Raw genomic sequence first — 57671 nt, forward strand, 5'->3', positions numbered from 1 at the left:
CGTCGACGCCCTCCAGTGCGGCCTCGATCGTGCGCTTCATGCCGACCTCGTCGATGTAGCGCATGTCGTACACATCGACCCTGTGGTCCTTGATCAGCTTCTTCTCTTCCGGATCGACCGAACGGATGCCGATCTGCCGCACCATCGCGGGCGTGATCGCCGGGGAATCGCCGCCGAGCTTCGTCAGCGCATCGGGACCTATCCCGCACAGGCACGCCACCGGCATGCCATGGATGTTGCCCGACGGTGTGACCTCGCTGGTGTTGAAATCGGAATGCGCGTCCAGCCACAGCACGCGCAGCTTCTTGCCGGCCCGGCGGCAATGCTGCGCGACCGCGGTGATGGATCCCATCGCCAGGCAATGATCGCCGCCCAGCATCATCGGCAGGCGTCCACGGTCCAGTTCCGCCGCGGTGGCGTCCATCACGGCGCGGTTCCACGCCACCACCTCATCGAGGTGGCGATAGCCCGCGACGGGACCGGTCCACGGATTGGACGGTCCCTGCACATTGCCGGTATCGATCACGTCCACACCGCGCGCCGCCAGCGCTTCGCCCAGACCCGCGATGCGGAGCGCATCCGGCCCCATCCGTGCACCGCGATGTCCAGCGCCGATGTCGGTGGGCACGCCGATCAGGGAGACCGGGGGAAAGGCTCGACTCATGGGTACGTCCTGTGGAAAACAGGCGCACAGTCTAAGTGGTCGGCAATGACGGGGCTGTGGCATCGCAGCACGGTCGCGCCATCAGCCGCAGGAACATGGTGCCGCTTATCCGAATCGAACGGATGACCTACCGCTTACAAGGCGGTTGCTCTACCAGCTGAGCTAAAGCGGCGCGGGTCGCAATTCTAGCGCAGCGCGGTGCATTCGAGGGGCTGGGGGACACCGCTGGATGCGGTACGCGCCACTTCGGCCGCGTCCACACCGTCCGCCACACCCGCATCCAGCCACCACAGGCTGGGACCGGCGCGACCCACCGGCTGCAGTGCTGCCCCGAAACCCGCGGCCTGCAGTTGCGCAAGGCGACGGTCCGCGGCTTCACGGCTGCGATAGCGCCCCAGGGCAATCCCGTTCGCCTGATCGCCCTGGCGTACCACCAGGAAATCGTCGAAGCCCGCTGCACCGATGCGCGCCGCGATGGCCTGTGCATCTTCCAGCGTCGCGGACGGCGGGATCACCACCTGATAGCCACTGGCGCTCGTGCCAGGGATTTCACGAAGACGCGTGCGCAACAGTCGCCCCGCGGTCGCCGCCTGCGCTTGAGTGGCCGCCGCCTGGCTCGTGTAAGGCCCCAGGCTGAAACAGGCAGCCATGGAAGCTTCGGCGGCGGGCAAGGTCGCGGCCGATGCCGTCGGCGCACTCGCCGGCGACGCGGGCTCGTCCACCAATTGCAGGCGGGCCACGCCCGACGGCAGGGCGAGTGGCGGCGCAGGCGGCGCCACGGGGCGTGTCAGCCACCAGGCGGCGGCGCCCAGATTCAGGACAACCAGCAGGACGATCAGGGCGCGGATCAGCATGCCGTGATTCTAGCCGCGCTCACGCATCGCCATCGAGGCGCGCCCAGACAGCCAATCCCTCGAGCACGAGGGATGGCGCCAGCACTGCGCCCTGCAACCAGGGCATCAAGCCGGCGGCGCCACCGCCATGCAACAGCAACGCCGGCCGTTCGCCCAGCCTGTCCTCCGCCTGCAGCAGGCTGCGCTCGACGAGACCCAGCGCGGCGCCTTCGCAGCCGGACGCCAGCGCGTCGGGCGTGTCGGCAGCGAACTCGACGTAGTGGCCTCCCGTCACCGGCAGTTGCCCGGCCGCGGCGTGGAGAGCCTCGCGCATCAGGTGGGGCGAAGGCGCGATACGCCCACCCCGGTGAAGACCCTGCGCATCCAGCAGGTCGACGGTCAGTGCCGTGCCCACGCCCACCACCAGCCAGCTCCGGGCCGCGCGGCGACGCGCGGCCAGCAGCGCGAGGAATCGATCCACGCCCAGCCGCGCGGGCTCGTCGTACGCGATGCGCACGCCGGCCAGCACAGGCTGCGTGCGCGGAAGGGAAATGGTGCCGAATCGTAGGGTCAGCCAGTCGATGACGGCCGCCGTGCGTGCCGGCGACGCCACGCTGGCGACGACGGCCATCGAGGCTTCCCGCGCCATCGTCGGCGGCAGCATCGCGTCGAGCGATGCGACGAAGCCTTCGTCGTACGCGATGGCCTGCACATGGCCGAGCGTGCCATCGGCATGCAGCGCCGCGCACTTCACCCTCGAGTTCCCCAGGTCGAACACCCACTGCGTCATGTCGCCCTCACGCTGACCTCGCCTGCATGCACCAGCCGCATAGCCTGCCCCATGTTCACCCTCAGCGCGCCGTCATCGCCGATACCATCGGCCACGCCCTGCTCGTCGCCCTGAGGACCATGCACGGTGACGGCGCGCCCCGCCAGCACATCCAGTGCGGCGTAACGCGCGAGGAAGGGCGGAAGGCCGTCGTGATCGAACTGCTCCAGCGCCGGCAGCAGGGCATCCAGCAACTGCGCCGCCAGCGTGTTGCGCGACGGCGCACCATCGGCCAGCCGGGCGAGATCCGTCCACGCCTGATCAATGCTGGTGGCCATGGGTGCCGGCATGCGTACGTTCACGCCGATGCCGATCACCGCGCGTACCGGACCCCCGTGTTCGCCACCGCCTTCGACCAGGATGCCGCCAAGCTTGCGGCCGTGCGCGAGCAGGTCGTTCGGCCACTTCACGCCCACGGCATCGTAGCCGGCCTGTTTCAACGCCTCGGCGACCGCCACGCCGACCACCAGGCTGAGGCCGCCCAGGCGCGCGAGGCCACCGGAGAATTGCCGCGACAGCGACAGATAGAGATTCGATGCGATCGGCGACGCCCACTGTCGCCCGCGACGGCCGCGGCCGCCCGTCTGCTGCTCGGCGAGCAAGGCGTCGAGACCGCGCTCGGGTGCCTTGCGCCGGAGCAACTCGCTGTTGGTCGAGTCCAGCGACCACGCCACCTCGAGTGACGACAGGGCACCGACGGTCGCGGCCTGCAGTTGCGCACGGATGCGGTCGGCGTCCAGCAATTCGACCGGTTCGGCGAGCGCATAGCCACGCCCGGCCTGCGCATCGATGCGTACACCGCCTTCGCGCAGCGCCTCGATGCGCTTCCACATCGCGGCACGCGTCAGGCCGGCATCGCGCGCCAGTGCATCACCGGACACCGGGCCTTCGATCAGGCGCTGCAGCAGTTCGCGCTCGCCGGTCATGCGCGTCGTCGCCAGATGCGCGCACGCTCGAAGCGCGACTCGGTGCCTTCGCGCAGGCGGCGGACATTCACCCGATGGGTGAACAGCACCAGCAACGCCGCGGCCACCGCGAACACCTGGGCGGCACGATCGACCGGCATCCACCACGCCAGCGGCACCAGGCAGGCGGTGGCGATGATCGATGCCAGGCCGACGTAACCCGTCGTCACCAGCACGCCCAACCACGCCGCGAACAACGGCAGCAGCACCATCGGCCACAGCACCGCCATGCCACCCAGCAGCGTGCCGACGCCCTTGCCGCCGCGGAACCCATGCCAGACCGGCCAGACATGGCCCATCGCCGCGACGAACACCGCCAGGAATCCCAGTGCGCGCGGCGACAGTGGTCCTTCGCCCGGCGCGAACCGCAGTGCCAGCCACGCCGCCAGCGCGCCCTTGCCGATATCGATCAGCACCACGCCCTGTGCGAACTTCGCGCCCTGCGTGCGGAAGGCATTCGTGCCGCCGGCATTGCCGCTGCCCTGCGTGCGGATGTCCACGCCACGCAGGCGGCCGAGCATCAGGCTGCCCGACACAGAGCCGATCAGGTAGGCGAACAGCAACAGGCAGGCGGTCAGCATGACGCCATTATGGGCCACGCCCTCACCGGCTCAGGCATCGGGCGCCGGCTGCACCGCCACGATCAAGGCGCCCTGCCCGGCGTGCGCGCCGATGGCGGCCCCGGTTTCTACCAGTCGGTCCTCGCTGATCGACAACCGGGTGCGCAACGCCGCGAGCAGACGCTCGCCTTCGGCACGCGCATCGCAGTGCCCGACGATCAGGCGCCAGCGCTGCCCCGCATCCAACTGGCGCACGACCCGCTGCGCGAACGCCTCGGGCGCGCGCGCGCGCGTCAGCAGCAAGCCGGCGACGACCATGCGGCCATCGACGCTCATCTTCGCCATCGGCGTCAGCGCGCTGAGCCGGGCGATCGGCGCCGCCCATCGCGGGATGCGGCCACCGCGCACTGCATGGGAAATGTCCGGCGCGATGGCCCACATCCGCGTGAGCGGGCGCAGGCGCTCCAGTTCGTCGACCACCTCTGCCTCATCCTTCCCTTCGGCCGCCAGTTCGGCGGCACGCCATACCAGCAGGGCTTGCCCGCAAGCCGCGTTGATCGTGTCGAACACGCGCACCCGCCGACCCGGATCGCGCGCCGCCGCATGCTCGCCGGACTGCAACGTGCCCGACAGTGCGCGCGACAGACCCACATACAGCACGCGCGCATGGTGCGCGAGCGACAATTCGAACTGCCGGCGGAAATCGCCAGGCGGCGGCTGGCTGGTGCGCGGCAGCTGGCGCGACGACGCCATGCGCCGGTAGAACTCGGCGGTCGACAGCCCGATCTTGTCCAGATAATCGCGACCGTCCAGATCCACGCGCGCCGGCACCACCCCGATCGCATGGCGCTCGGCGATGTCATCCGGCAGATCGGCGGCGCTGTCGGTGACCACCACCAGCGGCTGCGGTGCGGCGGCGAACGCCTGCTGCCGGATCATGTCGTCGGCCTTCATGCCCTCCACGCGACCCTGCGTTGCACAGGCATCGAACAGCGCCTGCGGCGAGCCGGTGTGGGCGTGTACGCGCAGTCGGGACACACCGCCCGCGATGACGATGGAGTCGGCGCCAAGCGCTTCCAGGGCCGAGCGCAGGCGCTCGCGATCCAGCGCCTCGCCCAGCAGCAGGCATTCGGTGCACCAGCGGCGGCCGGGATCGATCTCGTGGTCGTGCGCCAAGGGCACGCCGGCATCGTTGGCCGCCACCGGCGCACCCGTGCGCATGCGGACCGCCCGCGGACCGCCTTCGACGAACTCGGCGATGCCTTCCAGCAGATCGACGAAGCCCTGCGCGCCCGCATCCACCACACCGGCCTTCTGCAGCAGCGCCATCTGCCGCGGGGTATCGGCCAGCGCGCGACGCGCCCGCACCAGTGCCCGGGTGAATCCGCTGCGCGTATCGGGCTGCGCACTGTCCGCCGCCGCATCCAGTTCGTCGGCGAATGCGGTGATAACGCTGAGGATGGTGCCCTCGACCGGCTGGGCCAGCGCCTGCCGCGCGCTCTGCGCTCCCTGGCGCACGGCGGCGGCAAGCGAGCGGACGTCCAGTTCGGGCAGGGGGCGGACGCGTTCGGCTACCCCGTGCAGGAACTGCGCCAGGATGGCGCCCGAATTGCCGCGCGCGCCGTCGATCGCGTCGTTGCCGACCCGGCTGAGCAGGTCGCCGGCATGCTGGCTGGGCTGGCTCAGCGCGCCGTGCAGCACGCTGCCGAGGGTGGAGGCGAGGTTGTTACCGGTATCGCCATCGGCCACCGGGAACACGTTGATCCGGTTCAACCCATCCCGGGCCGCGATGACCCGGCGGGCGCCGGCAATCAGCGCCAGGCGCAGGGCGGGGGCGGTCAGCGGGCGATCGGGAGGGCTCGGCATGGCGCGAGTCTGCCGGAAGCCGGGCCACCCGCCTGCTGCGACGCAGCAGCCCGTCGCCGGTTTTCCTCGATCCGTCGCCACGGACCGCCGTTTCGTCGCACGGAGGGGGCGGATCCGTGCCGGCCGCCGTCAATCCGGCTATAGTCGGCGGCGTCATCTGGCCGCTGTAACCGACCGACAGGAGTCCCTCCGATGCTTCGCGCCAGCCTTGCCCTGCTGCTTCTCGTTGCCTCGGCGGCGGTATTCGCCCAGAACGGTCGCGGCATCGCCAACGGCACCACCGGTACCTGCCAGGACGTCGCCGACCGTGCGGTCGCCGAACGTCCGGTCGATGCCGTGCCGACCGCATCGGACGCGCGCCGCGCGCGCGCCACCGCCGTGCGCAGCAAGTACGGTGCGCCGACCTCGCTGACGCCTGCCACCTCGCGTGGCGGTGGCGATGACGACGACACTCCACTGCCGCGTAGCCGCGGCTCGAAGTGGCACAGCTTCCTGCCGGGCATGTTCCGCTGACGCGGACGGCGGCACCCGGTGATCGGACTGTTGCGCCGCCTGCGGCGCCCTTCCCCGTCGATTGACGACACTCTCTGGCAACGCGTGCGCACCGCTACCCCATGGGTATCGGCGCTGGACGACGAGCGCTCGGAGCGCCTGCGGGCACTGACGGCGCGCTTCCTGCACCAGAAGACCATCACGCCGCTGGCCGGACTGATCCTCGACGAGGCGCATCGCGCGCAGCTGGCCGCGCTGTGCTGCCTGCCCCTGCTCGAGTACGGCGAGGCCGGCCTGCGCGGCTGGTCGCAACTGATCGTCTACCCGGACGCGTTCCGCGTGCAGCGCACGCACACCGACGCAGCCGGCGTGCTGCACGAGTGGGAAGACGATCTGGCCGGTGAAGCGTGGGACCAGGGGCCGCTGATCCTGTCCTGGGCCGACGTGCAGGCCGACATCGCCGAACCCGACGCCGGCTTCTGCGTGGCTGTCCACGAGATGGCGCACAAGTTGGACGTGCTGGATGGCGAGCTCGACGGCACGCCGCCGTTGCCGGACGCGTGGCACGGTCGCTGGGCGCGCGACTTCCAACGCGCTTACGACGACTTCTGCATGCAGGTCGACCTGGGCCATGACACCGCCATCGACCCGTACGCCGCGGAAGCGCCCGAAGAGTTCTTTGCGGTGACCACCGAGTACCACTTCTCGGCGCCCGACGTGCTGGCCGAGTCCATGCCGGACGTGGCGGCGCATCTGGCGCGTTTCTACGGCCCCTCGCCGATGGCCGGCGCGGCGGCCTGAATCACAGGCCCGGCGGCAACCTTACCTCGAAGCGCGCGCCACCCAGTTCCTCCGATCGCCGCACCTGCAACTCGCCGCGATAGTCGCGGATCAGGTCCTGCACGATCGACAGCCCGATGCCATGCCCCTGCACGCGCTCATCGCCGCGCACACCGCGTTGCAGGACCTTCGCCACATCCTCCTCGGCGATGCCCGGTCCGTCGTCGTCGACGGCCATGAACAGGCCGGCACGCCGCTGCGGCGCTGTCGCACCCACGGTCACCGTCAACAGGACACGGGAACGTGCCCACTTGAAGGCGTTCTCCAGCAGATTGCCCATCAGTTCCTGCAGGTCGCCGGTCTCGCCATGGAAACGCGCACGCGGATCGATTTCGAACTCGCAGATCACGCCCTTCGCGGCGTACACCTTCTCCAGCCCGCGCACGATTTCCTCGGCATGCGGCTCGATGGCCACGGCGGCGGAGAACAGCTTGTGGCCGCTTGAGGCCGCGCGCGCCAATTGGTAGGACACCAGGTTGTTCATCCGCTTGAGCTGCACGTCCAGTTCTTCGCGCAAGGCCTGCGGATCGCCCCCGCCGCTGTCCAGCTGCGTCCGCAGCACGGCGATCGGTGTCTTCAAGCTGTGCGCGAGATCGGCCAACGTGTTGCGCTGGCGCTCCAGGTTTTCGCGCTCGCTCTCGATGAAGGCGTTGATGCTGTCGGTGAGCGGCTCGAGTTCGCGCGGATGACTCTCGGTCATGCCGGACAGCTCGCCGCGCTGCACGCGGCTGAGCTCGAAGATCACCCGTCGCAGCGGACGCAGGCTCCAGCGCAGCACCAGCATCTGCAGCAGCAGCAGGATCACCCCGGCGCCGCCGAGGTAGACCCACAGCGATCCCCGGAATACGCGGATCTGCGCGCTGAGCGCCTGCGCATCCTCGAAGATGTAGATGCTGTAAGGAATCTCGGCATGCTGGTGCGTCGCCGGCCATGCATAACCCACACCGTACCGGTAGGCCTCGCTGTCGCTGCCGTCGGCGCGACGGATCGGCAAGGGACCTTCGAACGATTCTTCCAGCGCACCCAGCATCCGCGGCACCGGCAGCTCGGGACCCAGCGTGGAGTTGGACCCCCATGGCGGCACGCCCTGGAGCACCACCTGCGCGTACATCCCGCTGTCGGGCATGTCGAAGCGGGGATCTGGCGTGTTGTAGGGAGGGATCAGCGTGCCGTTGCGCCCAAACTCCACCTTGTCGGTGTAGTACAGCGCGTAGCTCTTCAACCGCTGGCGCAGGTTGTCCTCGGCCGTGTCGACGAACGCACGGTCCAACGCATACCCGGCCAGGGCGAGGAAGGCGAGCAGCGCAAGGCTGGCGGCGAGCAGCTGGCGGGCACGCAACGAACGCGGCCGCCACCCGTCGAACCGGTCACGGCCGACGGGCGCGGATGGCGCGGCGCCGGAGGGTGGCGCAGGCATCAAGCGCAGGCGATGCCGGCGCGGGGCATCAGCCTTCGCCGCTGCGCGGGATCGCGAAGCGGTAGCCGCGGCCGCGCACGGTCTCGATCGGCTTCAGCTCGCCGTCCGGGTCCAACTTCTTGCGCAGGCGGCCGATGAAGACTTCCAGCACGTTGGAGTCGCGGTCGAAGTCCTGCTGGTAGATGTGCTCGGTCAGGTCGGCCTTCGAGACCAGTTCGCCCGCGTGCATCATCAGGTACTCGAGCACCTTGTACTCGTAGCTGGTCAGGTCGACGTTGCTGCCGTTGACGCTGACGGTCTGCGCCGCCAGATCCAGCGCGACCGGACCGCATTCCAGCGTCGGCTTGCTCCAGCCCGCCGCGCGGCGCAGCAGCGCGTTGACGCGGGCCAGCAGTTCTTCCACATGGAAGGGCTTGACCAGATAGTCGTCGGCGCCCTGCTTCAGGCCTTCGACCTTGTCCTGCCAGCTGCTGCGCGCGGTCAGGATCAGCACGGGAAACTTCTTGCCCTCGTCGCGCAGCGCCTTGATCAGCTCCATGCCCGACATCTTCGGCAGGCCGAGATCGATGATGCCCACGTCGAACGGCACTTCGCGGCCCATGTAGAGACCTTCCTCGCCGTCCTGGGCGGCGTCGACCGCAAAGCCTTCGCGCTTCAGGCGCGCTGCCAGGGTTTCACGCAGGGGGGCTTCGTCTTCGACCAGCAGGATACGCATGGACTCTCCTTGGTATTGCGCGTGGCGCGGAACCGGCCACGGACGTGCTCATGATGAGCGTGGATTCTACGTAAGACTACGGGCGCGAGGGGTTATCGCCGCGTGCAGGCGGCGGAGCGATGTCGCGGCGCGGCCGGACCGGCGAATCGGCATCGCGGCGCGACGGCCCCACATCGTCCTGGGTCTGCGTGCGCACGCGGCCCCGGTCGTCGATGTACTTGACGCGCGTGACATCGCGGCCGTCGTACTGCATGCGTTCGACACTCAACACCTGGTTGCCCGAATCGCTGCGCACGCGGCGGACGGAATCCGACATGGAGTTGCGGTGACCACGGTCGTCGCTGCGCGGTGCGCCGCGCTCCCGCGACGGCGGCGCGTCCCCGCGACCACGGTCATCCTGTGCGTGCACCGCAGCAGTACCGGTGATGGCGGCGAGCACCGCCAAGGCAAGGGCGGCTAGGGTCGGGGTACGAAAACGCATAACGGAATCGTAACGGAACTGGGGTCGCGAAACTGAACGGAACCCGAAACCGCCTCTGGAGAATGGAAGTGAAGTCTTGGACCGCGGCAGTGAATCCGTTCTGAATTTATCCACAGGGTCTTGCCCCGCATTCAGCCAGCTGAACCGTCAGAAAACCTCGGCAACACAACACCTTAGCGACCCGCCGCCGGCTTCGATCGCTTCCAGTGCCACGTTGTGCACTGCGAAACCCACGGCCTCCAGGCCGGTCACTGTGGCGGGCCGCAGGGCCGCGTGGGCACGCCGGCTCATCCACACCCTTTCCGCCCCCAGCGCGATGGCATTGCCAGCGAACGCGGCCTGCTCCTCTCGGGACAGTTCGACCACGCCCCCGGGGTACAACGCCTCCAGGGCAGGCATCAGGCCCGGCGCGTCCAGGCCTCCCGGATAGACCAGAGCCGCCCGCCCGGCCAGCACCGCCAGCAGCACGTTGGTGTGGTATTCGCCAGCCGCCAGATCGAACATCAGCGTGGTGCGCAGGCCGAAGGCCTCATGCATCCGGGCCGCGCCAGCTTCGTCGCAGCGTTCCGACAGGCCGCAGAAGCCGATGCCACGCGCACGGTCGATGACCAGCGCACCGGTCAGTTCGCAGGGGTGTGGCTGGCGGGAAAGGTCGATCTCGGCGTAACCGAGGGTGTCGCGGAAGAACCCGCGGATGTCCGCCCTGCCCGCCTCGCGTTGCCGCACCTCGTGGCGCATGCGGCCGACGATCAACCTCGGTTCGCTATCGACGCGGGCAGTGGCGAACACGTTGTTCGGGAACACCGCATCCGGCGTCGCCTCGTCGCCAGGGAAGCAGACCACCGGCACGTCCTGCCCCAGCGCGCGTTGCAACGCATGGTGCTCGCGCAATGCGGCACCGGTATCGAACGCGCCGGCCTCGGCCATGTAGCGGTTGTCCTGCGCCGATTGTTCGGCCCGCATGAAGCCATCCGGCGACACCAGGAAGGCCGCGCGTGCGGTCGCCGGACCGAAGTCGGTCGCCAGCGAGCGCGCGAACGCGATGAAGGCGGCGACGTCGCGCGTGATCATGATCAGGCCGCCGGGCGCAGTTCGCGCGTGGTCGCGGCCAGCGCCTGCTCCACCAGCGACCAGTCCGCGCCGGGCTTGTGCGCGCCTTCGCTGAGGATCTGGCGAAACGCGCGTCCGCCGGGCTGGGCATGGAACAGGCCCAGCACGTGCCGGGTCAGGTGCTTCAACGCCACGCCTTTGGCCAACTGCGCCTCCACGTAGGGGCGCCAGGCGCGAAGCAGGTCCACGCGCGACTGCATCTCACCACCGAACAGCGCCACCTGCATTTCATGCAACGCATAAGGCTCGTGGTAGGCAGCGCGACCGATCATCACGCCGTCGCTGTGCTGCAAGTGTTCGTGCACCTGCGCGGTCGTGGTGATGCCGCCGTTGAGCGCGACGGTCAGCCCCGGGCGCTCGCGCTTCAGGCGATAGGCCCAGTCGTAGCGCAGCGGCGGGATCTCGCGGTTCTCCTTCGGCGACAGACCCTGCAGCCAGGCCTTGCGCGCATGCACGAAGAACGTGTTGCAGCCGGTGTCGGCCACCGTGTCGATGAAGGCGCGGAACAGGTCGTAGTCTTCCTGTTCGTCCACGCCCAGGCGGCATTTCACCGTAACGGGAATGCCCACCGCCTCGATCATCGCCGCGACGCACTCGGACACCAGCGCAGGCTCCTTCATCAGGCAGGCGCCGAAGCGTCCGGCCTGCACGCGGTCAGACGGGCAGCCGACGTTGAGGTTCACTTCGTCGTAGCCCCAGTCCTGCGCGATGCGCGCGGCCTGCGCCAGGTGTTCGGGCTCGCTGCCGCCGAGTTGCACGGCCACCGGATGCTCCACGGTGTCGAAACCCAGCAACCGGTCGCGGTCGCCATGGATCACCGCCTGCGCGTGCACCATCTCGGTGTACAGGCGCGCCTTGGGCGCCAGCAGCCGGTGGAACACGCGGCAATGCGTATCCGTCCAGTCCATCATCGGGGCGACCGAGAGGCGCAGGGTTTCGTGGGGAATGCGGGGGGACGTCATGGCGTCATTGTACCTTGGCCCCAGCACGGCCCAGCCCACAGGGCAAGGTCCGCCACCTCTGGGGAACTACCGAAGAATCTGTGCGGCCATCACTGCGCAGGCTGTTCCAACGGCCAACCACGCCAACAGGCCCAGCCAGGAGAGACGTCCTCTGTACACACCGAATACCAAGCGGACGAACACCGCCACAGAAAACAACGAAGCAGCGATGAGGACCGGCAATGCCAAGATTCCGAACACCATGGCCGGAATCGTCTGCCCGGACTCCACGAAGTAGAGAAAGAGCACGAAGTAGGCAAGGAATACGAAGGGAATGGGCCACCGCGGAAGGTGGGCCGAACGGCCTGCGTCAGAGTTGGTCGTTGTTCCGGAGTCCATTGCTGACTGTCAGCCCCCTACCACCCGAGTTAAAACGGATTCGCACACCCGCTTCACTACCCTCATCCCACCCCCACAAACCGCAACCCCACCCCCGGCTCCGTCGCGATGTACCGCGGCGCGGTCGCATCGTCGTGCAGTTTCTGCCGTAGCTTGCCCACCAGGATGCGCAGGTAGTGGGTGTCGTCCTGATGGTTGGGGCCCCACAGTTCGCGCAGCAGTTGCGGTTGCGTGACCACGCGGCCGGGGTGCTGCAGCAGCAACGCGAGCAGGGCGAATTCCTTGCGGCTCAGCGCGACGGCTTCACCGTCCAGCGTCACCTCGCGGCGGCCGAGGTCCACGTGCAGATGGCCGTCGTCGAACAGCGGCATCGCGTCGCCGCTGGCGGCGGCGCGGGTGCGCAGCAGACCGCGGATGCGGGCCATCAGTTCCTGCACACCGAACGGCTTGGTGACGTAGTCGTTGGCGCCGCCATCGAGCGCGGCGACCTTCTCCATCTCGCCGTCGCGCACGGTCAGCATGATCACCGGCACCTGCGACCACTGCCGCAGCTCGCGCAGCACGTCGTGGCCTTCCATGTCCGGCAAACCGATATCCAGCACCACCAGGTCGGCACCATGCGCGGCCAGTTCCGCCAGCCCGGCACGGCCGCCCTCCGCCATCGCCACCACATAGCCCTGCGCGCGCAGGCTGATGTCGAGGAAGCGCCGGATCTGCGGCTCGTCGTCGATCACCAGGATGCGCGCCGGCGGGGCGGACGCGGGTGGTGGCGCGGTATAGGTCAAACCAGATCCTAGGCGGGAGTGAGCAGCGGCAGGGTAATCCGGATCACCGTGCCGCGGCCATCCGGCCCCGGCAGCGCTTCCACGCTGCCGCCGTGCGCACCCACCATGCCCTGGCAGATCGCCAGCCCCAGGCCGGTGCCGTGGCGACCGCGGTCGCCGCGCTCCACGCTGTAGAACATGTCGAAGATGCGGCTGCGCTCGTCTTCCGGAATGCCGGGGCCGCGATCGCGTACGTCGACGCGCAACGCGCCGTCGACGAGTTTCGCCTCCACCTGCACCGGCTCGCCGGGTGGGGAGAACTTGCCCGCGTTCTCCAGCACGTTGAACACCGCCTGCTCGATCAGCGCCGGATGCACCCACACCGGCGGCACGTCCGCGGCCACCGTGGTCTGCACGCGCACCTCCGGCTGGTAGCGCTGCAGGCGCGTCACCGCCGAACCGAGCAGTTCGTCCACGCCGATCCAGTCGCGGTTGAGCGTCAGCCCGCTGTGGCCGAGGCGCGTCATGTCGAGCAGGTTCTGGATGTAGCGGTCCAGCCGCTCGCCTTCGGTCTGGATGGTGTCGAGCAGGCTGCGGCGGTCGTTCTCGCCCATCGCGTTCCAGTAGCTGGCCAGGCTGCTGGCCGAACCGATCATCGACGCCAGCGGCGAGCGCAGGTCGTGCGACACCGATGACAGCAGCGCCGAACGCAGGCGCTCGGTTTCGCCACCGACGCGTGCGTCTTCCAGCTCCGCCACCAGCCGCGTGCGCACCACCGCCTGCGCGATGTCCTCGGCCATCGCCTCGGCCAGTCGACGCTGCTCCGGCAGCAATCGGGGGGCGCTGTCGTCGAAGCGCAACCCCAGCACGCCCAGCGTCCCGCGGTCGCCGCGCAGCGGCAGGAACCAGCGGCCCGCGCCTGCCAGGGTATCGGTGTGGCGGCCTGTGGCCTGCCCATGCTGCTGTGCCCAGTCGGCGGCGGCCAGGTCGGTGCCGGCGAGCGTCGTCGTCGCCGGTTCCTCGCGCCCCTGCACGCGCAGCCAGGCCTCCGCCGACAGTGCGCGCTCCAGTGCCTTGCGCCCGGCGGCCAGCACCTGCCCCAGGTCGGCGGCGACGGCCAGTTCGCGACCCAGCGCCTGCAACGCGGTCGCCTGCGTGTTGGCCGCGCGCAGCGCCAGCACCTGCATGCGCAGGCGCGAGGCCAGTCGCCCTGCCACCAACGCGGCGATCAGGAACAGGAACACCGTGGTCACGCCTTGGCGGGCGGTGATGTTGAAGGTGAAGCGCGGTTCGATGAAGAAGAAGTTGTAGGCAAAGAACCCCAGCAGCGCGGCCAGCACCGCGGCGGTCATCCGCGTGCGCGACGCGACCAGCACGACCGCCACGATGAAGACCATCGAGACGTCTTCCAGCCCCATCCAGCGCTCGGCCAGCCATGCCACGCCAATGGAGAGCAACGAGGCCACGGCGGCGAACGCGAGCTCATGCCGCGTCAGCCAACTACCGATGCCGGTGTCGCCGCGACGCGCACGTGCGCGCGCTTCCGGCGTGCTGATGATGACCAGTTCGTAGTGCGCACCGCGCTGCAGGATCTGCTGGGTCAGCGTGCGGTTGAACATGCGCGCCACCGGCCGCTCGCGCGTCCGCCCCAGCACCAGCGTCGAGGCGCCGCTTTGCGTGGCGTGATCCAGCAGCGCATCGGCGATGCGCGCGCCGCGCAGCACCTCGGTGTCCGCACCGAGGCGGCGCGCCAGCGCGAACGCCTGGTCGATCTCGTGCTGCTTGGCCGTCTCCACCGCCTCCGACGGCTGCACCGTCACCACGCTCCACGGTGCATCGCGGCGCTCGGCGATGCGGCGCGCGGCGCGCACCAGATAGTCGGACTGGCCGCAGCCGTCAATGGCGACCAGCACGCGCCGCCGCAACGGCAAGCCGGGCAAGCCGCGCGCGGCCTGATCTTCGCGCAGGTCGCTGTCGACGCGGTCGGCCGCGGTCTGCATGGCCAGCTCGCGCAGCGCGATCAGGTTCGACGGCGAGAAGAACGCCTGCAGCGCCTGCGCCGCCTGTTCGGGCAGGTAGACCTTGCCCTGGTGCAGCCGCTCGATCAGCTCGCGCGGCGGCAGGTCGACCAGCACGATGTCGCGCAGGCGGTCGAACACGATGTCCGGCACGGTCTCGCTGACGCGCACACCGGTGATGCGGTGGACGACGTCATTGAGGCTTTCCAGGTGCTGGATGTTGATGGTGGTGTGGACGTCGATGCCCGCGTCCAGCAGTTCGATCACATCCTGCCAGCGGCGTTCGTGGCGGCTGCCCGGCGCGTTGCGGTGGGCCAGCTCGTCGACCAGCGCGATCTGCGGGCGGCGCGCCAGCAGCGCGTCCAGGTCCATCTCGTCCAGCCAGCGGCCCTGGTAGGACACGCGCCGGCGCGGCAGGATCTCCAGCCCCTCGGTCTGCGCCGCGGTCTCGCCGCGCCCGTGCGTCTCGACGATGCCGACCACGACGTCCCTGCCCTGCCGGCGCAGCTCACGCGCCCGCGACAGCATGGTGTAGGTCTTGCCGACCCCGGGCGCTGCGCCCAGGAAGATGGTCAGCCGCCCGCCCTGCTCACGCTGCAGGTGGTCGATCAGGGCATCGGCCTGGCGGTCGCGGGCGTCGGTCATGGCGATAGTGTGCCTGTTGTCGTGTCACGGCGAGCAGGTGGCTCGGCCGCGCGGGGTAACGGCGACGCCGTAGTGGTGACCTGCATGTGCGCGGACGGCGCTTTCAAGGAAGTTTTCCTCGATGGAGAGGCAGGAATGCCTTGTTCGCGAAGCAGATGTCATCGCCCACGCACCGTTCTGGTTCGGCAGAGATGTCGGTTTCCTTGTCGTCTCACCTGAAAGCCTCGACCCCATGAACCTTTCAGGTTCGGCAGCGAGGAAATTTTCCTCGTCGTCGAGGTGTCGGACCTGGTGCGCGAGGCGATGGACGTCGTCGTCGAATCTTTCTTCTTTGGAATGCGAAGAAACTTTCTTCGTCAACGCACCTTTGAACACCGCGCGCGAGGAAACTTTCTTCGGCGGCGCACCTTTCTGGTTCGCTGGCGATGGTGGTTTGTTGACCATCCGGACTGGCAGCCTCGCTTCTCGCCCCCTCTCCCCCGCAGGCGGGGGAGAGGGCTGGGGTGAGGGGGCCAGACGCGGCAGCAGCGCCAGGCACGGACGCGACGCTGGCTTCGTTTGCCCCCTCACCTGCCTTCGGCATCCTCTCCCCCGCAAGCGGGGGAGAAGAGAAAGCCAATCCTCGCTCTGCCCAGCCAGATCCATGTCGCCTTACTCGGGCTTTCCACGCGCATCCAGCGCCAAATTCAGTTCCAGCACATTGACGCGCGGCGCACCCAGCAGGCCGAACTGGCGTCCCTCGGTATGTTCGGCAACCACCTGCTCGACCTCACCGACCGGCAGGCCGCGAACACGCGCGACGCGAGCGATCTGGATCTGCACCGCCGCCGGCGACAGGTGCGGATCGATGCCGCCGCCGGATTGCGTGACCAGGTCGCTGGGCACGTCGGCCGGGGTCACGCCCTCGCGGGCCGCGACGGCGGCGCGCGCCTCATCGATGCGCGCACGCAGGTCGGGATTCGTCCGCGCCTGGTTACTGCCGGCCAGCCCCATCACGCTGTAGCTCGCCGCCGACGGGCGCGACTGGAAGTAACGGTCGTCGGCGAACGGCTGGGCGACCAGCGAGGAACCGATCACCTGGCCGTCGCGTTCGATCAGGCTGCCGTTGGCCTGGTGCGGGAACAGCACCCGGCCCAGGCCGGCGCCGGCCAGCGAATACAGCAGGCCGAAACCGAGCAGCGTGACCAGTGCCAGCGCCAACGAGGCGCGCCACACCGGCGTGGAAGACATCGTGGAAACATTCATGGCAATTCCTCAGGCGCCGGTGACGGCGGCCAGCAACAGGTCGATGAGCTTGATCGCGGCGAACGGCAGCAGCACGCCGCCGACGCCGTAGACCAGCATGTTCCGGCGCAGCAGCGCGGTGGCGCCGGCCGGGCGGAAGCGCACGCCGCGCAGCGCCAGCGGGATCAGCAGCGGGATGATGATCGCGTTGAAGATCAACGCCGCCAGCACCGCGTTGGTGGGGCTGGACAGCTGCATCACGTTCAACGCGCCCATCGAGGGAATCGCCGCGGCGAACAGCGCCGGCAGGATGGCGAAGTACTTCGACACGTCGTTGGCCAGCGAGAACGTGGTCAGCGCGCCGCGGGTGATCAGCTGCTGCTTGCCGACTTCCACCACCTCCAGCAGCTTGGCCGGATCGGAATCGAGGTCGACCATGTTGCCGGCCTCCTTCGCCGCCTGTGTGCCGGAGTTCATCGCCAGACCGACGTCGGCCTGTGCCAGCGCAGGCGCGTCGTTGGTGCCGTCGCCAACCATGGCGACGAGACGGCCACCCGCCTGTTCCTGACGGATGCGCGCCAGCTTGTCTTCCGGGCGCGCCTCGGCGATGTAGTCGTCCACGCCGGCCTCGGCAGCGATCGCGGCGGCGGTCAGCGGGTTGTCGCCGGTGATCATCACCGTGCGGATGCCCATGGCGCGCATGTGGGCGAACTTCTCCTTGATGCCGTGCTTGACCACGTCGGAGAGTTCGACCACGCCGAGCACGTGGTTGCCGTCGCTGACCACTAGCGGGGTGGCGCCGTTGCGCGCGACCTGTTCGACGCGCGCGGTGAGCTCGGCGGGTACGTTGCCACCGAGCGCCTGCACGTGCTTCAGGATCGCGTCCATCGCGCCCTTGCGGATCACCCGGACGTGGCCACGGCCATCGTCGGGGAGATCGACGCCGGACATGCGGGTCTGCGCAGTGAACGCGACGAACTGCGCGCGTTCGGGATCGGCCAGCGTGGCGCCCTGTTCGCGCGCCAGCTTGACGATCGACTTGCCTTCCGGCGTGGGGTCGGCCAGCGAAGACAGCATGGCGGCGTCGCGCAGCTGTTCGCGGTCGACGCCGGCCAGCGCATGGAACAGCGTGGCCTGGCGGTCGCCGTGGGTAATCGTGCCGGTCTTGTCGAGCAGCAGCACGTCGATGTCGCCGGCGACTTCGACCGCCTTGCCCGACTTGGCCAGCACGTTGGCGGCCAACGCACGGTTCATGCCGGCGATGCCGATGGCCGGCAGCAGGCCGCCGATGGTGGTGGGGATCAGGCAGACCAGCAGCGCGACCAGCAGCAGCGGATCGAGCTTGGCGCCGACGAAGCCGGCGATGAAGGGCAGCGAGACGACCACGATCAGGAAGGTCAGCGTCATCGTCAGCAGTAGCAGGCCGAGCGCGATTTCGTTCGGTGTCTTCTGCCGGTTGGCGCCTTCGACCAGCGCGATCATGCGGTCGAGGAAGCTGTGGCCGGGCTCGGCGGTGACCTTCACCACGATCTCGTCGGACAGCACCTTGGTGCCGCCGATCACGCCGCTGCGGTCGGTGCCGGCTTCGCGCAGCACGGGCGCCGACTCGCCGGTGACGGCCGACTCGTTGATGGTGGCCAGGCCCTTGACGATTTCGCCATCGGCCGGGACCTGTTCGCCGGCGGAGACGATGACGTAGTCGCCCGGCTTCAGTTCGGCCGCGGGAAGGCGGCGCTCGGTGCCGCCCAGCGGCGTGTCGATGCGACGCGCGACAAGGTCCTTGCGGGCGCGGCGCAGCGACGCCGCCTGGCCGCGGCCGCGCGCTTCGGCGACGGCTTCGGCGAAGTTGGCGAACAGCACGGTGACGAACAGCAGCACGGTCACCGACCAGCCGATGCCGGGCGTGGTGGTGCCGGCCAGGGTGAGGCCGGCGGTCAGCAGCGTGCCCAGCCAGACCACGGCCATGACCGGGTTCTTGAAGGCGTGCTGCGGGGCCAGTTTGGTGAAGGAGCCGATGACGGCAGCACGGAAGCCCGCGCTGTCGAGCAGGGCCGGCGCGCGGCCGGCGGAGCGTGAGGAGGAAGAAGTCATGTCGGTGTTCTCAGAGCGCGCCCAGCGCAAGGTGGTCGGCGATGGGGCCGAGGACCAGCACGGGCATGAACTGCAGCAGGGTCAGGATGACGACCACGGCGATCAGGGTGAGCGCGAAGGTGGGGGTTTCCACCTGCAGCGTGCCGGGGCCTTCGGGCGTGGCGCGCTTGCGTGCGAGCGAGGCGGCGATGGCCAGCGGGATGATCAGCGCGGGATAGCGGCCGAGGATCAGCATCAGCGTGGTGCTGAGGTTCCACCAGTACGTCGCATCGCCCAGGCCTTCGAATCCGGAGCCGTTGTTGGCGAACGCCGAGGTGTACTCGTAGAACACCTGGCTGATGCCATGGAACGACGGGTTCGAATTGCCGGTGATCGATGGCACGGCCAGCGTGATGGCAGTGAAGGTCAGCAGCGCCAGCGGCTGCAGCAGCACCAGCGCGGCCAGCAGCTTCACTTCATGCGCTTCGATCTTGCGGCCGAACAGTTCCGGCGTGCGACCGGTCATCAGGCCGGCGAGGAACACGCTGAGCAGCAGGTAGACCAGGAACTGCTGCAGGCCGCAGCCGATGCCGCCCCAGATGCTGTTGACCAGCATGTTGCCCAGGGTCACCAGGCCGGTCAGTGGCGCGGCGGAGTCGAGCATCATGTTGACCGAACCGTTGTTGACGCCGGTGGTACTGGCGGCCCACAACGCGGAGGCCTCGGCGCCGATGCGGACTTCCTTGCCTTCCATCAATGCGATGTCCTGCGCCGTCGCCGCATGGCCTTCGAACCAGATCGCCAGGCCGGACGTCGCCACCCACATGGCCATCATCGTGCCGACGACCAGCGCGGTGAATTTCCTGCGGCCGGTGAAGGCACTGACCATGAAGGCCACGCCGACCGGAATCAGCAGGATCGCCAGCGTCTCCAGGAAGTTGGCGAACGGCGTGGGGTTCTCCAGCGGCACGGCACTGTTGGGGCCATACCAGCCGCCGCCGTTGCTGCCCAGCTGCTTGGCCGCGACCATCGGCGCGACGGGGCCGACGGCGATCTTCTGCTCGGCCATCTCCGCGCTGGCGTCGATCGGCGTGGCGATCGGTCCGCCCTGCAACGTGGACGGCACGCCCTGCCAGGTCAGCGCCAGCGACCACAGCAGGCACAGCGGCAGCATGACGCGCACGGTCGGGCGGATCACGTCGGCCCAGTAGTTGCCGACATCGACGTCGGCGCCGACCGGCGTGGCCGCCTTGTCGCCGCGTCCACCGAAGAAGCCGCGCAGCGTGGCCACGACCAGCGCCAGGCCCATCATCGGCGACACCACCTGCAGGCCGACGATGCCGGTCATCTGCGCGAGGTGCGACAGCTGCGCCTGGCCGGAGTAATGCTGCTGGTTGGTGTTGGTGAGGAACGACACCATGGTGTGCAGCGCCAGGTCCCAGCGCATGTTGGGCGCGTCGTTGGGATTGAGCGGCAACCAGGCCTGCGTCATGAAGACGATCCAGGTCAGCACACCGACGACCAGGTTGCTGGCGAGGAACGCAAGCGCGTAGCCCTTCCAGCCCATGCCCTGCGCGGGGTCGATGCCGAACAGACGATAGAGCGGACGTTCGAGCAGGCCGAACACGGCGTCGCCGCGCATCGGTGCGCCGCGCATCACGGCCGCCAGATAGCGGCCCAGCGGCCAGCCCAGCGCCAGCACCAGCACGATAAGAAGAAGGAATTCGATCATTGGGATTCACCTGACGGCGTGCGTGCGCGCCGCGTGATCAGCAGGAACATCAGGCCGGCGCCGGCGAGCACGCCGGCGAGCGACAACGACAGATGCAGGAAGTCAGTGAACATGGCGGCACTCAGAACGAGGCTTGCAGGGCGGCTTCCACGCGGGAACCCGCCAGGTCCGGGAACAGCGCCTTGGCGCTGCTGTCGGTGGCATGCGCGGTGACGCGCAGTTCGAACGGGGCCTTGAACGCCCACACCGCGCCGAGCTGCGCGTGCGCGTAGCTGTCGTTGTAGGCGTCATCCAGCCAGTAGTAACCGGCGGCGGCTTCCAGGCGCACCTGCTCGCTGAGCGGGAATTTCGCGCCGAGCTGCGCGTAGGCACCGGCTTCGTCGGTCGCCAGCGCGTCGTTGGAATAGCCCAGCTGCGCCCAGTAGTTCTGCTTCCAGGTCAGCGTGCCGATCGCCTCGGTCCAGTTGAGGTCGACGGTGGTGGACGGATAGCGGTAGTGGGTCAGGTTGACGTCAAGCGCCCAGTCTTCGGCGACGTTGCCGCTCCAGCCGACGGTGACGTCCAGTTCGCTGCTGGCCTTGGTCTCCGGGGCGAACTCGACGTTCGAGCCCCAGATCGATCCGTACAACCCGTTCTCGGCCGTGGCCTTGAAGCTGGCCTGCACGGCCGGGTCACCCTGGGTCTGGGTGGTGCCGCGCCAGACGTAGTCGGTGGTGATCGCGCCGGAACCATTGAACGTGGCGGCGCTGGCGGACGAGGCGGCCAGCAGCAAGCCGGCGGCGAGGGAGGAAACGACGAACGCAGGCGTGGGCCTGCGCGAAACGGAGGAGATGAAAGACATGAGTGCGATCCGAGGCGGAGGAGTTCCGCCGACCGCGAAAGTCTGGTCCCGGGTCGCGTAAAGCCGCTATGCGCTGCGGCGGGCGCGCCGTAAATTCGGCGTAAAACGCGCGTTCTGGCTCAACCGGACGCGCGCGTCCTGCTGTGGCGGCCGAGCACGTGGTCGGCATCCTGGTCGAACGTGGGCGCGGCGAACGGCGCCGGTCCCGGCGTGCGACCGAAGGCGATCGGGCGCGTCACGCCGCGGTAGCTGCCGACCACCGGGTGCGCGATCTCCGCCACCATGTCTTCGGCCAGCACCTGCGGGTGCTCGAACATGTCCTCGACGCGGCGCGCCGCCGCGCACGGCACTTCGTCGCCGAAGTGTGCTTCCCACTCCTGCGCGGTGCGCGCGAGCAGCGCGTCGTGCAGCTGCGGGACGATCTCGGCCGCGTGCGCGGCACGCTTGCGCACGGTGTCGTAGCGGGGATCGTCGGCCAGCGCGTCCAGGCCGGTCAGGCGACACAGCGCCTTCCAGAAGCGCGCGGTGTTGGCCGACAGGTAGAGATACCCCTCGCGCGCCGGATGGATGCCGGTGACGCCACCGGAGCGCATGTCGCGGCCGATGTCGAGCGCCTCGCCTTCGGCCCAGATCATCCGCGCCGACTGCATGGTCAGCGCGCTGCGCAGCAGCGATACGCCGACGAACTGGCCCAGCCCGCTGCGCTCGCGTTCGTACAGCGCCGACGACACGCCGCCGGCGAGCAACGCGGCGGCGTAGTAGTCCACCACCGAACCGTAGATGATTTCCGGCGCACCACCGCGCTTGCCCTGCAGCGTGCACATGCCGGTCATGGTCTGCAGCACCTGGTCGTAGCCGGCCTTGTCCTTCATCGGGCCGGACTCGCCGTAGCCGGTCACCGCGCAGTAGATCAGCCGCGGATTGATCACCGACAGGCTGTCGAAGTCGATGCCCAGCCGCTTCGGCACGCTGGGACGGAAGTTGTGCACCAGCACGTCGGCCTCGCGCACCAGCCGCAGCAGCGCGGCGTGGTCGGCCGGCTGCTTCAGGTCCAGCACGACGCCCTGCTTGCTGCGGTTCACGCCGAGGAAGGCGCGGCTTTCCTTCTCCAGCGTGGACGGGTACTGGCGCAGGTTGTCGCCATCCGGCGGTTCGACCTTGACCACGTCGGCGCCCTGGTCGGCCAGCAGCGTGCAGCCGTAGGGACCGGCGATGTAGGCGCTCAGGTCGAGCACCTTGACGCCGCTCAGCGGCCCGGCGGGGCCGTGGCGCCGCGGGGCGCGGAAGGGAGAGGCAGTGTCCATGGGAAGAGGCTCCTTCAACCGCCACCTGCTGGTCGGGGACCAGTCTGGTGCAGGCGGTGCAGCGGATACAGTCGGCCGCCGTAGTTTCTGCGGCCACAAATTCTTGCGAGCGCGTGCGCGTTCATGCCGGCGGCAGCGACAGCCAGGTCAGGCGCCAGGCGCCGTCGACGCGACCGCCGGTACGGTAGTACGGCCAGAACAGCAGCGGCGGCCGGTAACCTAGTTGCAGTGCGATGCCCGGACCGTCGCTGTCGTCGGCCACCGGCAATACCTGCAGCCAGTCGTCCTGCGGGCCATCGGGCAGACGGATCGTCTCTTCGGTCTTGAAGCCGTCGACCAGCTCGGTGGCGTAGACCAGCGGCCCGCGCGTCAGCCCAACGTAGTGCAGATCCAGCACCTGCTGGCGCACGTCCGAGCCGTCGGGTGCGCGCGATTCCTGCACGTTGCGCAGCACCTGCCGGTGCAGCGCTGGCCGCAGCGGGAACAGCAGCTGCACCTGGTCGCCGGCGCGCCAGTGGCGACGCACGGAGACGAAGGTACCCGGCACCACCGGTCCGCGCACCGCTTCTCCGTTGATGGCGACGGTCGCGCCTTCGGCCCACGAAGGAATGCGCAGGCGAAGCTCGAACGTGGCCTCGCGTTCGGGCTGCACTTCCAGCGAGATGTCGCCTTCGAACGGATAGCCGGTGTGCTGGCGCAGTACCAGCGTGCCGGCGGCGGGATGCGCCAGGCTGGCGTCGCCCGGACCGTAGATCTGCACGCGGACGACATCACCCTGCACCGCGTAGGCGAGCGATGGCAGCTCCTCCAGCGCCATCGCGCCGCTGGACTTGCAGCAGCGCCAATAGGTGGTGTGCACGCGGCGGCCGTTCGGGAACGAGTAGTAGCACCAGTCCTCGCCGTCGGGCGCGAATGCACCGAGCAGGTCGTTGTACGCGGTGCGTTCGATCTCTTCCGCATAGCGCGCCTCGCCGGTCAGGCGCAGCAGCTCGCGGTTGAACTGGATCCACGACAGCAGCGAACAGGTTTCGACATAGGCCAGCGGACTGAAGGTACCGCGCGCGTTGAACACCTCGCGCGACCGGTGCGCCACGCCGCCCCACGGACCGCCGCCCAGCGTCAGGTGGTACTGGTGGATGTTCTCCCACATCGCCTCGACGGCACGACGCAGCGCGGCATCGCCGGTGGAGCGGCACAGCTTGACCAGGCCGACCAGATTCCACAGCAGCTGGTAGGCCTTGCCGGTGGCGATCTCGGAGGCATCGGCGCCGGCTTCGATCGCGGGCAGCAGCCGCAGCGCGGGATGCGCGTTGGCCTGCGCCAGCACCTGCTGCGCCAGGGCAAGGAAGCGCGGCTCGCCGGTTTCCTCGTGCAGTTCCAGCGCGGCGTCCATCAGCACGGTGGCCGACATGCCGTGGTGGTTGCCGAGCGTGGTGATGTCGATGCCGTCGGCGAGCGCGTGCGCGCACAGGTCGGCGATGCGCGCGGCGGCCTGCGTGTAGCGGACATCGTCGAGTGCGCGTGCCGTCTCGATGAAACCGAGGATCAGGTAGGCGTGCACCCACATGTCCCAGGTGCGCAGCGCGGGCGCGCCGTCCCAGCTGGGCGGCTTCGGCGGCTGTGGCTGGGTGAAGCGGCGCTCGGGTGCATAGGTGCCGAGATAGCCGTCGTCCTCCTGCACGGACAGCAGATAGTCGGCGACCTCGCGCAGGTGCGCGCCGAGTTGCGCATCGCCACTGCGGCCGTAGGCGCGCGCGGCGGCGGACAGCCACTTGCCGGCGTGCTCGCCATACCAGTCGCCTTCGGTGTTCTGCGCGCGGTGCGCGGGCGCGAACAGCGCGATGGCCGGACTGTCGGGACCGGTGATGAAGTGCGACAGGCGGCCGCGCCGGTTCGCATCGAGGGCGTCGCCCAGCAGGCCGCCGAGGGTGACCTTCATGGCACTCACGCCGCATCCACCACGCAGCGGAAGCCGATGCGGCCGGAACGGTCCTTCGACGGCGCCATCAGCAACAGCTTGCCGTGCTGGTCCAGCCGCTTGGCCTGCGGGAAGTACCAGTGCGAGGTGCGCGGCTCGTAGTCGCTGCCACCGCGCACGATGGCGGCGCGGGTGTGCTCGTCGTGGAACTCGTCCGTCCATTGCCACACCTTACCGACAAGGTCCATCACGCCGAACGGGCTGGCGCCTGCGGGATACGCGCCGACCTCGGCCGGCGGCGGCAGCACACGGCCGCGGAATACCGGCGGTGCCGCATCGTCGCGCCACGCATCGCCCCACGGATACAACCGACCATCGGTGCCCTGCGCGGCGTACTGCCACTCCCAGCCATGCGGCAGGCGCTTGCCGGCCCATGCGGCGTAGGCACGCGCATCCTCGATCGACACCCACGTCACCGGCCTGTTTTCCCAGTCTGGCTGCGGTGCGCCATCGCGCCAGTCGCGCAGGTAGTTGCCGGTGTCCTGCGGTGCGTAGCCGGTCGCATCCACGAACGCCTTGTACTGCGCATTCGTCACCGGATGGCGATCGATATGGAACGCCGCGACCTGCATCCGGCGGCGGTGGTGGCGACGCGCGGTCGGTTCCCACGGGAACTGCACGTCGACGCCTTCCCACACCTGCCCTTCGATCTCGATGCCCTGCACGGCGAACAGGAACTCGCCGGCGGGGATGGTCACCATGCCGTCCGGCGCAACGGCCTGCGGTGCCGTCGGTGCGATGGTCTGCAGGGTCTGCGGCAACGCGGTCCATTTCGCGGACAGCGAGGCGAGCGGTGTCGCCGCTTCCTTCGCCATCTCCGCGAGGAAGTCATCAAGTCCTTCTACCTCTACGCCTTCGCGCAAGGCCAGCAACGCGCCGAAGCCACGACCTTCCAGCGTCGTCTCGAGGATGGCCTGGCCATCGATGATGCGCGGCTGCAGCGTCGTGCCGTTCCACAGGTCGACGTAGCGCGTCCCCTCGACATGCGGCACCGCGAGCTGCTCGCCTTCGATCGGGTACTCGTGGCGGTTGACCAGCGTCCACACGATACGACCCTCGCCGGGGAAGCGGCTGGCGAAGATACCGGCCTGCAACGTGCGCTCGTACGGGCGCCAGTCGAGGCTGACGAACAGCGACGGGAAGCGGCGGTAGATCGCGGCGATGCGACGCAGCGAGGCGGCATCGCGCGGGGTCAGCTGGTTCCACAGGCCCCACACGTTCTCCCAGGCGTTGTAGCCGACGCCGTTGAAGAAGATGTATTGCAGGTCGTGGTTGCGGTCGCGGCCCCAGCGGTTCTCGTAGTTGATCATGTGGCGCGGTTCCAGCCACTTGAACTTCGCGACCGGCGGCACGACCTCGTTCGGCGCCTTCTTGCCCCAGCTCTGCACGTTCCAGATCAGGTGCTCCTCGGCACTGATCGTGGACTCGGGCTGCACGACCACCGGATGGCCGAGCGCGTCGCAGGCATCGAAGAACGCTCGCGGCACGCCGTTGTAGGTGTCGCCGTTGATGCCATCGGCACCGACGGCGTTGACGATCTTCGCGATGGCCTGCCAGTCGGGCTCGCCTTCGTCGCGGGTACCGTTGTCCCAGGGCATGGTGGTGAGGAACACGCGCACGCCGCGGCGATGGAAATCGTCGACCGCGCCACGCAGGCCTTCCAGGCCGCCCGGCAGGCTGCGCGCCAGGTCGAACTGGTTGCGGTCGTCCACGCCGATGTTGGGATACACGCACCACAGCAGCACGCTGTCGAGGCCGCCGAAGCGCGCTTCCAGGTCGTCGAGGTAGCGGTCGACCGTGTAGTGGCCGGCGACGGGATCGTAGAGGTAACGGTCCTCGACCATCACCTGCGCGTGCACGAAGTTGCGCTGCGCCCATTGCAGTTCCGGCCGGCGGTAGTTGGCGTCGTCGTAGCCGATGCGGGTGAGGTGTTCGCGGCGCCAGTCCTTCAGCTCGGCGACCCAGTCGTCGGCCGAGGCGTTGGCATCGATCTTCCACTGGCCGATATCGGCGAACGGCCAGCCCGGTGCCTTGCCCGGCGTGGGCAGGTAGCGCTGCGTGGTGACGTGGGAGAACTTGTATTCGGTCTTCACCGGCGGCGCGCGATCGTCGTCGTGCGGGTTGGCGGGCGAAGCATCGGGGGACGTGGGGGTGTTCATGGGGGATATCGGATCAGGAACCGGAAAGGCCGCTGTACGCGGCGAGCGCCTCGCGGCGCGGGGTTTCGTTGGTTTGCCCGGCAAGCCAGGCGTCGACCTCGGCGCGCGTCGGCACGCTGGTCTGCGCGCCCAGGCGCGTGCAGGCCAGCGCGGACGCGGCACTGGCGAAGCGTAGCGCGTCCGCCAGCGGGGCATGCTGCGCCAGGCGCGCGGCCAGGGCGCCGCAGAAGGTGTCGCCGGCCGCCGTGGTGTCGACGGCGTCCACCGGAAAGGCCGGTTGCAGGAAGAGTTCGCCACCGCGTCGCGCAATGCAGCCGCGGGCGCCCAGCGTGACCACCACGCAGGGCACCGGCAGGCGCGCGAGCTGTTCGGCCAGCGTACCGGGGCCGGCCAGCGTGGCGAGTTCGCCTTCGTTGACGACCAGCAGGTCGACGTCGTCCAGCAGGCCCGCCGGCAGCGCAGTGGCGGGTGCCGCATTGAGCATGACGCGGACGCCGGCCGCGCGCGCGACGTGCGCGAAGCTGGCGACCGTGTCCAGCGGGGTTTCCAGTTGCAGCAGCAGATGGCTTACACCGCGCAACGACGGCAGGTGGTGCGGCCGCAACGCTGCGTTCGCCCCCGGCGCGACGGTGATGGCGTTCTCGGCGTCGTCGGACAGGCAGATGAAGGCGGTGCCGCTGGCGACGTCCGGCGCGCGGATGACGTGCCGTTCGACGCCCGCCTCGGCGAGCGCCCGGTCGAGCACGGCCGCATACGGGTCATCGCCCAGCGCCAGCAGCATGCGTGTATAGGCGCCGCCGGCACGCGCGCAGGCCACCGCCTGGTTGGCGCCCTTGCCGCCCGGGAACGTGGCGAAGTCGCGCCCGAGCACGGTTTCGCCGGGTGCAGGTACATGCCCCGCGCGGACGACGAAGTCGAGGTTGGCCGAGCCGGCCACCAGCACGGTGGTGGGTGCGGTCATGGCCCGACCACCTGCTGCACATGGTTGTAGAACCCTTTGGCCACGCGCGGCAGATCGCCGGGCTTGTCGTTGGGCAGATGCTGCAGCAGGAGGATGCCGATGGACTGCGTGGCTGGATCGATCACGAAGGCCGTCGATGCCGCACCCGTCCAGCCGACCTGCCCGGCCGCACCGGTACGTCCCTGCGCGGCCGGGTCGAGCAGCACCGACAGTCCCAGGCCGAAGCCGCGTCCCGGCGTCTCGTCGATCCACGGACGTTCCAGCCCCAACGGCGCCAGCTGATCGCGGAACATGTCGTCCATCAGCGCCACCGGCACGAACTGGCGTTCGCCCACGCGGCCGTGCGCCAGCAGCATGCGGGCGAAGGCGAGGTAATCCGACGCCGTGGAGTACAGCCCTCCCGCGGCACTGAAATAGGGATGCGGCCGGGTGCCGGGGTAACGTGCGGTCGGCTCATCGGACAGCACCAGTCGTCCGTCGCCATCGATGCGGCTCAGTTCGACGATACGGTCGCGCTGGTCGACAGACACTTCGAACCCGGTATCGACCATGCCCAGTGGCACGAAGAACTCGGTATGCAGGTAGAGCGGCAGCGGCTGCCCGCTCCACACCTCGACGAGCCGGCCGAGCACTTCGGTATTGACGCTGTCGTAGCCCCGCTGCGTGCCCGGTTCGGACGCCAGCGGCACCTTGCCCACGCGCTGGACATAGGTGGCCAGGTCGAGGCTGTACTCCAGGCGCGCCTCGATGCGACGACGCATGGCCTTGCCTTCTCCGATCGGGAAGCCGGCGGTGTGGGTGAGCAGGTGGCGGATCGTAGGAGACCGCACCGGCGCGCGGCCGATGCCGCTGACGCCCATCACCTTCAACCCCGCCAGCTCCGGCAGGTGCTTGCCGATCGGATCGTCCAGCGCGCCGTGGCCCTCGCCGATCAGACGCAGCACGGCCGCCGACACCACGGGCTTGGTCATCGAGTAGATGCGGTAGATGGCATCGTCCCGCAACGGGCGGGTGCGGGCGAGGTCGGCGAACCCCAAGGTCTCGTCGCGCACGATCCTGTCGTCGTGCAGCACGACCATGCGCGCACCGGGATATCCGGCATCCACCACGTGCTCCTGCAACCACGCACGCGTATCCGGCTGCGTCGGTGCCGCGACGGCGGCGGACGAGAGCATCAGCAGGGCGGACAGTGACAGCAACGCCCGCAGGCACGCTCCGTGTCGCGGGATCATGCATTTCCTCCTGGACCCGCTGCACCGCGGCAGGTCTCGTGGCGATGTTGCCGGGCCATCTCGGGATGGCCCTGCATCGAGGCGCCGTGCGACAGGTTCTCGCCGGCGCCGTGTCGGCGCTGGATCAGAACGAGCGCTCGTAGGTCAGAGAATACATCCGGCCGCGGCCCGCCCAGTAGTTGCGGAAGCCCGGCACCTGCGACCAGGTCAGGATGTACTGCTTGTCCAGCAGGTTCTCGACGCCCAACGAGAAGCGACCCACCTTGTCCACGGAGTAGTTCATGCTGAAGTCGAACAGCGTGTACCCGGTGGTGTGCTCTTCGTACTCGAAGCTCGTGTCGTTGTACTCGCGATAGTCGCTGCCGTAGAGATCGCGCGACATCTGCGTCGCGGAGCTGAGCGTCATGTCGCCCTTAGGCGAGAACTTCCAGCGCGCCGTCAGCACGAGCTTGTCCGGGTTGGTATCCAGCGCACCCATCGGCTTGTTGAGGCCACCCGCATCCCAGCGCCCTTCCAGGTCGGACGTCCAGAACGAAGTCCAGCCCTCGGTGTGGGCGTAGACGGCGGAGACCTTCCAGTCGTCGTTGACGTACCAGTCCACCGTCGCCTCGTACCCCTTGATGCGGGTCGGCGCGCGGTTCAGCACGAAATCGTTGGTGCGCCAGTCGACCGCGAGCGAGCTGCCGAAATCGGCGTTGGACTCGTAGTAGGACGCACTGACGGACAGGTGCTTGCCGTGCCAGTTGAGGCCGATTTCCTTGTTGTCCACGATGATCGGCTGAAGATCGACGATCCCCTTGACGGTCTGGCCGTCGGTATCCACGTTGCGCAGCGGGATGCCGACATTGGGCAGTCCGAAGCCTTCTCCGTAGGCGACGAACGCCGACAGCTGGGGGGTGATCTGCCAGACCGCGCCCAGGTTCTTCATCGTGTCGGTGTAGCTCAGCGTTCCACCTTCGACGAACTTCCTGCCCCGGTACCAGGTGGTCGTGTACGAATCGACGTTCAGTTCACCATCTTCACGGCGCAGGCCGCCGCTGATCGTCACCGGTCCGATCTCGTAGCTCAGCTGCGCGTAGGGCGCCAGGCTGATGTACTCCATCGGCGGAACCCACAGGCGGTCGGTCAATGCGAGGCGCTGGTCGGCGGTGTCCTTGACCCAGTCCACGCCGGCATGCAGTTCCAGGCCCTCGATGTTGAACAGGTCGGGACGCGTCCACGAGGCACGCAGGCCGCGCTTGTCCGAGCGGATCTCCGACTGGTCCCAGATGCGACCGTCGGGACCGTTCGGCGGGATGTCCGGATCCTGACGGTCGTTGCCGTCTTCCGGCGGATAGCGCATGGCCTGATCCGCCCAGTAGCCGTTGAGCACGAGCGTGCCGCCGAGGAAATCGGCATCGGTGTAGACCGCATTGAACTGCTTGAAGTCGTTGAACTCGGCCTTGGTCTCGAACAGGTGACCGCGCTCCGAGGTGTTCGGTCGCGGATCCTCGCACCAGACGGGCTCATAGCGGCAACCGTCGACCTGGCGGTAGTTGCCCTTGCCTTCGATCTTGAAGTCGCTGTAGCTGGCCTGCAGTCGCTTCTCCCCGGCTTCGCCGAAATTGAAGCCGGCCTTGACGAAGAGATTGTTGGCTTCCGAATCATGCAGCGAGCCGCTGGTATTCATGCCCAGGCGCACGCCGTCGCCGTCGTAACTCATGCCGCGATCGATCCGGGAAACGCCTACGACGACATCGAAATCGTCTTTCTTGTGGGACATGTTGGCGCCGATCTTCCAGCCCGCGCTGTCGTCCTTGAACTGGGTCGAATAGCGGGTGACGAGGCGGAACTTGGTGCCGTCCTCGCTCGGCTGGGTGGAGATGTAGTTGATGATGCCGCCTGCCGCGCCGATGCCTTCCGACGCCGAGGGGCCGTTGATGACCTCGATCCGTTCGACGATGCCCATGTCGGTGAACGTGGCGTTCCGGGTGCCCTCGCGCAGCGGCGAGCCCTGCGGCACGCCGTCGAACAGGCGCAGCGCGATGCGGCCGCGCAGATTCTCGCCGGTATTGCTCATGGCCTGGGATGCTTCCGAATAGCCGGGCACGGTGCGCGCCAGCACCGCGGTCGCGTCTTCGGTCACCAGCAGGGTGCGCTGGATATCCTCTTTCGACACCACATTGATGGCGCCCGGAATCTTCTCAACGGACTTGGGCGCGCGCGTACCGGTGACGATCATGCGGTCCAGGTTGACGGCCTCCTTCCCGCGCTCCTGTTCCGCCGCCTTGTCCTCCGGCAACGGGGTGTTCTGTTGGGCTTGGACGCTGGCGCTGACGGCGGCGGCCAGCAGGAAAACGCCGAACGCGGCGGGTACCTGTTTCATGGTCTGTTCTCGGAATGCTTCGGTGGACGGCGAGCGCGCGTGCGCATCGGCGCGTGGCTAGGTGGGTATGCGAGAAAGGCCGCCCCGGCGGCCGGCGTGCCCAGCGTTCCTCCCAGACGCTCGAACCCGACGATGGTCAAAGCCTAGGTCGACGCCCGTCACGGAAAAATCGCCCGCGGATATGTTCACAGGCTAGTTTTTGTAGCGTGCACTGCAACATGGCGACGCTCAGGCGTGGCCGGTGGCGGCACGGCTCTCCTGCAACAGCACGGTAACCAGGCGGATGCGCACCGACGAGCGCGACCACACCATGCCGATCCGCCGCGGTTCGCTGGGCAGCGGCAGCGGGATGCGGACCAGGTCCAGGCCTTCGGGCCACGGTCGCGCCCAGTCCGGCACCAGCGACACACCGAGCCCCCGATCCACCATCACCGCGATGGCATTGAGGCCGTTCAACTCGAACCGCTCGCGCGGCACGATGCCGGCGGCACGCAGGTACTCGTCCGCCACGCGGCCGCCCCACTGGTTGCGGTCGTAGCGGATCAGCGGTTCGGTGCGCAGCAGGTCGTGCGGATCGCGGCCCGCCATCCTCGCCGGCGCAATCATCACCAGCGGTTCCTCGCGCAGCAGTTGCCAGTCGCAGGTCTTGGGCAGGATGTACGGCGCCTGCAGCACCAGCGCGGCATCGAGCTCCCCGGCTTCCACCGCGCGATAGAGCTCGGCCGAATAGCCGGGACGGATGAAGACGTTGATCTGCGGGAACTTGTCGACCATCCGCGCCAGGATGTCCGGCAGCATGCCCGCCAGCGCGGTCGGACAGGCACCGAGGCGAAGCTCGCCGGACACCTCGCTGTCGTTGGCGATGCTGCGCATGTCGGCGACGTCGCGCAGTAGGTCGCGCGCACGCTGCAGGATGCGCGAGCCTTCTTCGGTCAGGCTGACGGTACGGCCGGCGCGCGCGATCAGCGGCGCGCCGAGCTCGCGTTCGAGCGTGCGGATCTGCTGTGCCACCGCCGCGGGGGTGATGTTGAGCACGCGTGCCGCCGCCGCCATCGAGCCGCGGTCGGCCACCACCACGAACGTATTCAGGAACTGGGTATCCACGTGCGCTCCCCTCTTCGCGTCAGGCTACACGAGCCCGGATGCGCCAGCGATGGGACCTATGGCGCATGCGCGATCAGTCCGCACCTGCCGCCGCATCCTTGCGGTGGATCGTCAAGCCCTCCAGCGAACGGGTCGGCGCGGGGAAGCACAGGCTGGCGAGATAGCCCACCACCACGCAGACCAGGATCGAGATGGCGAGATAGAAGTACGGGTGCACCAGGTCGTACCACCAGGCCACGAACGTCAGCACGATGGCGGCCCCGATGCCGATGGCCACGCCCTGCGAGTTCGCACGGCGGGTGAACATGCCCAGCGTGTAGGCGCCGGCGAAACCGCCACCGAGCAGGCCGGCCAGTTCGATGGACACATCGAACAGCGAGCCGATGTCGAAGCGCGACAGCACCAACGCCGCGCCTATGCCCACCAGACCCACGACCACGGTCATGATCTCGGCGAAGAACACGCCCTTCTTCTGCGACTTGTCCTTGGCGAAACGCTCGTAGAAGTCGACCGTGATCAGCGTGGCGACCGAGTTCATGATGCCCGACAGCGTGGCCATCGCGGCGGCGAAGATGCCGGCGATGATCAGGCCGGTGACGCCCATCGGCAGTTCCGCCGCGATGAACAGCGGGAACGTCGCGTCCACCGGCAGCAGCGGATTCATGCGCTCGGGGTTGTTCTTGTAGTAGACGAACAGCGCCGTGCCGATGCCGTAGAAGATGAAGCCGCCGGGAATCATGATGGCGGCGAACGCCCACACCGAGCGGCCGGCCTCCTTGTCGGACTTGGTGGAGAGCACGCGCTGCATCAGCACCTGGTCCTTGGGGAAGGTCAGCACGACCTCGAACAGCACCAGGAAGATGAAGCCCCAGACGGTGGCCTTGGTCAGGTCGAAGCTGAAGTCGAACAGCTTGGTCTTGTCCTCGGCCATCGCGATCTGGGTGAACTCGCCGAAGCCGCCCTTCAATGTCCAGACGATGAAGAGGATGGCGAAGATCGCGCCACCCATCTTCACGATGACCTGCACCACGTCGGTCCAGATGACCGCCTTCATGCCGCCCATCGCGGTGTAGATGATGGTGAACCCCCCCATCAGCCAGACACTCCACACCACGTCAATGCCGGTGATGGTGGAGATGGCCAGCGCGGGCAGGAACAGGATCACGCTCATGCGACTGCCGATCTGCATGAGGATCGCCAGAGCACTGGCCAGCATGCGGATGCTCGGGTGGAAACGCGTCTCCAGATAGGAGAACGTCGACATCAGGTTGAGCCGGCGCAACAGCGGCACGATCCAGATCGCGACGAACATCAGGCCGAGCACCGCGATCAGGTTGTTGGTCAGGTACTGCCAATTGGTCTCGAACGCCTTGGCGGGGATGGCGATGAAGCTGATCGAGCTGGTGTTGACCGCGTACAGGCTCAAGCCCGCCGCCCAGAACGGGATGGTGCGGCTGCCGACGAAGAAGTTCTCGGTCGAGTTGCGCTTCTCGCGCAGGTAGAAGTACAGGCCGATGCCGATCATCGCGGCCAGGTAGACCACGATCACCAGCCAGTCGAGCCACGTCAGCAGGTGCTTGCCGGACTGCAGCAGCAGCGCGCCGGCATCGCCGTTAGGCGTGGACCACGCCAGGCCATCGCCCCAGGGCGCGAACGTGTCGGCGCTGGTGGGCACTGCGGCCGGCACGTCCGCCCATGCCTTGGTGATGACATGGAACGTCACCAACCGGCGCGTCGGAGCGGTCTGGCCGTTGCCGTCCACAGCGAACAGCAAGTGCGCCTGGCCGATGGTGCGTTCGGCACCGGGCACCAGATGTCCCGGCAAGGCCGGCATCGCCGACCAGCCCGTTTCGCGATGCCAGCGCCACAGGGCATCGACGCCAGTGCCGGGCACGGTGGCGAACAGTTCGCCACGTTGCGCGAGCAGACTGCCCGCGACACCGCCGCCCGGCCAGGCATCCAGCTTCGTCCAGCCTCCCTGCGGCGCGCTCACCACGAGGCGATAGAGCGAAGTGGCGTTGTCGGCACCCATGCCGACGACATAGAGCGTGCCGTCGCCTTCCGCCAGCCGCACGTCACGCAGCGGCTGAGGCAATACCGGGAGTGCGCGCAGTTCGAGCCGACCCCGATGCACGATCACCGCGGACAGCGTTGCCGCGCTACGGGCTTCTTGCGTCATCGGCAACGCGTAGAGCTTTCCTCTCGTCGCGGTGATCCACTGCAGACCGGATGGCGTTCCGTCAGGCAAGGCCAGCGTCTGCCAGGCCTTGGCGCCGGAAGGCAGTTGCCAAGCACCTTGGCTGTTGAAGGCCAGCAGCGCGGTGTCGACGGCGTGCAGTGTCTGTACACCACCCGGCACAGCGGGCAGGCGGTCTTCGCGGACGGTCGTCAGGCTCTCCGCCTGCACGGCGGACGACAGGCCGCATAGCAGCAACAGCCAGCCCATCGTCAGGAAACGTCGCACACCGGCGGTCCACGACCGCACTCCCCCCTGCTTCATTGCTTCTCCTCATGCCGCACCGTGGCCAGGACGGCGCGCGCACGCGCCAGGAACGGCGCATCGACCATTCGCCCATCCACCGCATACGCTCCGTCTTCGGCGGCATCGACGATCCGCCGTGCCATCTCGATTTCCTCATCCGTCGACGCGAATACGCTGTTCGCCCACGCCAACTGGCGTGGATGCACGCAGCTCTTGCCGACGTAGCCCAACGCACGCGCGGACGCGGCCTCGGCCCGGAAGCCCGTCTCGTCGTCGAGCCCGGGGAACGCCGCGTCATAGGCGAACACGCCCGCCTCGGCGGCCGCCATCCGCAACGCGTACTGCGCGGCGTGCACGTTGCGCAGGTCGGTACGCCGGATGCCGTGGGGTTCGAACAGATCGCCGAGGCCGAGTTGCAGGCCGCGCACGCGCGGATGCGCCGTTGCGATGGCCACGGCGTTGCGCAGCGCACGCGGGGTTTCGATATTGACCAGCAGGCCGGTCCTCTGGCGGAACTGCAACCGGGCCTCGATGGCCTCGATCTCCGCCATCGCCTGCCTGAGTTGTTCTGCGGATTCGATCTTGGGCAGGTTGATCAGGTCGATGTCGAGCGGCAGGACCGCGCGAAGATCGTCCTCCCAGGCGTGCGAGTGCCATGCGTTGGTGCGGACGATCACCTGCTTGCCGGCGCTGCGGTGCGGCGCGGCATGCAGGAAGGCAGCCACATGCGTTCTTGCATCGGCCTTTGCCGCCACGGCCACCGCGTCCTCCAGATCGAAGGACAGGATGTCGGCCTCGCTTGCCATCGCCTTGGCGAAGAGGGCTGGCCGATCCCCGGGCACGAACAGTTTGCTACGCATGGACGGCGCTCATCATGGCGCGCAGTCTGCGGGATTCACGAGACCGGCAAAGCCCTGCCCGGCATCTTCAAACGATAGTTTTTGCTGCGTTCCAGGATACTGCAACGCAACAACCGCCTGCTTCCCGACGCGTGCTCAGCGCTTCACATCCAGACTGTTCTCGCCCAGGAACGCCTGCACGTCGGCGGCCCCGACCAGATTGAAATCCCCCGGCAGCGAATGCTTGAGACAGGCCGCGGCCACGCCGAAGTGCAGCGCGTCCGCACTCTCCATGCCGACGAGGCCACCATGCAGCACGCCTGCCGCGAACGCGTCGCCGGTGCCGATGCGGTCGACGATCGGGGACACCTCGTAGGACGGCGTGGTCAGCAGGCTGCCGTCCGCCAGTGCCGTGATGCCCGACAGCGCGTGATGGTCGACGCTGCGCTGCACGCGCACCGTGGCCGCCATCTGCCGAAGGTGCGGGAACGCCTTGAACGCCGCCGCCGCACCCGCCGCGAACCGCTCCTGCGGCGTCGCCTGCGGGAACTCCAGGCCGAGCACGACCTGCAGGTCGCGATGGCTGGCGAAGAGGATGTCCGCTTCCGCCATCAACCCCCGCAGGATCGTCGGCGCATCGCCTCCCCAGGCTTCCCACAGCTTGGGCCTGAAGTTGCCGTCGAAAGACACCTTCACGCCCGCTGCGCGCGCCGCTTTCACGGCCACCAGTACACCGTCCGCCGCCTGCTGCCCGAGCGCCGGCGTCACGCCCGACACATGCAGCCAATCGGCACCGGCCAGCAGGGCCGGCCAGTCGTGCGTGCCACCACCGGCGCGCGCGAACGCGGAGTCCGCACGGTCGTAAAGGACTTCGCTGGGTCGCTGGATGGCTCCCGGCGTCAGGAAGTAGAGCCCCATGCGTCCCGGCACCTGCTGCACCGCGCGCGTATCGACACGATGCCGGCGCAATTCGCCCACGGCGGCCTCGCCCAATGCGTTGTCCGCGGCCAGTCCCACCATGCGCGCGTCATGACCGAAGCGCGCCAGCGAGACGGCGACGTTCGCTTCGGCACCACCGACATGCACATCGAGCAGCGGCGACTGCAACAGCACCTGGCGGCCGGGCGCGCCAAGGCGCAGCAGCAGCTCACCGAAACAGACGATCTTCCCCATCCAGTTCTTCTCCCGTGACGTTGGCATCGCGCGCCGTGCGGGCCGCTCCAGCTTGTCCATGGGACAAGATAAACCGGCCCGACCGACAGTTGTTGTTGCAGCGCACACTCTGTTAGCGTTGTTTTTGACCAGCGGTGTCATTTTATCAGCTGGCACGATCTGGAAGGGAAGAAACAGCGCTTTTTCGCCAATAAAACAGTCGCAACACGCGGCCATGGTCCCTTGAGGAGGGGAGAACATGCCAGTCAGTCACCAGAACCGGAAGACACCGGTTACCTTGCTTGCCGTTTCGATCGGCCTCGCGCTGCAGATGGGTGCAGCCGCCCAGGCCCAGGAGGCAGCCCAACCGGCCGATTCCGGCCAGTCCGCGTCCCCGCAGGCGGATCTCGGCACGCTCGACACCGTCAGCGTCACCGGCTACCGCGCCAGCGTGGAGAAAGCCCTCGACATCAAGCGCGGCGAAGCCGGCGTGGTCGATGCCATCGTGGCCGAGGACATCGGCAAGTTCCCCGACCTAAACCTCGCGGAATCGCTGCAGCGCATTCCCGGCGTGGCCATCACCCGCGACGCTGGCGAGGGACGCAACATCTCGGTGCGCGGCCTGGGCCCCGACTTCACCCGCGTGCGCATCAACGGCATGGAAGCGCTGACCACGGTGGGCGCGACGGACCAGTCCGGCGGCTCGAACCGCGGTCGCGGCTTCGACTTCAACGTGTTCGCCTCCGACCTGTTCTCGCAGCTGATCGTGCGCAAGACCGCACAGGCGGATGTCGAGGAAGGCTCTCTGGGCGCCACCGTCGACCTGCGCACCGCACGCCCGTTCGACTACGACGGCTTCACCTTCGTCGCCAGCGGCCAGCTCAGCCACAACGACATGGCCAGCGAGACCGATCCGCGTGCGGCGGCATTGATCGCCAATTCCTGGGCCGACGGCAAGTTCGGCGCCCTGCTGTCCGTCGCCTACTCCGAACGCCAGTTGCTCGAGGAAGGCAGCGGCACCGGCCGTTGGGCGAACGGACCCAGTAACGGTGGTTTCAGCGCCGCGTCGCCGTTCGCGGCCGCACGCGCGGCCGATGTCTACCATCCCCGTTTCCCGCGCTACACGCTGATGGAACACGACCAGAAGCGCACGGGCGTGACCGCCTCGTTCCAGTTCAAGCCAAGCGATCGCACCCAGTTCGCACTGGATGCGCTGTACTCGAAGATCGATGCCACGCGCGACGAGAAGTACATCGAAGCAATCTCGTTCAGCCGCAACGTCGCCAATCCGAATCCGGCCACCAATCCCCTGTCGGGCAAGCCGCACACCATCGTGCGCGATGGCGTGATCCAGAACGGCGCACTCGTCTACGGCCTGTTCGATGATGTCGACATCCGCTCCGAGAGCCGTCACGACGAATGGAACACGGTCTACACCCAGCTGAACTTCGAGGGTGAGCACGAGTTCACCGACAACTTCAAGATCAGCGGCAAGATCGGCACGTCCAAATCGGAGCATGAGAATCCGATCCAGACGACGATCATCATGGACAAGTACAACGTCGACAATTACAGCTACGACTATCGGGGCAACTGGTACAAGCCGGTGCTGAACTACGGCATCGATCCTCTGGATCCGAACGGCTGGACGCTCGCCGAGATCCGTATCCGTCCGCAGTACGTGACCAACGAGTTCGACAACGCACAGCTGGAGTTCAACTGGAACATCAGCCCCGGTTTCCGCCTGAAGGGCGGCGTGCAGGCCAAGGACTACTCGTTCGATACTCGCGAGCTGCGTCGTGGCAATGAGCTTTCGGTGCCGACGTTCTCAGACGGAACGCGCTTCGTGCCCGCCGACCTCACCGAGCTGGCCCGCCTCAGCGGCGTGAGCGGATCGCCCGGCACCTGGGTCGTGCCCGACTACCAGGCCGTCGCGGACTTGTTCGACATCTACAGCAACAGCGGCACGTTCGCGGTCACCGAGCGCGCGGTCAACACGCGCAGCGTCGAGGAAGAAGACCGTGGCGTCTACCTGATGGGCGAGTTCTCGACCGACCTCGGCCCGATCCCGCTGTCGGGCAACGTCGGTGTGCGCTACGTGCGCACGAAGCAGACTTCCACGGGCATCGCCACCACCAGCGGCACGCCGGTCGCGGCCACGGTGACGCGCGAGTACAGCGATACCCTGCCCTCGATGAACCTGGTGGCGGAACTCAGCCCCGACCTGCTGCTGCGCCTGGGTGCCGCCAAGGTGATGTCGCGTCCGGGCCTCGGCTCGCTGACGCCGGGCGTGACGGTTGCCGTCGCCGGCGGTGCACGCACGGTGTCAGGCGGCAACCCGAACCTCGACCCGATCCGCGCCAAGACCGTCGACCTGGGGCTGGAGTGGTACTTCAACGAAGGCGCGATGCTCGGACTGGGCGTGTTCTACAAGGACATCGACAGCTTCGTGCAGACCACGCGCGAGATTCGCAGCTATGAATCCAGCGGACTGCCGGCCAGCCTGCTGGAAGGCACGGGCGCCTCGGTCACCGACGACTTCACCTTCACCATTCCGCTCAACACTCCGGGCGGTGAACTGACCGGCTTCGAGGCCAACTACATCCAGCCGTTCACCTTCCTGCCGGGCAAGTGGGCCAATCTCGGCGTGCAGTTGAACTACACCTACGTCGACTCGAAGATCCAGTACGTCAACAGCGCAGGCACCAACGTGCTGAAGACGGACCTGCTGGGCCTGTCGAAGACCGCCTGGAACGCCACCCTGTTCTACGAGGGCGAGCGTTTCTCGGGCCGCGTCTCGGCGACCAATCGCGACGACTACCTGATCCAGGCGCCGGGTGCGGAACAGGGCTTCCATCTGGATGGCGTGCATGGCCAGACGGGCACGACCACGGTCGATGCCTCGGTGCGCTGGAAGATCAACGACCACCTGGAGCTGAGCCTGGAAGGCATCAACCTGACCGACGAACCGCAGGAATCGTGGGTGTCGAACCCCAGCGTCACCCTGCCGCTCGACTACAGCGAGACCGGCCGCCAGTACCTGCTGGGGCTGCGCTACAAGTTCTGATCGGTTGACCGTCATGCACCTCCCTGCGAGGTGCACCCGAAGCCCGGCCGCCTCTCCCGGCCGGGCTTTTTTGTGCGCGCAGCACACCGGGCGCAACGCGAAAACGATTTCACGCGGCGCCTTGTCCCGGGACATTTTCTCCATTCGAATCAATAGCTTGTTGTTGCAGCGCACTCTCTGTTAGCGTCTTTGACCAGCGGTGTCATTCAACGTGCGCCGCCTTGGAATCGTCGGGGAATTCCACGCCGCCGGCACACGGCGGCCTACCAAAGCCACTGGCCGCCCTTGGGAGGGGGAAGTCATGAACCGTTATCCGAATCGCCGGACGACACCGGTTACCGTACTCGCGTTCTCGATCGCCGCCGCATTGCACGCGCCTGCGTTTGCCCAGTCTCAGGACGCGCCTGCCACGGCGCCCACCACCACCACCGAGCTCGATCGCATCGAAGTGGTCGGGACCTTCCGTGCCAGCCTGGAAAAAGCGCTGGAAGAAAAGCGCTACAGCGCTGAACAGATCGATGCCGTCGTCGCGGAGGACATCGGCAAGTTCCCCGATCTCAACCTCGCCGAAGCGTTGCAGCGCATTCCCGGCGTCGCGATCGACCGCGATGCCGGCGAGGGGCGCTCGATCACCGTGCGCGGCCTGGGACAGGACTTCACGCGCGTGCGCATCAATGGGCTGGAGGCGCTCGCCACCACCGGCGGCACGGACAGCTCCGGCGGCGCCAACCGCGGACGCGGCTTCGACTTCAATGTGTTCGCCTCCGAGCTCTTCAGCAAGCTGACGGTGCGCAAGACGCAGTCGGCCCAGGTGGACGAAGGCTCGCTGGGCGCCACCGTCGACCTGCGCGGCGCGCGTCCGTTCGACTATGACGGCTTCACCAGCACCGCCACCGCGCAGATGGGCTACAACGACCTGTCGAAGCAGTGGGACCCGCGCTTCTCCGCACTGATCAGCAATACGTGGGCGGACGGCAGGTTCGGCGCCCTGCTCTCGGCGGCCTACAGCGAGCGCAACCTGCTGGAGGAAGGCTACAGCGCGGTGCGCTGGGACAACGGCCCCTCGTCGAACGGCTTCTGCAGTCCCGTTGGCTACACCCCGCAGAACAACGCGAACAACAGCGGCCGCGGTACGACGGCACTCAACTGCTCGACCGGCAACCCGCGTCCTGCGAACACGCAGGCCAACAACGATGCCTACCGGCTTGCGTCCGCCGCGACGACCTTCCATCCGCGACTGCCGCGCTACGGCCGCCTGACCCATCAGCAGGAGCGGCTGGGTGTGACCGCCGCGCTGCAGTTCAAACCGACGGATCGCACGTTGCTGAACTTCGATGCGATGTATTCCAAGCTGGATGCGACGCGCCAGGAGGACTTCCTGGAAACCATTTCATTCAGCCGCTCCAACGCCCAGGGCGGCAAGTACGAGACGCACGTACGCCAGGCCGAGGTGGATGCGCGAGGCAACCTGGTCTACGGCGTGTTCGACAACGTCGATGTCCGCTCGGAGTCGCGCTTCGACGAACTGTCCACGGAGTTCAGCCAGTACAGCCTGAGTCTCGAACAGGACATCACCGACCGACTGACGCTCAACGCGATGGTCGGCACGTCGACATCGGAGTTCAAGAATCCCGTGCAGACCACGGTGACCTTCGATATCCAGAACCTCGACGGCTACAGCTGGGACTACCGCGGCAACAGCCGGCTGCCGGTGATCAACTACGGAAGCCTGGATGTGACCAGTCCGGCAGGCTGGGGCTGGATCAGCAGCCCCGCCGCCAACACCACCGGCTCCGAGATCCGCATCCGCCCGCAGGGCGTCGACAACACCTTCGACACCGGCAAGCTGGACCTCGATTTCGCCATCAACGAGACCTTCACGTTGCGGGGCGGCCTGTCGTACAAGAAATTCCAGATGGACACCTGGGAGTTCCGCCGCGCCAGCGAAACCGCTGTCCCCGCACTGCCTGCCGGGACGACGCTGGCCGACCTGTCCACGCTGGTCACCGGCTTCGGCCGCGGCCTCGATGGCCGCGGGCCGAGCGCATGGCTGATCCCGGACCTCGGCGCGATCGCCAGCCTGTTCGACATCTACTGCAACTGCAATACCGGTGTACCGGGCGGCGACTTCACCCTGAGCAGCATCACCAACGGCAATGCCCGCGGCAACAATCGCAGCATCGGCGAAGAGGACTGGGGCGGCTACCTGCAGCTGGACTTCAACGCGGACCTGGCAGGACGCCCGTTGCGCGGCAATGTCGGCGTGCGCTACGCCACCACCGACATCGACGCCAGCGGCTACACCTCGGTGGGCGGCGGCAGTCCGGTGACCGTGACGAACGACTACAAGGACTGGTTGCCGTCACTGAACCTCGCGTGGGAAGTCACCGACGAACTGGTGCTGCGCTTCGGCGCGGCCAAGGTCATGGCGCGGCCGCAACTGGGCAATCTGTCGCCCGGGGCAGGCGTCACCACTACCGGCACGCCGAACATCCGTGTGGGCAACCCCTATCTGGACCCGTTCCGTGCCAAGACCTACGACTTCAGCGCCGAGTGGTACTTCGCGGAGGACTCGGTACTGTCGCTGGCCCTGTTCTACAAGGACATCGAGACCTACATCCAGGAACTGCGCGAGAACATCGCCTACCGCGACACCGGCCTGCCGCTGGATTGGGTACCGTCGACCTTCTGGGACGTGGAATTCGACGTGCGTACGCCGATCAACACACCGGGTGGTCCGCTGAAGGGCTTCGAGCTGAACTACCAGCAGCCGTTCTCGTTCCTGCCCGGCGGATTCCGCCATTTCGGCGTGCTGCTGAACTACACACACGTGGAGTCGGATATCGACTATGCGGTTCCGGGCAGCTTCCCGGTGACGTACATCGCCAACGACCTGGTCAACCTGTCGCCCGACTCCTACAACGCCACGCTCTACTACGACAACAACAAGTTCAGCGCGCGCGTATCGACATCGTTCCGCGACGACTACCTGCAACGCGTACCGGGGCAGAACAACAACGACGTGGAAGGCAAGCGCAGCGCCCGCAGCGTGGATTTCTCCATGTCCTACAAATGGGACGAGCACCTTACCCTCACCTTCGAGGGGCTGAACCTGACCGACGAGTTCAATGACCAGTACGTGGACTCGGCCGGCGATCGCGCATCGGTCTACCACCACACGGGACGGCAGTACTACGTAGGCGCGCGGTTCAACTTCTGACCGCAAAGGTCGGACGCACGCTCGGTGCGTCCGACCTGTTTCCTGCCGCAACCCGGGACGCGGCATCCAGGCCCGTTCGCGACCCAAGGGTGCACCCTGCCACTCCACCTTGCTGGTCGCCCCTTGACCACTTACCGACTGCATCGCCAGCCCGACAGACGAAGGGCCCACCTCACGGCGGGCCCCTCATGTCATGTGTCATCGTCGGCCGTGCCGACGCAGCGCAGGTCAGCGCAGCGGTTCACCGCGCGGATAGCCGGCCAGCGGCTCCATCACGTCGAGATTCCATTCGCTTTCGACGAACGGCTTGCGTGCTTCCTTGTACTGGGGATAGCCGCCGACCTGCTCTTGGCTGTCGATGATCTCGCCGCGTCCCTCGATGACATCGGCCACGATGCGGCGATCGATCAGGTCGCGGTTCCAGGGCGTGGCGCCGACGGTTTCGATGACTGCGTCCTGTACCTTGCCCGATGGCAGCAGCGTGACGCCGAACGGCAGTGCGGGCGCCGTCTTCACGCGGTTAAGCCTGGCGGGTGCCGTGGTGTAGCTTCCTGTCTCCTGGATGCTCTTGTTGCCCATGCGATCGACGACGAGATTGTCCTGTGCAAACAGGTCGAGGTCGCCGGATCCGCCGATCATCACGAACGCCAGCGGCTCGGTCGACTTGCCGGCACGCATGACGTTGCCGCGCACCACCATCTCGCCCTTCGAATACGGATGGCCCAGCCATTCTTCGGCGATCAGGTTGTAGTGGATGGCACGCTGGCCGGGGTTGTAGATCAGGTTGTTGATCACCTGGCCGCGCGCGCCGCCCTTGAACAGCGGGCTGCGCTCGTAGTTGTGCGCGTAGAGGTTGCCGACGATCAGCACCTCGTTGACATGGTCGTGGATCAGCGAGCCTTTGGAATGCTCGCCCTTGGGATGGGTGGAATGCGCCAGGCCTTCGCTGACGATGTTGTTGCTGTAGGTGATCCGACGCGACGCATTGGCCATCCACTCGGCTTCGTTCTCGCCGTGGAAGCGCGTGCTGGACGCACTGAGGTTCTCGTCGGTCGCCCAGGTGAGGGAGCAGTGGTCGACGATGACGTCGTGTGCACCCCGTACCGTCGTGATGGCATCGATGTCGCCGGAACGCTTCGGCATGCCGCCGTCGCCCGGACGGATGCGGATGTGGCGGATCACCACATCATGCGTGGCGATCGTCAACCCGCCCTTGATGATGGTGACGCCGGGATGCGGCGCGGTCTGTCCGGCAATGGTCAGGAACGGCTCGGTGATGCGCAGCTCCTTCATCCCGAGGTCGATCACACCACCCACTTCGAACACCACGATGCGCGGTCCCTTGCCCGTCACCGCTTCCTTGAACGAGCCGGGGCCGTCGGCCGCCAGACTGGTCACGCGGACGATCTTGCCGCCCCGACCACCGGGCGTATGAGCGGCTGCGCCCTGCGCGCCAGGGAAAGCCAGCGTCTGCGCGTCGGCCGCGATCGCTGGAATCGTGGCAAACGCCAGCACCAGGGCGGCCAGGCCGCGGGTCAGCCCGCCGATTCGCGCGGGGAAACGGATATGAAGCATTGGCTCCCTCCCAGGAGTGGATCGATGCATCGTGGCATCGGGATGGATTTTGCGGCAGTGCACATTGTCAATGACACCGGTTTACCATATACAGGCCATCAGCCTGCACTGTCACTCGGCGGTGCAACAAAACCCAGCGGGGAGAACCCACTTGAGTAACGACCAAAGCACCCTCGACGCCGCACGTGCGGCGGCCCCCACGTTGGCCGCCATCGCGGACAGCTTTGTCGGTGCGCGCCGCCAAGGCCGCGCTTTGCCGGGTTTTCCCGGCGAGATTCCGGACGACCTGGTCACCGCCTACCGCGTGCAGGACATGGCCATCGCCAAGTGGCCGGACCAGGTGGTGGGCTGGAAGGTCGGCTTCATCGCACCCGAGCGGCGCGACGCGTCCGGCGATGAGCGGCTGCTGGGCCCGATCTTCGCGCGGCAACTGCAGATGACCACCGGTGGTCAATCTGCCTTTCAGGTTTTCGAAGGCGGCTTCGGCGCGGTGGAAGCGGAGTATGTGCTGCGTCTGGACGCGGATGCGCCAGCCGACAAGACCGACTGGACCCCCGAGGAAGCTGCTGCCGTCCCGTCCACACTGTTCATCGGCATGGAAGTGGCGAGCAGCCCACTGGCGACGATCAACCAGCTGGGTCCCCGCGTGGTCGTATCGGACTTCGGCAACAACAACGGGCTGGTCGTGGGTCCCGAAATTCCCGTCTGGGCCGAGCGCAGCGATGCCTCGCTGACGTGCTCCACCTGGATCGACGGCCGTCAGGTCGGTCAGGGCGGCGCCACCACGTTGCCCGGCGGCCTGCGTGCAGCCTTTGCGTTCGCCCTGTCGCGGTCGGCGCGGCGCGGTCGGCCTCTCAAGGCCGGTGACCTGATCGCTACGGGCAACGCCACCGGCATCCACGACATCCTGCCGGGCCAGCAGGCCCGTATCGACTTCGACGGGCATGGCAGCATCGAATGCCTGGCCACGGCGGCGACCCCGAGGGACGAAGGAGACTGGCGCGCATGATGAACCGTCGTCGTTTTCTCGGCGCCGGTCTGGGTGCCGCCGCTGCCCTGCCGTTGCTGGGCGGCCGTGTCCTGGCCGACGAAGGCCGGCACGTGCTCACCGCGACCGACGTGCACGTGAAGGACTACCCGACCGTCGAAGCCGTGCAATGGATCGGCGACACCCTGGCGCGCGAAACCGGCGGTCGCGTGACGCTGCGCCAGTACCACTCCGGCCAGTTGGGTCGCGAATCCGAAGCCATCGACATGGCGCGCTTCGGCGCCATCGACATCACCCGCGTCTACGCCGGCGCACTGAACAATGCGTTCCCGCTGACCCAGGCGCTCTGCCTGCCCTACGTCTTCGATTCCGTGCCGCACATGCGGCGCGCGATGGACGGCGGTGTCGGCCAGGCGGTGCTCGACGGCTTCGCGCGGCGTGGCCTGGTCGGCCTCGCCATCTATGATTCCGGCGCGCGTTGCTTCTACAACACCAAGCATGCCATCCGCACGCCCGCCGACCTGCACGGCCTGAAGATCCGCGTGCCGGTGTCCGACATCTTCATCCGCATGCTGCGCCTGTTCGGCGCCAATCCCACGCCACTGTCGCTGGGCGAAGTGTTCTCCGGCCTTGAGACCCGCATGATCGACGGTGCCGAGAACAACATCCGCAGCTTCCATTCCAGCCGCCACTTCGAGGCGGCCCATTACTGGTCGCAGACCAACCATTCGTATGCACCGGATGTCCTGCTGGTGTCGCAGCGCACGCTGGACGGCCTGCAGGCTCGCGACCGCGAACTGCTGATCGAGACCGCGAAGCAATCGGTCGGCGTGATGCGGACGCTGTGGGACGCTTCCGAAGCCAAGGCAAGGGAAGCCGTGTTCGCCGCGGGGGTGAAGCACAACGAAGCGGACCTCGCTGCGTTCGCGCATGCATCGCAGCCACTGCTGTCCGAATACCGCAAAGACCCGGCGATCGACACGCTGTACCGCCGCATCCGCGACCTGGCCTGAGAACCGACGATGTCCGAAGAATCCACGCCGCCTCCCGCCACGCCCCTGCAGCGGGCCATGGACCTGCTCTCCAATACGGCCATCGCCGTCGCCGTCATCGCCCTGCTTGGCCTGGTGGTCGTGCAGGGCTGGCAGGTGATCGCCCGCTACGTCATCAACGACTCACCGAGCTGGACCGAACCGGTCACCGTGCTGCTGCTGACCACCGCCATGAGCCTGGGCGCAGCGGCCGGCGTGCACACGAACCGGCACTTCGGTTTCTTCCTGCTGGCAGACGCCGTGGGTCCGCGCGTCAGGACGCTGCTGCATGCCCTGTCGCCGCTGGTGATCGCCGCCATCGGCACGGTGATGGCCTACTGGGGCGCGGTGCTGCTGCTGGATGGCCTGGATATCCGCATCGCAGGCGCGCCCATGCCGCAGAGCATCGGCTACCTGCCGCTGTCGATCGGCGGCGTACTGATGGTGGTGTTCGCCCTGTATCGACTGCTCCTGGTGCTGCGCGCGCCGCTGACCGACGAGGCCCGCTGACCCATGGCGATCACCCTGCTCTTCTCCGTCTTCGCCATCCTGCTGCTGGTCGGCGTGCCCGTCGCGTATGCGTTGGCCGCCGCGTCGCTGGCGACCCTGCTCTATCTCGATCTGCCCAGCATCGTCCTGGTGCAGCAGATCTCGTCGGGCACCGGCTCGGCGTCGCTGATCGCCATCCCGCTCTTCATCTTCGCCGGCGAGATCATGCTGCGCGGTGGCATCTCCGAGCGGCTGATCAGCCTGGCGGCCTCGCTGGTGGGTCGGCTGCGTGGCGGCCTGGGCCAGGTCAGCATCCTGTCGTCGCTGTTCTTCGGCGGCGTGTCGGGTTCGGCCATCGCCGACGTCTCGGCGGTGGGCGGCACGATGATCCCGCAGATGGTCAAGCGGGGTTACGACCGCGACTTTGCCGTCAACGTCAGCATCACCGCAGCGCTGGTGGCGTTGCTGGTGCCGCCCTCCCACAACCTGATCCTGTTCTCCGCCGCCGCCGGCGGCGGTCTCTCCATCGCCGACCTGTTCGCCGCCGGCATCGTGCCCGCACTGCTGATGACGGCCGTGCTGATGGTCACGGGCTGGGCAGTGGCTCGCAGGCGCGGTTACGGCACCGAGCCGTTCCCGGGCATGCGGGCGGTGATGCTGCGCCTGGTGGCCGCGCTGCCGGGACTGGGTCTGGTCGGCCTGATCTTCTTCGGTATCCGGGCCGGCATCTTCACCGCCGTCGAGAGCGCCGCGATCGCCGTGGTTTATGCGCTGCTGGTGACGAGCGTCCTCTACCGCCAGCTGTCGCTGAAGGAGTTCTTCGCCACGGTGACGCATGCGGCACGCACGACCGGCGTGATCCTGTTCGTGATCGCCACCGCTGCGGTGTTCGGCTGGCTGCTGGCCTACCTGCAGGTGCCGGCAGCGGCAGTCGATGCGTTGCAGTCCATCGCCCACAGCAAGTACACCGTATTGCTGCTGATCGTGCTGATACTGCTGTTGCTGGGCACCTTCATGGACCTGGCCCCGATGATCCTGATCTGCACGCCGATCTTCCTGCCGGTGGCGCGCGCCTACGGCATCGATCCGATCCATTTCGGCCTGGTGCTGGTACTGACCGGCGGTCTGGGACTGGTGACGCCACCAGTGGGCTCGGTGCTGTTCATCGGCACGGCGATAGGCAAGATCACCATCGCGCAGAGCATGCGCACGATCTGGCCGTTCTGGCTGGCCGGTCTTGCCGTCCTGCTGGTGGTGACCCTGTTCCCCGAACTGTCGCTGTGGCTGCCGCGGGCATTGAAGGGATGACGTCCATGCACGCCTTCATTGTCGCGCTGCTGCTGATGCCGACATCGGCGGCATGCGCGCAGGCCGGCGCGCCGCCATCACTGACCGGCTTCGAGGACGCCATCCACCACTGGCGCAACGTGCATGGCGACAAGTACCCGCGCTACGCACCGGACCAGGTCGCGCAGATCGCCGACAACATCCTGCGCTACCAGCGTTCGGATGGCGGCTGGATCGAGAACCAGGACCCTGCGCGGATCCTGGACGATACGGAGAAAGCACGCTTCGACGCGGAAGCGCGCAAGTCCGGCGGCAGCTTCGACAACCGCAACATCTACACGCAGCTGGATTACCTGGCCACGGCGTACGCGATCACCGGCGATGCGCGCTATCGCGACGGCAGCCTGGAGGGCATTGCGTTCACGCTCGCGCACCAGATTCCTTCCTGTGGCGGCTGGCCACATACGGTGCCGGCCACGCAGTCCTATCATCCGCACATCACCATCGCCGACGACGTGACGGCCGGCGTGCTCGGCACGCTGCGCAAGGTGGTGACCGACACGCGCCGCTATGCGTTCGTCGATACCGCACTGCGCATACGCGTGCAGGAAGCCATCGCCAATGGAGATGCGTGCCTGCTGCGGCTGCAGGTGCGCCAGGGCGACGCGCTCGCGGGATGGGCGGGCCAGTACGACGCCACGACCCTGCAGCCCGCACAGGGGCGAAAGTTCGAATTGCCATCGATCACCGGCCAGGAAACGGTCGGCGTATTGCGCTACCTGATGTCGATTTCCGATCCGTCGCCCGACATCGTGGCCGCCGTGCAGGGAGGCGTCGCATGGCTGCAACGCGTCGAGATCACCGGCTGGCGGATCGAGACCTTCGACGCGCCCGCAGAACAGTTCCAGTACCACCGCAGCGCGAATGACCGGCGGCTGGTGGCCGACGCGGCCGCGACGGGGCTCTGGGCGCGCTTCTACGACGTGCGGGACAACAGCGTCGTGCTGGCCACGCGCGACAGCGTGCGCGTGGCGCGCTACGACGACATTCCGCGTGAACGCCGCACCGGCTACGAATGGTATGGCGGCTGGCCGGCGTCCCTGCTGGCGAAAGACTACCCGCAATGGAAGGCGCGTCACGCGCCACCGAACTAGAGGATTCCGCATGCGAATGACATCGTGGATGGCCGCGTTATGCCTGATGGCGCCGCTGGCGGCATACGCCAAGGATGCGGACGAACCCGCGTGGAAGCGCGGCGTCGAACACCAGCGCCAGGCCGATCTGGGCGACGGCACCTTCCTCAATCCGGTGCTGGCGGGAGACCGCCCCGACCCGTCCGTGCTGAAGGATGGGGACGACTACTACCTCACCCTGTCGTCCTTCACCGCCTACCCGGGCCTGCCGGTCTGGCACTCGCGCGACCTGATCAACTGGCAGCCGGTCGGGCATGCGATCACGAAGAACGTCGGTTCGATCTGGGCACCGGATCTGGTCAAGCATCAGGGGCGCTACTACATCTACTTCCCCGCCCGCGTGGGCGGGACGGAATCGCCACGACGCAGCAATTTCGTGGTGTGGGCCGACGATATCCGCGGTCCGTGGAGCGAGCCGATCGACATCGGCCTGCCCGGCCACATCGATCCCGGCCACGCGGTCGGCGAGGACGGCAAGCGCTACCTGTTCCTCAGTGCCGGCGACTACGTGCAACTGGCCGACGATGGCCTGAGCACCGTTGGCGAGGTGAAGCATGTCTATGACGGCTGGCGCTATCCAGAGTCGTGGGATGTCGAGGGGTATGCGCAGGAAGGTCCGAAGATCACATTCCGCAACGGCTGGTACTACATGATCACCGCCGTCGGTGGCACGGCCGGCCCGCCGACGGGGCACATGGTGATCGTCGCGCGCTCGCGCTCGATCCATGGACCGTGGCAGAACGCGCCCAACAATCCGGTGGTCCGGACGACCTCGCGCGACCAGTACTGGTGGTCGCGCGGCCACGCGACGCTGGTCGAGGACGCGGCCGGCCAGTGGTGGATGATCTACCACGGCTACGAGCGCGATTTCTGGACGCTGGGCCGGCAGGCCCTGCTCGACCCGATCGAATGGACGGACGACGGCTGGTTCGTCGCCAAGGGTGGCGACCTGAGCCGCCCCTTGCGCAAGCCCGCCGGCAAGGCGCTGTCGCCGCATGGCATGGCGCTGTCGGACGATTTCCGCGGCGGTGGGCTGGGTCCGCAGTGGGCGTTCTACGATCCTGCGCCTGAGGAGTCGCGTCGACTCACGTTCGGCGATGGCGTGATGACGCTGCAAGGCAAGGGCACCTCGCCCCGCGACAGCTCGCCGCTGGGCGTCATCGCCGGCGACCTGGCCTACCAGTTCGAGGTCGAGATGGACGTCGAACCCGGTGCACAGGGCGGCGCGGTGCTGTTCTACAACGATCGGCTGTACGCCGGCGTGGGCAGCAACGGCGAGCAGTTCGTCATGCACCGCTACGGCCTGGAGCGCCCCGGAAAACTCGCTCCCAGCACGAAGGGCGGGAAGCTCTGGCTGCGGGTCACCCACAACCGCCACATCCTTACGATCCATACCAGCACGGACGGCAAGGCCTGGACCAAGTATCCCGTGCAGATGGAAGTCTCGGGCTACCACCACAACGTCGCCGGCGGCTTCCTTGCCCTCAAGCCGTCCCTGTACGCCGCCGGCCAGGGCAGGGTGCACTTCCGTAATTTCCGCTACCGCGCGCTGGACTGACCCCCAGCCGCTAGAATCCTTCCGACAGACGAACGGACCCGCCCAGCCCCATGCCCGCGCGCAAGAAGCCAGAAACCCCCGCTGCCCTGCCCACCGGTGGCAAGGCCGCGACCATCAACGACATCGCACGGCTGTCCGGCGTCTCCAAGAAGACCGTCTCGCGCATCATCAACCACTCGCCACTGGTCCGTAAGGACACCCGCGAGAAGGTCGAGGCGCTGATGCGGGACGTGGGCTACGTGCCCGACCCGATGGCGCGCGGCCTGGCGTTCCGCCGCTCGTTCCTGATCGGCATGGTCTACGACAACCCGACTGCGCAGTACATCGTGAACATGCAGTACGGCGCGCTGGACGCGCTGCGGGACTCGGGCTTCGAGCTGGTCGTGCATCCCTGCGACAGCCGCAGCCCGGGCTACATCGACGGCGTGCGACGCTTCGTCCAGCAGCAGAAGTTGCACGGCGTGATGCTGGTGCCGCGCGCCTCGGAAGACCAGGCGCTGGCCGACATGCTGGCCGAGATCGGCTGCCGCTACACGCGCATCGCCTCGGTATCGATGGACGAACCTTCGCGCATGGTGGTCACGCACGACCGCGACGGCGCCGCCGAAGCAGCGGAATACCTGCTGTCGCTGGGCCACACCGATATCGCGCTGATCACCGGCCCGGCCGCGTACCGGTCGTCGATCGAGCGCACCGACGGCTTCGTGCAGGCCCTCGCCAAACGCGGGCTCGAACTGCCGAAGTCGCGCATCATCGAAGCCGGCTACACCTTCGAGTCCGGTGTGGTCGCCGCCGAGAAGCTGCTGTCAGGCAAGAACCGGCCTACCGCCATCTTCACCGGCAACGACGAGATGGCGGCCGGCGTCTACAAGGTCGCCATGCGCGCCGGCATCAGCATCCCGCGCCAGCTGTCGGTGGTCGGCTTCGACGACAGCCCGCTCGCCTCGCGGCTGTGGCCCTCGCTGACCTCGGTCCGCCGCAATACGCGCGATACCGGCCGGACCGCCGCCGCCATGCTGATCCAGCCGGAAGGCACGCCGATGCTGGCCGCCGCCAGCATCCGCCCGCACCTGGTCATCCGCGACTCCTCACAGCCCCCCGAGTAAGGCCGCGCCCGGCGCGCCTGCGGCCGTCCCGGTGCCGCAACGCAAAATGACACCGGTTACCAAAGCCTTTAGACTCCCCTCCCACGACCTTCCCGATGCCCTCTCCAAGGGCGTCCGCACCAAACGGAGCCCGCCCATGTTCTGCAAGACCTACCACGCCACCCATCCGGACATGATGGACGGCGCCAGCAACGACCAGCTGCGCGACCGCTACCTGATCGGCAACCTGTTCGCTGCGGATACGGTGCAGCTGAACTACTCGCACAACGAGCGCTTCGTGATCGGTGGCGCCGCACCGGTGTCGAAGAAGGTCGACCTGCCGCGCCAGACCGAGCCCGCATCGGCCGCCGGCAAGCCGTTCCTGGAGCGTCGCGAACTGGGCGTGATCAACGTCGGTGGCGGCTCGGGCAAGGTCACCGTCGACGGCACGAGCTATGCGCTGGGTCCGAAGGATGGCCTGTACGTGGCGATGGGCAGCGCCGACGTGGCGTTCGAATCCGACGATGCCGCCAATCCCGCCAAGTTCTACCTGACCTCGACGCCGGCGCACGCGCGCTTCGAAACCAAGCAGCTGTCGATCAAGGACGCGGTGGCGCTGGAGCGCGGTGCGCTGGAGACCAGCAACGAACGCACGATCTACCAGTTCATCGTGCCGGCCACCTGCCAGTCCTCGCAGCTGCTGCTCGGCCTGACCGTACTCAAGACGGGCAGCGTGTGGAACACCATGCCGCCGCACCTGCACGACCGCCGCAGCGAGGTCTACTTCTACTTCGACCTGGCCGACAACGACCGCGTCTACCACTTCATGGGCGAGCCGGAAGCGCAGCGCCATATCGTCGTGCAGAACGACGAGGCGGTGGTGTCTCCGCCGTGGTCGATCCACATGGGTTCGGGCACCAGCAACTACGCCTTCATCTGGGCGATGGGCGGCGAGAACCTGGACTACACCGACATGCACGTGCTGGACATCTGCCAGCTCAAGTAACCGCGGCGCCACCCAACATCCGAGGGAATCCACGATGGCAAGCAATCCGTTCAGTCTCGAAGGCAAGGTCGCGCTGGTGACCGGCGCCAACACCGGCCTGGGTCAGGGCATCGCGCTGGCGCTGGCCGAAGCCGGTGCCGACATCGCCGCCGCCGGCATCGTCGAAGCCGCCGACACCGGCGAGAAGGTGCGTGCGCTCGGTCGCCGCTTCCTCAACCTGGAAGCGAACCTCATCAGCATCGAGCCGGTCGAGCGTCTGGTGAAGGAAACCGTGGACGGCCTGGGTGGACTGGACATCCTGGTCAACAACGCCGGCCTGATCCGCCGCGCGGACGCGGTCGATTTCAGCGAGAAGGACTGGGACGACGTGATGAACGTCAACATCAAGTCCGCATTCTTCATGTCGCAGGCAGCGGGCCGGCACTTCATCGCGCAGGGCCGCGGCAAGATCATCAACATCGCCTCGATGCTGTCGTTCCAGGGCGGCATCCGTGTGCCTTCCTATACCGCCAGCAAGTCGGGCATCGCCGGCATCACCCGCCTGCTGGCCAACGAGTGGGGCGCGAAGGGGGTGAACATCAACGCCATCGCACCCGGCTACATGGCCACCGACAACACCGCGCAGCTGCGCGCGGACGAAGACCGCAACAAGGCGATCCTGGACCGTATCCCGGCCGGCCGCTGGGGCGAGCCGTCGGATCTGGGGGGTACTGCGGTGTTCCTGTCCTCGCGTGCGTCCGACTATGTCAACGGCGCCGTCATTCCGGTCGATGGCGGTTGGCTGGCACGCTGAGCGTCCGCTTCCTGCTTCAACAACACGGGCCGCGCTGCTTTCAGACGCGGCCCGTGTCGTTTCTACTCTCCGATACGGTGTCGCCATGATCCGTCCGCTCGCTTCGCTGCTTCTGCTCGCCGCCCTGCCCGATCTTGCGCATGCCACCCCGCCGCGACAGGTCTTCATCGCCGGCGATTCCACCGCCAGCCACTACGGCCCGGAGCGGGCGCCACGCGAAGGCTGGGGCCAGCAGCTGCAGGGGTTTCTCGACGGGAAGGCCTTTGTGGTCCGCAACCACGCACAGAGCGGCAGAAGCTCGCGCAGCTTCGTCGCCGAAGGCTGGTTCGACGGCATGGCGAAGGAAATGCGTCGCGGCGATGTACTGCTGATCCAGTTCGGCCACAACGACGAGAAAATCGAAGACCCCACCCGTTACAACGAGCCGCAGCGCGCGTTTCCAGAATGGCTTATGCGCTACGTCGCGCTGGCGCGCGACAAGGGCGCCACACCGATTCTGGTGACGCCGGTGGCACGCCGAAAGTTCGACCGCGGCCAGTTGCTCGACACCCATGGCTTGTATGCACAGGCGGTGCGCGATCTCGCCCAGCGCGAACAGGTAGGACTGGTCGACCTGACCGCCCTCAGCATGGACTGGCTGCGCGCCGCCGGAGACGAGGCGAGCAAGGCGTACTTCATGCACGTCCCGGCACAGGACCAGCAGGACGACACCCATTTCCAGCAACGCGGCGCCGTGATGGCCGCGTGCCTGGTCGTCGCGGGCTGGAAGCGGATCGACCCGTCGCTCGGCGTGCACGTGAAGCGCGATACCGATTGCGGTGCGCCGGACACCGCACTGACCGATCGTAAGACCCAGGCGAACCCCTCGCTCGTCGTGCATGAGCGCGACATCGCCATCGACCAGCCCGGTCCGCACGGTGGCGCGGGAACCACCACCGCCTACCCGTTCTTCAAGGATGCGCCCGGGCTGGGCTTCGAGTTCCGCAAGCGCGTGCTGCATGCGGGCGCCGGTATCGGCTTGCACCAGCACCACAAGGACGAGATCTATTACGTGCTCGGCGGACGTGGCATCTACGAGCTGGATGGCGAGACGCGGACGGTTCGCGCCGGCGACGCCCTGCTGACGCGGCCCGGCAGCACGCATGCGATCCGCCAGGATGGCGAGGAAGCGCTGGTGCTACTGATCATGTACGCCCGCAAGGCACCCTAGACCGCTCGGCCATCCGCCCGCTCAGTCGCGCGGCGAGGGCCGCCCCCAACGCGCATAGCTCGCCTCGATGGCGCTGCGCAGGCGGCGATACTGCGCGGTGCCCGGTTCCGCCTGCAGGCGGCCTGCCACGGCCTTCCAGCCACCCTCATGGTCGCGCGACCATTCGCGGACGACCGCGCGACAGGGTTGGCCCACGATCTGCGCCAGTGCGCAGGCCATGAAGATGTCGCCAGCCGTCCAGTCGGGTTGTTGCTGCATCGCTTCCACGTAGGCGCGCGGCACCGCGTAGTAGCGTCCCATCTCGTCCGCGAACGCCGCCGGGTAGCGGCTCGCGTACTCGTTGATATCGGCGAGATGGCGGTCGATCGAGGCGTCGCCGCTGGCGGGAACGTAGGCATCCGCCCGCTCCTGCGCGAACGCAGGCCCGGCCAGGGCCAGGCAGCAGGACAACACGAAGGTGGGAATGGTCGCGCGCTTCACCGGCACATTGTGCCCCGTCAGGTGGCCGGCGTGGCCTCGATGGCCGCCAGTGCATCCGCCAGCTGGCCGGCGTTCTCCACCACGTGCAGGCGCGGCGCATCGGCCTCGACCCCATGCTCGGTCTCCAGCGCCCAGGTGACGTGGTACGGCATGTGGATGCCCCAGCCACCCAGCGCCAGCACCGGCTCGATGTCCGACCGCAGCGAATTGCCGACCATCGCGAATTCCGAAGGCGCGACATCCAACTCGCGCAATACGCGCGCGTAGGTGGCCTCGTCCTTCTCGGACACCACTTCGATGCGGTGGAACAGGTCGGTCAGGCCCGATTGCGCGATCTTGGCCTCCTGGTGGAACAGGTCGCCCTTGGTGATCAGTACGATCTCGTGGTCGGCGGCGATCCGTTCGACCGCTTCGCGGATGCCGGGCAGCAGGTCCACCGGATGCTGCAGCGTGGCGCGCCCGATCTCGATCACGCGATGCAGGTCGCGGGCGCTGATGCGCTCGCCGGTCACCTGGATGGCCGTTTCCAGCATCGACAGCGTCATGCCCTTCACGCCGTAGCCGAAAATCTTCAGGTTGCGGCGCTCGACCTCCAGCAGATGCTGGTGCGTGCGCGCATCGGCAAGATCGACGTAGCTTCCCAGGATCTCCTCGAAGTCCGCTTCCGCCTGGCGGTAGTAGTCCTCGCTCTTCCACAGCGTATCGTCGCCATCGAAACCGACCCACCTGATGCGTGCCATGGAATGTCCGCTCTTCAATCCGTACGAGGGCCGCGAAGGATAGCAGCCGTCCGGCCACGCAAAAGAAAGCGGCCGCCCCTTCAGGGGGCGGCCGCCTGTGGATGATCACGGCAAGCGATGTCCGCGGTCAGCCACCGGAGCTCGGTGGCGGCGCGCTGCCCTCCGTCGGCGGCGGCGTGGTCTCCGGCGCGTTCGGGTTGGCGGGCGGCGGCAGGGTCGAGTCGGTAGGCGGTGTCGCCGGATCCGTCGGGGCGGGCGGCGGCGTCATGTCGTCGGCCGGCGGCACCGTCTCCACCGGCTCGGGAGCGCTCGGCGGCGGCGTGTCTTCCGGCTTGGGTCCGCAGGCCGTCATCAGGCCCGCGCTCAACAGCGCCAGGCCAAGACCCATCGTCAGTCGGTGAGTGGAATGCTTCATGGGTTCCTCCATGCTTCGTTCGTGGGAGAGGCGATGGCGTCAGGGCGTGCCCTGCATATGCACCGCATATTCTTCGGGGGTCAGACGGCCATCCGCATCCTTGTCCAGCGTGCCGAACACCTGTGCCAGCGGTGGATCGACGGCCGCCTCGTCCTTGCTGATCGCGCCATCCGCGTTCTGGTCGAGTTCTTCGAACGGGCGCGGCGCGGTCGTTGGTTTCGACGTCGCCGCTGAGGGCGCTTCCGCGCGCTCGGCAGCGTCCTGCGCGCGGGTCTGTGCGCCGGCCAACGGCGTCGCGGCGAGCAGCATCACGGCGAGCGCCATGCCCAGCCGGGGAAACTCCTTCGTTCCCGTCTTCGTCTTCATGCGTCCCTCCTGTGACCGCGATACGCCGGGAAAGGAAAGGGCGGCGCTGACGGCCGCCCTTTGCTAGGACGACGCCGGCTCCTCGTCGCGCACGGCGTCGCCCTCATGACGGCGCCGCTTACTTCTGCTGGTCGCCGTAATTCTTGCTCACGAACGCCTTGTATTCGTCGGCGGTCAGCGAGCCAT

At 67.7% G+C, this 57671-nt stretch carries 48 protein-coding genes and 1 tRNA gene (2 of these 49 cut by a window edge); 14 read left to right on the forward strand and 35 right to left on the reverse strand.

Features of this window, described 5'->3' with window-relative positions:
• The 7 genes from rocF to IB230_RS07920 all read right to left on the reverse strand — a co-directional run.
• Window positions 1-664, reverse strand: the 5' portion of a protein-coding gene (gene rocF / locus IB230_RS07890) for an arginase (RefSeq protein ID WP_192270682.1). The gene continues 260 nt to the left of window position 1, outside the view; the window shows 664 of its 924 coding nt (coding positions 1-664); its start codon is at window positions 662-664; the stop codon falls past the left edge of the window.
• 96 nt (window positions 665-760) lie between these two features.
• A tRNA-Thr gene (locus IB230_RS07895) sits at window positions 761-836 on the reverse strand.
• A 13-nt stretch (window positions 837-849) separates the two neighbouring features.
• Entirely contained in the window at window positions 850-1518 is a 669-nt protein-coding gene (locus tag IB230_RS07900) for an SPOR domain-containing protein (RefSeq protein ID WP_192270684.1), read from the reverse strand.
• A gap of 19 nt (window positions 1519-1537) precedes the next feature.
• Window positions 1538-2287: a type III pantothenate kinase gene (locus tag IB230_RS07905; RefSeq protein ID WP_192270686.1), complete on the reverse strand. Its 750-nt coding sequence runs from the start codon at window positions 2285-2287 to the stop codon at window positions 1538-1540.
• Window positions 2284-3252, reverse strand: a complete 969-nt coding sequence (birA, locus tag IB230_RS07910; protein ID WP_192270688.1) for a bifunctional biotin--[acetyl-CoA-carboxylase] ligase/biotin operon repressor BirA — start codon at window positions 3250-3252, stop codon at window positions 2284-2286. The genes IB230_RS07905 and birA overlap by 4 nt, the downstream gene beginning before the upstream one ends.
• The gene (gene plsY, locus IB230_RS07915) at window positions 3249-3872 is read right to left on the reverse strand and encodes a glycerol-3-phosphate 1-O-acyltransferase PlsY (protein ID WP_192270690.1); all 624 of its coding nucleotides are present in this window, start codon (window positions 3870-3872) and stop codon (window positions 3249-3251) included. The genes birA and plsY overlap by 4 nt, the downstream gene beginning before the upstream one ends.
• A gap of 30 nt (window positions 3873-3902) precedes the next feature.
• Window positions 3903-5717, reverse strand: a complete 1815-nt coding sequence (locus tag IB230_RS07920; protein ID WP_192270692.1) for a DegV family protein — start codon at window positions 5715-5717, stop codon at window positions 3903-3905.
• Window positions 5718-5909: 192 nt separating this feature from the next.
• Between IB230_RS07920 and IB230_RS07925 the strand changes: the two genes are divergently transcribed.
• Window positions 5910-6230 carry a hypothetical protein gene (locus IB230_RS07925; protein WP_192270694.1) on the forward strand — a complete coding sequence of 107 codons (321 nt, stop codon included), beginning with the start codon at window positions 5910-5912 and terminating at the stop codon, window positions 6228-6230.
• Window positions 6231-6314: 84 nt separating this feature from the next.
• Window positions 6315-7010, forward strand: coding sequence for a M90 family metallopeptidase (locus IB230_RS07930; protein WP_343227270.1), 696 nt, complete (start codon window positions 6315-6317; stop codon window positions 7008-7010).
• Window position 7011: 1 nt separating this feature from the next.
• Here the strand turns inward: IB230_RS07930 and IB230_RS07935 are convergent, their stop codons facing one another.
• From IB230_RS07935 to IB230_RS08040, 22 genes are all read right to left on the reverse strand, one after another.
• Entirely contained in the window at window positions 7012-8466 is a 1455-nt protein-coding gene (locus IB230_RS07935; protein WP_192270696.1) for a sensor histidine kinase, read from the reverse strand.
• A 28-nt stretch (window positions 8467-8494) separates the two neighbouring features.
• Entirely contained in the window at window positions 8495-9181 is a 687-nt protein-coding gene (locus IB230_RS07940; RefSeq protein ID WP_055937106.1) for a response regulator transcription factor, read from the reverse strand.
• A gap of 76 nt (window positions 9182-9257) precedes the next feature.
• On the reverse strand, window positions 9258-9662 hold the full coding sequence (locus IB230_RS07945) for a hypothetical protein (protein WP_192270698.1): 405 nt from the start codon (window positions 9660-9662) through the stop codon (window positions 9258-9260).
• 147 nt (window positions 9663-9809) lie between these two features.
• Window positions 9810-10733, reverse strand: a complete 924-nt coding sequence (locus IB230_RS07950; protein WP_192270700.1) for an arginine deiminase-related protein — start codon at window positions 10731-10733, stop codon at window positions 9810-9812.
• A 2-nt stretch (window positions 10734-10735) separates the two neighbouring features.
• On the reverse strand, window positions 10736-11734 hold the full coding sequence (dusA, locus tag IB230_RS07955) for a tRNA dihydrouridine(20/20a) synthase DusA (RefSeq protein ID WP_192270702.1): 999 nt from the start codon (window positions 11732-11734) through the stop codon (window positions 10736-10738).
• Window positions 11735-12174: 440 nt separating this feature from the next.
• Window positions 12175-12897: a response regulator transcription factor gene (locus IB230_RS07960; RefSeq protein WP_225589266.1), complete on the reverse strand. Its 723-nt coding sequence runs from the start codon at window positions 12895-12897 to the stop codon at window positions 12175-12177.
• An 8-nt stretch (window positions 12898-12905) separates the two neighbouring features.
• Entirely contained in the window at window positions 12906-15539 is a 2634-nt protein-coding gene (locus IB230_RS07965; protein ID WP_192270704.1) for a sensor histidine kinase KdpD, read from the reverse strand.
• A gap of 24 nt (window positions 15540-15563) precedes the next feature.
• The gene (locus IB230_RS07970; protein ID WP_192270706.1) at window positions 15564-15983 is read right to left on the reverse strand and encodes a hypothetical protein; all 420 of its coding nucleotides are present in this window, start codon (window positions 15981-15983) and stop codon (window positions 15564-15566) included.
• A 207-nt stretch (window positions 15984-16190) separates the two neighbouring features.
• Window positions 16191-16784, reverse strand: a complete 594-nt coding sequence (gene kdpC, locus IB230_RS07975; RefSeq protein ID WP_192270708.1) for a potassium-transporting ATPase subunit KdpC — start codon at window positions 16782-16784, stop codon at window positions 16191-16193.
• A gap of 9 nt (window positions 16785-16793) precedes the next feature.
• Complete coding sequence (gene kdpB / locus IB230_RS07980) at window positions 16794-18854, reverse strand: potassium-transporting ATPase subunit KdpB (RefSeq protein WP_192270710.1); 2061 nt, start codon at window positions 18852-18854, stop codon at window positions 16794-16796.
• 10 nt (window positions 18855-18864) lie between these two features.
• Window positions 18865-20565, reverse strand: coding sequence for a potassium-transporting ATPase subunit KdpA (kdpA, locus tag IB230_RS07985; RefSeq protein ID WP_192270712.1), 1701 nt, complete (start codon window positions 20563-20565; stop codon window positions 18865-18867).
• Window positions 20566-20686: 121 nt separating this feature from the next.
• Complete coding sequence (locus tag IB230_RS07990) at window positions 20687-21406, reverse strand: TorF family putative porin (protein WP_192270714.1); 720 nt, start codon at window positions 21404-21406, stop codon at window positions 20687-20689.
• 119 nt (window positions 21407-21525) lie between these two features.
• On the reverse strand, window positions 21526-22710 hold the full coding sequence (locus IB230_RS07995) for a CoA transferase (RefSeq protein WP_192270716.1): 1185 nt from the start codon (window positions 22708-22710) through the stop codon (window positions 21526-21528).
• A 121-nt stretch (window positions 22711-22831) separates the two neighbouring features.
• The gene (locus tag IB230_RS08000) at window positions 22832-24649 is read right to left on the reverse strand and encodes a beta-L-arabinofuranosidase domain-containing protein (protein ID WP_192271396.1); all 1818 of its coding nucleotides are present in this window, start codon (window positions 24647-24649) and stop codon (window positions 22832-22834) included.
• Between the two features lie 5 nt (window positions 24650-24654).
• Complete coding sequence (locus IB230_RS08005; RefSeq protein WP_192270724.1) at window positions 24655-26847, reverse strand: SUMF1/EgtB/PvdO family nonheme iron enzyme; 2193 nt, start codon at window positions 26845-26847, stop codon at window positions 24655-24657.
• 13 nt (window positions 26848-26860) lie between these two features.
• Window positions 26861-27808 carry a ribokinase gene (locus tag IB230_RS08010; RefSeq protein ID WP_192270726.1) on the reverse strand — a complete coding sequence of 316 codons (948 nt, stop codon included), beginning with the start codon at window positions 27806-27808 and terminating at the stop codon, window positions 26861-26863.
• Window positions 27805-29040 carry a serine hydrolase domain-containing protein gene (locus IB230_RS08015; protein ID WP_192270728.1) on the reverse strand — a complete coding sequence of 412 codons (1236 nt, stop codon included), beginning with the start codon at window positions 29038-29040 and terminating at the stop codon, window positions 27805-27807. The genes IB230_RS08010 and IB230_RS08015 overlap by 4 nt, the downstream gene beginning before the upstream one ends.
• A 124-nt stretch (window positions 29041-29164) precedes the next feature.
• Complete coding sequence (locus tag IB230_RS08020; protein WP_192270730.1) at window positions 29165-31405, reverse strand: TonB-dependent receptor; 2241 nt, start codon at window positions 31403-31405, stop codon at window positions 29165-29167.
• 228 nt (window positions 31406-31633) lie between these two features.
• Complete coding sequence (locus tag IB230_RS08025; RefSeq protein WP_192270732.1) at window positions 31634-32509, reverse strand: LysR substrate-binding domain-containing protein; 876 nt, start codon at window positions 32507-32509, stop codon at window positions 31634-31636.
• A 73-nt stretch (window positions 32510-32582) separates the two neighbouring features.
• Window positions 32583-35009, reverse strand: a complete 2427-nt coding sequence (locus IB230_RS08030; protein ID WP_192270734.1) for a sodium:solute symporter — start codon at window positions 35007-35009, stop codon at window positions 32583-32585.
• Entirely contained in the window at window positions 35006-35851 is an 846-nt protein-coding gene (locus tag IB230_RS08035) for a CoA ester lyase (protein ID WP_192270736.1), read from the reverse strand. The genes IB230_RS08030 and IB230_RS08035 overlap by 4 nt, the downstream gene beginning before the upstream one ends.
• 135 nt (window positions 35852-35986) lie before the next feature.
• The gene (locus IB230_RS08040) at window positions 35987-37003 is read right to left on the reverse strand and encodes a sugar kinase (RefSeq protein ID WP_192270738.1); all 1017 of its coding nucleotides are present in this window, start codon (window positions 37001-37003) and stop codon (window positions 35987-35989) included.
• Window positions 37004-37241: 238 nt separating this feature from the next.
• Here IB230_RS08040 and IB230_RS08045 point away from each other — a divergent pair, with 238 nt between their 5' ends.
• A complete protein-coding gene (locus tag IB230_RS08045; protein ID WP_192270740.1) occupies window positions 37242-40049 on the forward strand; it encodes a TonB-dependent receptor in 2808 nt (935 codons plus the stop codon).
• Window positions 40050-40350: 301 nt separating this feature from the next.
• Entirely contained in the window at window positions 40351-43269 is a 2919-nt protein-coding gene (locus tag IB230_RS08050; protein WP_192270742.1) for a TonB-dependent receptor, read from the forward strand.
• 228 nt (window positions 43270-43497) lie between these two features.
• Here IB230_RS08050 and IB230_RS08055 read toward each other — a convergent pair whose 3' ends face one another.
• Window positions 43498-44844 carry a pectate lyase gene (locus IB230_RS08055; RefSeq protein ID WP_192270744.1) on the reverse strand — a complete coding sequence of 449 codons (1347 nt, stop codon included), beginning with the start codon at window positions 44842-44844 and terminating at the stop codon, window positions 43498-43500.
• Window positions 44845-44995: 151 nt separating this feature from the next.
• Here IB230_RS08055 and IB230_RS08060 point away from each other — a divergent pair, with 151 nt between their 5' ends.
• From IB230_RS08060 to IB230_RS08105, 10 genes are all read left to right on the forward strand, one after another.
• Window positions 44996-45853 (forward strand): 2-keto-4-pentenoate hydratase, encoded by an 858-nt coding sequence (locus IB230_RS08060; protein ID WP_192270746.1) that lies wholly within the window; start codon window positions 44996-44998, stop codon window positions 45851-45853.
• Window positions 45850-46845, forward strand: a complete 996-nt coding sequence (locus IB230_RS08065; RefSeq protein ID WP_192270748.1) for a TRAP transporter substrate-binding protein — start codon at window positions 45850-45852, stop codon at window positions 46843-46845. Before IB230_RS08060 ends, IB230_RS08065 begins: the two co-directional genes overlap by 4 nt.
• A 9-nt stretch (window positions 46846-46854) precedes the next feature.
• Entirely contained in the window at window positions 46855-47373 is a 519-nt protein-coding gene (locus IB230_RS08070; protein ID WP_192270750.1) for a TRAP transporter small permease, read from the forward strand.
• Window positions 47374-47376: 3 nt separating this feature from the next.
• Window positions 47377-48660, forward strand: a complete 1284-nt coding sequence (locus IB230_RS08075) for a TRAP transporter large permease (protein ID WP_192270752.1) — start codon at window positions 47377-47379, stop codon at window positions 48658-48660.
• Between the two features lie 5 nt (window positions 48661-48665).
• Window positions 48666-49793, forward strand: coding sequence for a pectate lyase (gene pelA, locus IB230_RS08080; RefSeq protein ID WP_225589277.1), 1128 nt, complete (start codon window positions 48666-48668; stop codon window positions 49791-49793).
• A 46-nt stretch (window positions 49794-49839) separates the two neighbouring features.
• Window positions 49840-51390, forward strand: coding sequence for a family 43 glycosylhydrolase (locus tag IB230_RS08085; RefSeq protein WP_225589456.1), 1551 nt, complete (start codon window positions 49840-49842; stop codon window positions 51388-51390).
• 50 nt (window positions 51391-51440) lie between these two features.
• A complete protein-coding gene (locus IB230_RS08090; RefSeq protein ID WP_192270758.1) occupies window positions 51441-52496 on the forward strand; it encodes a LacI family DNA-binding transcriptional regulator in 1056 nt (351 codons plus the stop codon).
• A gap of 136 nt (window positions 52497-52632) precedes the next feature.
• Window positions 52633-53481: a 5-dehydro-4-deoxy-D-glucuronate isomerase gene (kduI, locus tag IB230_RS08095; RefSeq protein ID WP_192270760.1), complete on the forward strand. Its 849-nt coding sequence runs from the start codon at window positions 52633-52635 to the stop codon at window positions 53479-53481.
• Between the two features lie 34 nt (window positions 53482-53515).
• Window positions 53516-54274: a 2-dehydro-3-deoxy-D-gluconate 5-dehydrogenase KduD gene (gene kduD / locus IB230_RS08100; protein WP_192270762.1), complete on the forward strand. Its 759-nt coding sequence runs from the start codon at window positions 53516-53518 to the stop codon at window positions 54272-54274.
• 85 nt (window positions 54275-54359) lie between these two features.
• Window positions 54360-55484: a cupin domain-containing protein gene (locus tag IB230_RS08105; RefSeq protein WP_192270764.1), complete on the forward strand. Its 1125-nt coding sequence runs from the start codon at window positions 54360-54362 to the stop codon at window positions 55482-55484.
• A gap of 21 nt (window positions 55485-55505) precedes the next feature.
• Here IB230_RS08105 and IB230_RS08110 read toward each other — a convergent pair whose 3' ends face one another.
• The 5 genes from IB230_RS08110 to IB230_RS08130 all read right to left on the reverse strand — a co-directional run.
• Window positions 55506-55964, reverse strand: coding sequence for a hypothetical protein (locus IB230_RS08110; RefSeq protein WP_343227271.1), 459 nt, complete (start codon window positions 55962-55964; stop codon window positions 55506-55508).
• Window positions 55965-55981: 17 nt separating this feature from the next.
• Window positions 55982-56704, reverse strand: coding sequence for an HAD family hydrolase (locus tag IB230_RS08115; RefSeq protein WP_192270766.1), 723 nt, complete (start codon window positions 56702-56704; stop codon window positions 55982-55984).
• Window positions 56705-56831: 127 nt separating this feature from the next.
• The gene (locus tag IB230_RS08120) at window positions 56832-57119 is read right to left on the reverse strand and encodes a hypothetical protein (protein WP_192270768.1); all 288 of its coding nucleotides are present in this window, start codon (window positions 57117-57119) and stop codon (window positions 56832-56834) included.
• 39 nt (window positions 57120-57158) lie between these two features.
• Complete coding sequence (locus tag IB230_RS08125; protein WP_192270770.1) at window positions 57159-57485, reverse strand: EF-hand domain-containing protein; 327 nt, start codon at window positions 57483-57485, stop codon at window positions 57159-57161.
• 118 nt (window positions 57486-57603) lie between these two features.
• Window positions 57604-57671 carry the 3' end of an EF-hand domain-containing protein gene (locus IB230_RS08130; RefSeq protein ID WP_192270772.1) on the reverse strand. It continues 304 nt past the right edge of the window, so the window shows 68 of its 372 coding nt (coding positions 305-372); its start codon lies beyond the right edge, outside the window; the stop codon is at window positions 57604-57606.

The sequence above is a fragment of the Pseudoxanthomonas sp. PXM01 genome, from assembly GCF_014851815.1.
In the GTDB taxonomy this organism is placed as follows: domain Bacteria; phylum Pseudomonadota; class Gammaproteobacteria; order Xanthomonadales; family Xanthomonadaceae; genus Pseudoxanthomonas_A.

What these genes read in the sequence shown, in the direction of transcription:
- IB230_RS07900 (WP_192270684.1), bottom strand. Translation starts at nt 1,518, where the DNA reads ATGCTGATCCGCGCCCTGATCGTCCTGCTGGTTGTCCTGAATCTGGGC.
- IB230_RS07905 (WP_192270686.1), bottom strand. Translation starts at nt 2,287, where the DNA reads ATGACGCAGTGGGTGTTCGACCTGGGGAACTCGAGGGTGAAGTGCGCG.
- birA (WP_192270688.1), bottom strand. Translation starts at nt 3,252, where the DNA reads ATGACCGGCGAGCGCGAACTGCTGCAGCGCCTGATCGAAGGCCCGGTG.
- plsY (WP_192270690.1), bottom strand. Translation starts at nt 3,872, where the DNA reads ATGCTGACCGCCTGCCTGTTGCTGTTCGCCTACCTGATCGGCTCTGTG.
- IB230_RS07920 (WP_192270692.1), bottom strand. Translation starts at nt 5,717, where the DNA reads ATGCCGAGCCCTCCCGATCGCCCGCTGACCGCCCCCGCCCTGCGCCTG.
- IB230_RS07925 (WP_192270694.1), top strand. Translation starts at nt 5,910, where the DNA reads ATGCTTCGCGCCAGCCTTGCCCTGCTGCTTCTCGTTGCCTCGGCGGCG.
- IB230_RS07935 (WP_192270696.1), bottom strand. Translation starts at nt 8,466, where the DNA reads ATGCCTGCGCCACCCTCCGGCGCCGCGCCATCCGCGCCCGTCGGCCGT.
- IB230_RS07940 (WP_055937106.1), bottom strand. Translation starts at nt 9,181, where the DNA reads ATGCGTATCCTGCTGGTCGAAGACGAAGCCCCCCTGCGTGAAACCCTG.
- IB230_RS07945 (WP_192270698.1), bottom strand. Translation starts at nt 9,662, where the DNA reads ATGCGTTTTCGTACCCCGACCCTAGCCGCCCTTGCCTTGGCGGTGCTC.
- IB230_RS07950 (WP_192270700.1), bottom strand. Translation starts at nt 10,733, where the DNA reads ATGATCACGCGCGACGTCGCCGCCTTCATCGCGTTCGCGCGCTCGCTG.
- dusA (WP_192270702.1), bottom strand. Translation starts at nt 11,734, where the DNA reads ATGACGTCCCCCCGCATTCCCCACGAAACCCTGCGCCTCTCGGTCGCC.
- IB230_RS07965 (WP_192270704.1), bottom strand. Translation starts at nt 15,539, where the DNA reads ATGACCGACGCCCGCGACCGCCAGGCCGATGCCCTGATCGACCACCTG.
- IB230_RS07970 (WP_192270706.1), bottom strand. Translation starts at nt 15,983, where the DNA reads ATGGTCAACAAACCACCATCGCCAGCGAACCAGAAAGGTGCGCCGCCG.
- kdpC (WP_192270708.1), bottom strand. Translation starts at nt 16,784, where the DNA reads ATGAATGTTTCCACGATGTCTTCCACGCCGGTGTGGCGCGCCTCGTTG.
- kdpB (WP_192270710.1), bottom strand. Translation starts at nt 18,854, where the DNA reads ATGACTTCTTCCTCCTCACGCTCCGCCGGCCGCGCGCCGGCCCTGCTC.
- kdpA (WP_192270712.1), bottom strand. Translation starts at nt 20,565, where the DNA reads ATGATCGAATTCCTTCTTCTTATCGTGCTGGTGCTGGCGCTGGGCTGG.
- IB230_RS07990 (WP_192270714.1), bottom strand. Translation starts at nt 21,406, where the DNA reads ATGTCTTTCATCTCCTCCGTTTCGCGCAGGCCCACGCCTGCGTTCGTC.
- IB230_RS07995 (WP_192270716.1), bottom strand. Translation starts at nt 22,710, where the DNA reads ATGGACACTGCCTCTCCCTTCCGCGCCCCGCGGCGCCACGGCCCCGCC.
- IB230_RS08000 (WP_192271396.1), bottom strand. Translation starts at nt 24,649, where the DNA reads ATGAAGGTCACCCTCGGCGGCCTGCTGGGCGACGCCCTCGATGCGAAC.
- IB230_RS08005 (WP_192270724.1), bottom strand. Translation starts at nt 26,847, where the DNA reads ATGAACACCCCCACGTCCCCCGATGCTTCGCCCGCCAACCCGCACGAC.
- IB230_RS08010 (WP_192270726.1), bottom strand. Translation starts at nt 27,808, where the DNA reads ATGACCGCACCCACCACCGTGCTGGTGGCCGGCTCGGCCAACCTCGAC.
- IB230_RS08015 (WP_192270728.1), bottom strand. Translation starts at nt 29,040, where the DNA reads ATGATCCCGCGACACGGAGCGTGCCTGCGGGCGTTGCTGTCACTGTCC.
- IB230_RS08020 (WP_192270730.1), bottom strand. Translation starts at nt 31,405, where the DNA reads ATGAAACAGGTACCCGCCGCGTTCGGCGTTTTCCTGCTGGCCGCCGCC.
- IB230_RS08030 (WP_192270734.1), bottom strand. Translation starts at nt 35,009, where the DNA reads ATGAAGCAGGGGGGAGTGCGGTCGTGGACCGCCGGTGTGCGACGTTTC.
- IB230_RS08035 (WP_192270736.1), bottom strand. Translation starts at nt 35,851, where the DNA reads ATGCGTAGCAAACTGTTCGTGCCCGGGGATCGGCCAGCCCTCTTCGCC.
- IB230_RS08040 (WP_192270738.1), bottom strand. Translation starts at nt 37,003, where the DNA reads ATGGGGAAGATCGTCTGTTTCGGTGAGCTGCTGCTGCGCCTTGGCGCG.
- IB230_RS08045 (WP_192270740.1), top strand. Translation starts at nt 37,242, where the DNA reads ATGCCAGTCAGTCACCAGAACCGGAAGACACCGGTTACCTTGCTTGCC.
- IB230_RS08050 (WP_192270742.1), top strand. Translation starts at nt 40,351, where the DNA reads ATGAACCGTTATCCGAATCGCCGGACGACACCGGTTACCGTACTCGCG.
- IB230_RS08055 (WP_192270744.1), bottom strand. Translation starts at nt 44,844, where the DNA reads ATGCTTCATATCCGTTTCCCCGCGCGAATCGGCGGGCTGACCCGCGGC.
- IB230_RS08065 (WP_192270748.1), top strand. Translation starts at nt 45,850, where the DNA reads ATGATGAACCGTCGTCGTTTTCTCGGCGCCGGTCTGGGTGCCGCCGCT.
- IB230_RS08070 (WP_192270750.1), top strand. Translation starts at nt 46,855, where the DNA reads ATGTCCGAAGAATCCACGCCGCCTCCCGCCACGCCCCTGCAGCGGGCC.
- IB230_RS08075 (WP_192270752.1), top strand. Translation starts at nt 47,377, where the DNA reads ATGGCGATCACCCTGCTCTTCTCCGTCTTCGCCATCCTGCTGCTGGTC.
- pelA (WP_225589277.1), top strand. Translation starts at nt 48,666, where the DNA reads ATGCACGCCTTCATTGTCGCGCTGCTGCTGATGCCGACATCGGCGGCA.
- IB230_RS08085 (WP_225589456.1), top strand. Translation starts at nt 49,840, where the DNA reads ATGGCGCCGCTGGCGGCATACGCCAAGGATGCGGACGAACCCGCGTGG.
- IB230_RS08090 (WP_192270758.1), top strand. Translation starts at nt 51,441, where the DNA reads ATGCCCGCGCGCAAGAAGCCAGAAACCCCCGCTGCCCTGCCCACCGGT.
- kduI (WP_192270760.1), top strand. Translation starts at nt 52,633, where the DNA reads ATGTTCTGCAAGACCTACCACGCCACCCATCCGGACATGATGGACGGC.
- kduD (WP_192270762.1), top strand. Translation starts at nt 53,516, where the DNA reads ATGGCAAGCAATCCGTTCAGTCTCGAAGGCAAGGTCGCGCTGGTGACC.
- IB230_RS08105 (WP_192270764.1), top strand. Translation starts at nt 54,360, where the DNA reads ATGATCCGTCCGCTCGCTTCGCTGCTTCTGCTCGCCGCCCTGCCCGAT.
- IB230_RS08115 (WP_192270766.1), bottom strand. Translation starts at nt 56,704, where the DNA reads ATGGCACGCATCAGGTGGGTCGGTTTCGATGGCGACGATACGCTGTGG.
- IB230_RS08120 (WP_192270768.1), bottom strand. Translation starts at nt 57,119, where the DNA reads ATGAAGCATTCCACTCACCGACTGACGATGGGTCTTGGCCTGGCGCTG.
- IB230_RS08125 (WP_192270770.1), bottom strand. Translation starts at nt 57,485, where the DNA reads ATGAAGACGAAGACGGGAACGAAGGAGTTTCCCCGGCTGGGCATGGCG.